Annotated in this window: 48 protein-coding genes (2 of these 48 cut by a window edge); 16 read left to right on the top strand and 32 right to left on the bottom strand. The window is 61.5% G+C overall.

Features of this window, described 5'->3' with window-relative positions; genetic code table 11:
* The 3 genes from AC2A1F_RS14725 to AC2A1F_RS14715 form a co-directional block, all read left to right on the top strand.
* Positions 1-4,240 carry the 3' portion of a hypothetical protein gene (locus tag AC2A1F_RS14725; RefSeq protein ID WP_484209508.1) on the top strand. It extends 836 nt beyond the left edge of the window, so only the last 4,240 of its 5,076 coding nucleotides appear in the window; its start codon lies off the left edge, out of view; the stop codon is at positions 4,238-4,240.
* Between the two features lie 19 nt (positions 4,241-4,259).
* Positions 4,260-5,441 (top strand): hypothetical protein, encoded by a 1,182-nt coding sequence (locus tag AC2A1F_RS14720; protein WP_484209507.1) that lies wholly within the window; start codon positions 4,260-4,262, stop codon positions 5,439-5,441.
* 138 nt (positions 5,442-5,579) lie between these two features.
* A complete protein-coding gene (locus AC2A1F_RS14715; protein WP_484209506.1) occupies positions 5,580-7,226 on the top strand; it encodes a DUF11 domain-containing protein in 1,647 nt (548 codons plus the stop codon).
* Here the strand turns inward: AC2A1F_RS14715 and AC2A1F_RS14710 are convergent.
* Positions 7,223-9,259 (bottom strand): TonB-dependent receptor, encoded by a 2,037-nt coding sequence (locus AC2A1F_RS14710; protein ID WP_484209505.1) that lies wholly within the window; start codon positions 9,257-9,259, stop codon positions 7,223-7,225. The two genes, AC2A1F_RS14715 and AC2A1F_RS14710, sit on opposite strands and share 4 nt — an antisense overlap.
* Before the next feature lie 343 nt (positions 9,260-9,602).
* On the opposite strand from AC2A1F_RS14710, the gene AC2A1F_RS14705 reads away from it, so the two are divergent.
* From AC2A1F_RS14705 to phoB, 7 genes are all read left to right on the top strand, one after another.
* On the top strand, positions 9,603-10,769 hold the full coding sequence (locus AC2A1F_RS14705; RefSeq protein WP_484209504.1) for a sensor histidine kinase: 1,167 nt from the start codon (positions 9,603-9,605) through the stop codon (positions 10,767-10,769).
* Positions 10,770-10,843: 74 nt separating this feature from the next.
* Positions 10,844-11,890 (top strand): substrate-binding domain-containing protein, encoded by a 1,047-nt coding sequence (locus AC2A1F_RS14700; RefSeq protein ID WP_484209503.1) that lies wholly within the window; start codon positions 10,844-10,846, stop codon positions 11,888-11,890.
* 24 nt (positions 11,891-11,914) lie between these two features.
* Positions 11,915-13,297, top strand: a complete 1,383-nt coding sequence (gene pstC, locus AC2A1F_RS14695) for a phosphate ABC transporter permease subunit PstC (RefSeq protein ID WP_484209502.1) — start codon at positions 11,915-11,917, stop codon at positions 13,295-13,297.
* A gap of 10 nt (positions 13,298-13,307) precedes the next feature.
* Positions 13,308-14,573, top strand: a complete 1,266-nt coding sequence (gene pstA, locus AC2A1F_RS14690; RefSeq protein WP_484209501.1) for a phosphate ABC transporter permease PstA — start codon at positions 13,308-13,310, stop codon at positions 14,571-14,573.
* 70 nt (positions 14,574-14,643) lie between these two features.
* Entirely contained in the window at positions 14,644-15,390 is a 747-nt protein-coding gene (gene pstB, locus AC2A1F_RS14685) for a phosphate ABC transporter ATP-binding protein PstB (protein WP_484209608.1), read from the top strand.
* Positions 15,391-15,418: 28 nt separating this feature from the next.
* Complete coding sequence (phoU, locus tag AC2A1F_RS14680; protein ID WP_484209607.1) at positions 15,419-16,105, top strand: phosphate signaling complex protein PhoU; 687 nt, start codon at positions 15,419-15,421, stop codon at positions 16,103-16,105.
* Between the two features lie 92 nt (positions 16,106-16,197).
* Positions 16,198-16,887: a phosphate regulon transcriptional regulator PhoB gene (gene phoB / locus AC2A1F_RS14675; RefSeq protein WP_484209500.1), complete on the top strand. Its 690-nt coding sequence runs from the start codon at positions 16,198-16,200 to the stop codon at positions 16,885-16,887.
* A 4-nt stretch (positions 16,888-16,891) separates the two neighbouring features.
* Here the strand turns inward: phoB and AC2A1F_RS14670 are convergent, their stop codons facing one another.
* From AC2A1F_RS14670 to AC2A1F_RS14565, 22 genes are all read right to left on the bottom strand, one after another.
* Positions 16,892-18,391, bottom strand: coding sequence for a glycosyltransferase family protein (locus AC2A1F_RS14670; RefSeq protein ID WP_484209499.1), 1,500 nt, complete (start codon positions 18,389-18,391; stop codon positions 16,892-16,894).
* 23 nt (positions 18,392-18,414) lie between these two features.
* Positions 18,415-18,687 carry a DUF1467 family protein gene (locus AC2A1F_RS14665; RefSeq protein WP_484209498.1) on the bottom strand — a complete coding sequence of 91 codons (273 nt, stop codon included), beginning with the start codon at positions 18,685-18,687 and terminating at the stop codon, positions 18,415-18,417.
* 8 nt (positions 18,688-18,695) lie between these two features.
* The gene (locus AC2A1F_RS14660) at positions 18,696-20,291 is read right to left on the bottom strand and encodes a ribonuclease J (RefSeq protein ID WP_484209606.1); all 1,596 of its coding nucleotides are present in this window, start codon (positions 20,289-20,291) and stop codon (positions 18,696-18,698) included.
* 53 nt (positions 20,292-20,344) lie between these two features.
* A complete protein-coding gene (locus AC2A1F_RS14655) occupies positions 20,345-21,127 on the bottom strand; it encodes a type III pantothenate kinase (RefSeq protein ID WP_484209497.1) in 783 nt (260 codons plus the stop codon).
* Positions 21,111-21,842 carry a biotin--[acetyl-CoA-carboxylase] ligase gene (locus AC2A1F_RS14650; protein WP_484209496.1) on the bottom strand — a complete coding sequence of 244 codons (732 nt, stop codon included), beginning with the start codon at positions 21,840-21,842 and terminating at the stop codon, positions 21,111-21,113. Before AC2A1F_RS14650 ends, AC2A1F_RS14655 begins: the two co-directional genes overlap by 17 nt.
* Positions 21,843-21,846: 4 nt before the next feature.
* Positions 21,847-23,310, bottom strand: a complete 1,464-nt coding sequence (gene nuoN, locus AC2A1F_RS14645; protein WP_484209495.1) for an NADH-quinone oxidoreductase subunit NuoN — start codon at positions 23,308-23,310, stop codon at positions 21,847-21,849.
* Positions 23,310-24,857, bottom strand: a complete 1,548-nt coding sequence (locus AC2A1F_RS14640; protein ID WP_484209494.1) for an NADH-quinone oxidoreductase subunit M — start codon at positions 24,855-24,857, stop codon at positions 23,310-23,312. The genes nuoN and AC2A1F_RS14640 overlap by 1 nt, the downstream gene beginning before the upstream one ends.
* Entirely contained in the window at positions 24,854-26,899 is a 2,046-nt protein-coding gene (nuoL, locus tag AC2A1F_RS14635) for an NADH-quinone oxidoreductase subunit L (RefSeq protein ID WP_484209493.1), read from the bottom strand. The genes AC2A1F_RS14640 and nuoL overlap by 4 nt, the downstream gene beginning before the upstream one ends.
* Before the next feature lie 9 nt (positions 26,900-26,908).
* Positions 26,909-27,214, bottom strand: a complete 306-nt coding sequence (nuoK, locus tag AC2A1F_RS14630) for an NADH-quinone oxidoreductase subunit NuoK (protein WP_231469318.1) — start codon at positions 27,212-27,214, stop codon at positions 26,909-26,911.
* A 124-nt stretch (positions 27,215-27,338) separates the two neighbouring features.
* Positions 27,339-27,956: an NADH-quinone oxidoreductase subunit J gene (locus AC2A1F_RS14625; RefSeq protein ID WP_484209492.1), complete on the bottom strand. Its 618-nt coding sequence runs from the start codon at positions 27,954-27,956 to the stop codon at positions 27,339-27,341.
* A 26-nt stretch (positions 27,957-27,982) separates the two neighbouring features.
* Positions 27,983-28,468, bottom strand: coding sequence for an NADH-quinone oxidoreductase subunit NuoI (gene nuoI / locus AC2A1F_RS14620; protein ID WP_484209491.1), 486 nt, complete (start codon positions 28,466-28,468; stop codon positions 27,983-27,985).
* Positions 28,465-29,511: an NADH-quinone oxidoreductase subunit NuoH gene (gene nuoH, locus AC2A1F_RS14615; protein ID WP_484209490.1), complete on the bottom strand. Its 1,047-nt coding sequence runs from the start codon at positions 29,509-29,511 to the stop codon at positions 28,465-28,467. The genes nuoI and nuoH overlap by 4 nt, the downstream gene beginning before the upstream one ends.
* 118 nt (positions 29,512-29,629) lie before the next feature.
* Complete coding sequence (nuoG, locus tag AC2A1F_RS14610; RefSeq protein WP_484209489.1) at positions 29,630-31,639, bottom strand: NADH-quinone oxidoreductase subunit NuoG; 2,010 nt, start codon at positions 31,637-31,639, stop codon at positions 29,630-29,632.
* Positions 31,640-31,780: 141 nt separating this feature from the next.
* Positions 31,781-33,067 (bottom strand): NADH-quinone oxidoreductase subunit NuoF, encoded by a 1,287-nt coding sequence (gene nuoF, locus AC2A1F_RS14605; protein ID WP_484209488.1) that lies wholly within the window; start codon positions 33,065-33,067, stop codon positions 31,781-31,783.
* Positions 33,068-33,171: 104 nt separating this feature from the next.
* Entirely contained in the window at positions 33,172-33,840 is a 669-nt protein-coding gene (locus AC2A1F_RS14600; protein WP_484209487.1) for a complex I 24 kDa subunit family protein, read from the bottom strand.
* The gene (locus AC2A1F_RS14595) at positions 33,840-34,190 is read right to left on the bottom strand and encodes a nuclear transport factor 2 family protein (protein ID WP_484209486.1); all 351 of its coding nucleotides are present in this window, start codon (positions 34,188-34,190) and stop codon (positions 33,840-33,842) included. Before AC2A1F_RS14595 ends, AC2A1F_RS14600 begins: the two co-directional genes overlap by 1 nt.
* On the bottom strand, positions 34,187-35,398 hold the full coding sequence (locus AC2A1F_RS14590) for an NADH-quinone oxidoreductase subunit D (protein ID WP_484209485.1): 1,212 nt from the start codon (positions 35,396-35,398) through the stop codon (positions 34,187-34,189). Before AC2A1F_RS14590 ends, AC2A1F_RS14595 begins: the two co-directional genes overlap by 4 nt.
* Positions 35,395-36,192, bottom strand: a complete 798-nt coding sequence (locus tag AC2A1F_RS14585; RefSeq protein WP_484209484.1) for an NADH-quinone oxidoreductase subunit C — start codon at positions 36,190-36,192, stop codon at positions 35,395-35,397. Before AC2A1F_RS14585 ends, AC2A1F_RS14590 begins: the two co-directional genes overlap by 4 nt.
* A 103-nt stretch (positions 36,193-36,295) precedes the next feature.
* Positions 36,296-36,862: a NuoB/complex I 20 kDa subunit family protein gene (locus AC2A1F_RS14580; RefSeq protein WP_484209483.1), complete on the bottom strand. Its 567-nt coding sequence runs from the start codon at positions 36,860-36,862 to the stop codon at positions 36,296-36,298.
* Positions 36,859-37,233: an NADH-quinone oxidoreductase subunit A gene (locus tag AC2A1F_RS14575; protein WP_292631812.1), complete on the bottom strand. Its 375-nt coding sequence runs from the start codon at positions 37,231-37,233 to the stop codon at positions 36,859-36,861. Before AC2A1F_RS14575 ends, AC2A1F_RS14580 begins: the two co-directional genes overlap by 4 nt.
* Before the next feature lie 417 nt (positions 37,234-37,650).
* The gene (locus AC2A1F_RS14570) at positions 37,651-39,084 is read right to left on the bottom strand and encodes a coniferyl aldehyde dehydrogenase (RefSeq protein ID WP_484209605.1); all 1,434 of its coding nucleotides are present in this window, start codon (positions 39,082-39,084) and stop codon (positions 37,651-37,653) included.
* Positions 39,085-39,104: 20 nt separating this feature from the next.
* Positions 39,105-39,866 (bottom strand): prepilin peptidase, encoded by a 762-nt coding sequence (locus AC2A1F_RS14565; protein WP_484209482.1) that lies wholly within the window; start codon positions 39,864-39,866, stop codon positions 39,105-39,107.
* A gap of 168 nt (positions 39,867-40,034) precedes the next feature.
* Here AC2A1F_RS14565 and AC2A1F_RS14560 point away from each other — a divergent pair, with 168 nt between their 5' ends.
* Entirely contained in the window at positions 40,035-41,231 is a 1,197-nt protein-coding gene (locus tag AC2A1F_RS14560) for an acetyl-CoA C-acyltransferase (protein ID WP_484209481.1), read from the top strand.
* Positions 41,232-41,270: 39 nt separating this feature from the next.
* Here the strand turns inward: AC2A1F_RS14560 and AC2A1F_RS14555 are convergent, their stop codons facing one another.
* Complete coding sequence (locus AC2A1F_RS14555; RefSeq protein WP_484209480.1) at positions 41,271-41,738, bottom strand: SH3 domain-containing protein; 468 nt, start codon at positions 41,736-41,738, stop codon at positions 41,271-41,273.
* Between the two features lie 115 nt (positions 41,739-41,853).
* Between AC2A1F_RS14555 and AC2A1F_RS14550 the strand changes: the two genes are divergently transcribed.
* The 3 genes from AC2A1F_RS14550 to AC2A1F_RS14540 all read left to right on the top strand — a co-directional run bounded on the left by AC2A1F_RS14550 (position 41,854) and on the right by AC2A1F_RS14540 (position 44,674).
* On the top strand, positions 41,854-42,873 hold the full coding sequence (locus AC2A1F_RS14550) for a 2-hydroxyacid dehydrogenase (RefSeq protein WP_484209479.1): 1,020 nt from the start codon (positions 41,854-41,856) through the stop codon (positions 42,871-42,873).
* Between the two features lie 99 nt (positions 42,874-42,972).
* On the top strand, positions 42,973-44,292 hold the full coding sequence (locus AC2A1F_RS14545) for an ammonium transporter (RefSeq protein ID WP_484209478.1): 1,320 nt from the start codon (positions 42,973-42,975) through the stop codon (positions 44,290-44,292).
* Positions 44,293-44,422: 130 nt separating this feature from the next.
* Positions 44,423-44,674, top strand: coding sequence for a hypothetical protein (locus AC2A1F_RS14540; RefSeq protein ID WP_484209477.1), 252 nt, complete (start codon positions 44,423-44,425; stop codon positions 44,672-44,674).
* A 209-nt stretch (positions 44,675-44,883) separates the two neighbouring features.
* On the opposite strand, the gene AC2A1F_RS14535 is transcribed toward AC2A1F_RS14540, so the two are convergent.
* From AC2A1F_RS14535 to AC2A1F_RS14505, 7 genes are all read right to left on the bottom strand, one after another.
* On the bottom strand, positions 44,884-45,210 hold the full coding sequence (locus AC2A1F_RS14535; RefSeq protein ID WP_484209476.1) for a GIY-YIG nuclease family protein: 327 nt from the start codon (positions 45,208-45,210) through the stop codon (positions 44,884-44,886).
* Between the two features lie 363 nt (positions 45,211-45,573).
* Positions 45,574-46,983: an NAD(P)H-dependent flavin oxidoreductase gene (locus AC2A1F_RS14530; RefSeq protein ID WP_484209475.1), complete on the bottom strand. Its 1,410-nt coding sequence runs from the start codon at positions 46,981-46,983 to the stop codon at positions 45,574-45,576.
* A gap of 20 nt (positions 46,984-47,003) precedes the next feature.
* Positions 47,004-47,774: a class I SAM-dependent methyltransferase gene (locus AC2A1F_RS14525; RefSeq protein ID WP_484209474.1), complete on the bottom strand. Its 771-nt coding sequence runs from the start codon at positions 47,772-47,774 to the stop codon at positions 47,004-47,006.
* Positions 47,774-48,901 carry a peptide chain release factor 2 gene (gene prfB / locus AC2A1F_RS14520; protein WP_484209473.1) on the bottom strand — a complete coding sequence of 376 codons (1,128 nt, stop codon included), beginning with the start codon at positions 48,899-48,901 and terminating at the stop codon, positions 47,774-47,776. Before prfB ends, AC2A1F_RS14525 begins: the two co-directional genes overlap by 1 nt.
* A gap of 89 nt (positions 48,902-48,990) precedes the next feature.
* Positions 48,991-49,530, bottom strand: coding sequence for a peroxiredoxin (locus AC2A1F_RS14515; RefSeq protein WP_484209472.1), 540 nt, complete (start codon positions 49,528-49,530; stop codon positions 48,991-48,993).
* Between the two features lie 75 nt (positions 49,531-49,605).
* On the bottom strand, positions 49,606-52,140 hold the full coding sequence (locus tag AC2A1F_RS14510; RefSeq protein WP_484209471.1) for a penicillin-binding protein 1A: 2,535 nt from the start codon (positions 52,138-52,140) through the stop codon (positions 49,606-49,608).
* Positions 52,141-52,228: 88 nt separating this feature from the next.
* Complete coding sequence (locus AC2A1F_RS14505) at positions 52,229-53,152, bottom strand: N-acetylmuramoyl-L-alanine amidase family protein (protein ID WP_484209470.1); 924 nt, start codon at positions 53,150-53,152, stop codon at positions 52,229-52,231.
* A 624-nt stretch (positions 53,153-53,776) separates the two neighbouring features.
* Here AC2A1F_RS14505 and AC2A1F_RS14500 point away from each other — a divergent pair.
* Positions 53,777-56,758, top strand: a complete 2,982-nt coding sequence (locus AC2A1F_RS14500) for an Rne/Rng family ribonuclease (protein WP_484209469.1) — start codon at positions 53,777-53,779, stop codon at positions 56,756-56,758.
* Between the two features lie 77 nt (positions 56,759-56,835).
* Here AC2A1F_RS14500 and AC2A1F_RS14495 read toward each other — a convergent pair whose 3' ends face one another.
* The gene (locus AC2A1F_RS14495) at positions 56,836-57,468 is read right to left on the bottom strand and encodes a class I SAM-dependent methyltransferase (protein ID WP_484209468.1); all 633 of its coding nucleotides are present in this window, start codon (positions 57,466-57,468) and stop codon (positions 56,836-56,838) included.
* Positions 57,469-57,611: 143 nt separating this feature from the next.
* Between AC2A1F_RS14495 and AC2A1F_RS14490 the strand changes: the two genes are divergently transcribed.
* Positions 57,612-57,671, top strand: partial view of an amino acid permease gene (locus AC2A1F_RS14490; RefSeq protein ID WP_484209467.1) — the beginning only. 1,305 nt of this gene lie beyond the right edge of the window; only the first 60 of its 1,365 coding nucleotides appear in the window; its start codon is at positions 57,612-57,614; its stop codon lies off the right edge, out of view.

Genomic DNA, 57,671 nt, shown 5'->3' with positions numbered 1-57,671 from the left:
TGGCGAATACCGCTTCCCGCTGGCCGCGCTGGGCACCTATCGCCTGCGCGTGGAACCACCTGCGGGCTATACCGCGCCTTCGACCGTGCCGGTTGATGCGCTTCGCACGATCCGCCGCCCGGAAGGCAATCTGGTGGAGCTTAGCGACGCATCGTTTGGCGGCACTGTCACGCTGACATCGCCCACACCCGTGCGCGTAGACATTCCGGCGGATTCTCCAGTCATTTCGGCCAATCTGACCAAGACCGCTTCGCGCGAGAGCGTCAATCCCGGCGATCCGGTGATCTTCACCGTGCTGGCCAGCAATCCCGACCCCCGGCGCGCACTGATGGCGGTGACGCTGCAAGACACCCCTTCGCGGTGGCTACGCTTTGTGCCGAAATCGGTGCGCATTAATGGGCAGGACGCAGGCGCGGCCGCCAGCTTCACCTCCGACGGTCGCCAGCTGGCCATCACGCTTGGCCGCATTGCCCCCGGGCAGTCGGTCAAGGTCACTTATGCGATGACGGCGCGCCCCGATGCTCCGGCTGGCGATGTGGTCAACCTGGTGCAACTGACCGATAGCCGCGGGCAGAACATCACGGCGCAGGCCCGTGTGCGGATCGAGGATGAAATTCTCGCCAGCCGGATGACGCTGATCGGCCGGGTTACCGCAGGCGATTGCAGCGTGCGAGACGTGCGCATCGGCATTCCCGGTGTGCGCGTGATGCTTGAAGATGGCAGCTTTGCCATGACGGACGCCGAAGGCCGTTATCACTTTGAAGGCGTGGTGTCTGGAACCCACGTGGTTCAAGTCGCCGAACAGACCCTGCCCGCAGGTGGCCGCTTCATCGATTGCGTCAATTCCACCCGCAGCGCGGGCAGCGCCACATCGCGCTTCATCACGGGGCAAGGCGGAACGCTGGCCGTGGCCGATTTCAGTGCCGTGTTAAAGCAGGATATGAAGATTATTCCGCAAGTATCTGCTGAAAAGCCTAATTCTGCGGATAATCTCAAGCCAGAAGACAGCGAAAAGCCCGCTGCTGTACGCAAGGCTGAATCGGAGGACCGCAAGGCAGCCGGAGCCGATACCAACTGGCTTGCCCTGGGCGATGGCCCTACGGACTTCCTCTTCCCGCAAGCGGATCACAACCCGCGCTCGCCCACGATCCGCGTCGTCATCCGCCACCGCAAAGGTGAAAAGGTAGACCTCGCTATCAATGGCAAGCCGGTCGATCCCATCGCCTTTGACGGCGAGAGCGCCTCGCCCCAAGGCTTTGCCGTCAGCGTATGGCGCGGCGTTCCGCTCAATGGCGAAACATCCGTGCTCACGGCGGTTGTGCGTTCGGCCGATGGCCGGGAAACGGCCAAGCTGAAACGCGACGTCCACTTCGTGCAGGTTCCGGCGCGCGTAACTCTGGTGAAGGAAAAGTCGCGCCTGATTGCCGATGGCACGACCCGCCCGATGCTGGCGCTGCGCGTAACCGATCGCAATGGCCGCCCGGTCCATTCCGGGATCACCGGCGAATTCACGCTGAACCAGCCATATGAAAGCGCGCTGGCCATCGATGCCATGCAATCGCGCACGCTGTCCGGGCTGGATCGTGGCGCGCCAACCTTTGTGGTCAAGGGCGATGATGGCATTGCCTATGTCGAACTGGCCCCGACCATGGTCAGCGGCCCGTTGCGCGCCGAATTCCTGTTCAAGGACGAGATGATGACACGCCGCCAGCAACTGGAAAGCTGGATTGCGCCGGGGGATCAGAAGTGGACGCTGGTCGGTCTGGCCGAAGCAGCGGGCGGCAAAAGCTCTATCGCCAAGCAGATGCAGCGCGATGGCCGTTTTGACAGCGATCTTGGCGACAATGCGCGCGTCGCGTTCTATGCCAAGGGCCGCGTACTGGGCAAATTCCTGCTGACGGCAAGTTATGACAGTGCCAAGCAGCAGGACCAGCAGCGCCTGCTCGGCGCAATCGATCCGAACGCCTATTACACCGTTTTCGCCGATGGTTCGAGCCGCCGGTTCGATGCCGCCAGCCGCAACAAGCTCTATATCCGCATCGAAGCGCGCGCGTTCTATGCCATCTACGGCGATTTCGTGACCGCGTTCGACCAGACCGTGCTGGCGCGCTATCAGCGCACGGTCACCGGTGCTGCAGCAGAAGGCACATTCGGCGCAGTTCATGTGCAGGGCTTTGCGGCGCGCGTTGGCGATACCCACCGGCGGGACGAGATCCAGGGCGGCGGCATTTCCGGGCCTTATCGCCTGTCCAGCCGCCGCATCATCCCCAACAGCGAAATCGTCAATCTGCAGGTGCGTGACCGCTTCCGTTCGGAAGTCATCGTCGAAACCAAAACGCTCCAGCGCTTCATCGATTACGATATCGACCTGCTGACCGGCACGATCACCTTCCGTGCGCCTGTTCTAAGCCGCGACGAAAACCTCAATCCGCGCTTCATTATCGTGGATTACGAGGTTGAGCAGGCTGCCGGTGGCGAGATCAATGCGGGGCTACGCGCTGACGTGACCACACTGGGCGGCGCCGTGCGCATTGGTGCGACCGCGATCACCGATACTGGGGCGAACAACGGTGCGCGCGCAGACCTCGCAGCAGTGGACGTGCGCGCTGCGCTTGGTGTCGCAACCGAATTCCGCGCCGAAGCTGCGGTTAGCCGTCTTGCTGGAAACTACGACAACGCCTGGATTGCTGAGATTGAACATCACGATGGCGCAATTGATGCGCTGGCCTATGTCCGTTCGGCCGGGCGCAGCTTTGGCCTTGGCCAGTTGAACAACGCCGAACGCGGCCGCCGCAAGGTCGGCATCGATGGCCGGTATCGGCTGAACAAGGCCTTCTCTGTTACGGCCAGCGCATGGTTTGACGATAGCCTGACCGACGCTGCCCAGCGCAAAGCCGCCGAAGTGAACGGCGTGTGGCGCACGCGCGATACCGAAGCGCGCTTTGGCCTTGCCATGTTCGATGATCGGCTGGCTGATGGCAGCACAGCGCGCACCACTGCGCTGCAGGCCGGAGCCACGCGCCACCTCTTCGATAATAGGTTGGAAATCAACGGCGCTGCCAGCGTGGCATTGGGAGCCGCTGAAAGCATCGATCTGCCCTCGCGCTATCGCATTGGCGGTGCTTATGCCTTCACGCCCTCGATCAAGCTGCTCGGCACATATGAACGCGCAACTGGCAAGGCTGTGTCTGCCGATACGGTGCAGGCCGGCTTCGATATCGGGCCTTGGGATGGCGCACGCGCGCTGACCACACTTGGTCAGCAATCGCTCAGCGAATATGGCAAGCGCAGCTTTGCTGCCTTCGGCCTGACGCAGTCTTTGCCTGTCACCCCTTCGTTGACGATTGATGCAACGGTTGACCATTCGACCACGCTGGCGGGGATCAATGCCGCCAAGCTGATCAATATCGATCAGCCTGCATCGAGCGGCGGCAACCTTGGCGATACAGGCACAATTGCCGAGGATTTCACTGCCGTGACTCTCGGCGCAACCTGGCGGCGGGACCGCTGGAGCGTGACCGGGCGCGGTGAACTGCGCAATGGCCAGCTGACCGATCGCAGGGGCGTGGTGATTGGCGCAATCCGCCAGTTCGGTGAAGGCAGCATGGTGGGCGCAGGCTTCACAACGACCCACGCAACTGACGAAAACGGCCAGCGCAGCCGCATCTTGGATGCTGCCATATCGATGGCGCACCGCCCTGCCGACAGCGCCTTTGCGATGCTTTCGAAGCTGGAACTGCGCAGCGACGAGATCGAGAGCGGCACGGCAACAGCTAGCGGATCACGCACAGCATTGTTGGGCGGCACCGATGCCAAGTCCACGCGCATGATGGCCAGCACTTCGTTGAACTGGTCACCCCGCTCCGAAACCGCGCAGCGCAGCGAACTAGGAATCTTTGCAGCGGTGCGGCACACGTTCGATGCCTACGAAGGCTTTGATCTTGTTGGCACTTCGCTGATCGGAGGCATGGACGCACGGCTGGGCATCGGAGAATCGGTCGAGATTGGTTCAATTGTCACCGTGCGCCACAACCTGTCCGACGGTACCACGCGCTTCGCTATCGGCCCTCAGATTGGCGTTAGCTTGGTCAAGGATACCATGATTACAATCGGCTATAACCTCACTGGCTATCGTGACCCTGATTTCGTCGGTGCGCGCCAGACCGCCAAGGGCATTTTCGTGGCGATGCGGCTTAAGTTTGACAGCAACAGTCTTGCGTTCCTGGGCCTGCGCCAATGACAGGCTGCGGACAGCGTCGATGATCGCCGCCCTGCGCGGGACGATTGCGCCTGCATCAAAACTGTTGGCAATGCCGCTGCTGCTCGTTTGCGCCAGCGCGCAGGCCGCCAGTTGCAGCGGCGCAAACGAATACGCCTTTTCCTACTCGGCTCAACCGACAACGCAGCTCGCCTATGGTTCGACCTATACTTACACGGCCACGCGCGGCGCGGGGGGCACCGCAAGTTTCAGCTTGCGCCTGACCGCAGCCAATCTTTCCAGCACGACTGTCGGCGGCGAAACGATGCCGCGCATTACCACGCTGATGTCTGGCGGCACGGCGCGCCACCTTACGTTTGGCGGTACCTTTGCCGGACGCACTGCATCGATCACCGGCACCAGCCGCGTGATTGTCGCCACTTTCACGTTCGCCACCCCTGTCGTTTCATTCGCGCTGACAGCCGACGATATCGATTACGGCGTGAACCAATTCCGCGACTGGGTGGCAATCACTGGCGCCGATGGCTCAGCCACCTTTACCCCGGCGATGACGACTCCGTGGGGGAACAACAACTCTGGCACGAGCACGGCGACCAATTCCTCCATTGCCTTTGGCCCCCGCACAGCCGCTCCTGCGCTTTCATCATCCGCGCAAATGGCAGGGACCGGAGCATCGGACATTGGCACTGCAACTGGCCGTTTCATCGCCGAATTTGCCCAGCCTGTGACGACGGTGACCGTGCGCTATGGCAATTTTCCGGGTGAAAGCACCACCGGCCAGCAAGCCATGGGCATCAGCGGCGTTACCTTTTGCGAAATGCCCAGGGTCAATTTTGCAAAGACTTCGTCCCCAATCACTGGAACGTTCGGATCATACAACGTTCCGGGCAACGATGTGATCTATACCCTGACCGTAACAAACCCGACCGGCACAAGCCTTGATGCGGGATCGATCGTGCTGGCCGATGTGCTTCCGGCAAATGTGACTTTCCGCAACCTTGCATTTGATGGCACCACCAGCCTTCCTGTGAAGCTGTTGAACAGCGGCGGTCTCACCCTGTCTGCGCCTTCGCTCGCCTATCGGCAGAGCAGCGGCAACCAGTTCAACTATGTTCCTGCGACGGGGTACGATGCGCAAGTGGGCGCACTGCGGATTACGCCCGGTGGGGAACTTGCTGCCAACGCCAGCGCCGTGTTCCAATTTCGGGCGCAGGTGAAGTGAAGTGCCACGCGGGTTTATGCCTAACCTAATGTTAACGGCTCACACTTACCGTCTCCGCAATGCGACGGACGCTGGAGTATGCAAGTGATTAACCGCGTCAATCCCTTGCACAAGCCTTCCCAAGAGTCGGCCAGACGTTTGGGTAAGAAGTTGGCCAAGTTGCTGGCGAAAATGCTTTTTTGGCTGTTCGGAATCGCCTTGGCCGGATCGCCAGCGCAGGCGCAGTTCCGCTCGCTGCAGAACCCTTCGTTCGAGCTGAACGATCCAGCAGGACCGGGCGCGCCGAATTTCGAAATCCTGCCCAGCGCATCGGTCGCCGGGTGGGAGACGACCACCAATGAAATCGAACTGTGGGACAGCAATTTCAACGGCGTTCCAGCGTTTGAGGGCAGCGTATTTGCCGAAATGAACGCCAACGTGAACGGCACGTTCTTTCAGAACATCTGCTTGGTTGCCGGTGAACCGGTTGGCTGGACTTTTGCACACCGCGCTCGTCCCGGCGGAGCCAACACCCAAACCGTGCGATTTCAGGTTGCAACCACCACGGGAACACTGATCCAGACCCTTGCCACACAGGCCTCCACCACCAGCAACCAGGTGTGGAACGTCAACAATGGCACAGCGACATACTCAGGCACCACTGGTCTGCGGCGCGTACAGTTCACCACGAGCGATCCCGGATCGTTCGGCAACTTCCTCGACGCGATCCAGTTGACCCTGCGCCCGTTCATCCAGCTTTCGGTCGGCAGCAGTTCGGGTGCTGAATCCGTGCCATCAGCAAACCTTGCGACCCTGCTTGTCACCGGCCGCGCACCAAGCGCTATCACCGTCAACATGAGCATTACCGGCGGCACCGCCACACGCGGCACCGATTACACCACACCGGGTGGCGCTGCGAATTTCAGCATCACGATCCCTGCGGGCACATACAACAACACCCCCATCCCGCTTGGCATCACGATTGTGGATGATACCGCGATCGAATCCAGCGAAACGATCACTTATGCGCTGTCGACCGGCACGGGCTACACCCTCGGCAACACCACCACCTGTGGCGGAGCGCTCCAGTCTTCTGGCACCTACACGATTAGCGACAACGACGCCCGGGTCACCCTGCGCAAGCAATGGGCCAATGCCACCGTAGGCGACGATGCCAACATTACGCTGTCGCGCGGGGCAACCATTATCGATACTTTCGCATCTGAAGCAGGCACGGCCAGTGATCTCGATACCGATGGCACACCCACGCCCGTGGTCATCGGGGAAACGGTTCTGCTTAACGAAATCCTCCCGGGCACCAATTCCGGCCGCTATAACCAGGCGGTTTCCTGCACTGGCGCTGTGGATACCAATCTGGCCGATGGTCTGACGATTGGCACTGGCGAAACCGGCATTGTCTGCACGTACACCAACACGCGCATACCGCCGCTACTGGTCAGCAAGACATCATCAGTCTTGTCAGACGGGATAAGCGCGACCGGGCCAATGGCTCTTCCGGGCGCGTTGCTGCGCTATTGTATCCTTGTCACCAACCCCGGCACCCTTGCCGCAAGCGATGTCTTCGCGACCGATACCCTGCCACCCAGCCTGACCTACCAACCCGGCACGGCCCGGTCTGGCACCTCCTGCGCAAATGCAACAACAATGGAAGATGACAACGCGACCGGGATCGACGAGTCCGATCCCTTCGGTATCTCGTTTTCCGCAACAACGCTTACCGGTTTTGCAGCAAGCCTTGCCAGCGGAGCCAGCTTTGCGATGACCTTTCACGCGCTCCTGAACTAGAACGAAAAGCGCACCCCGGCCCAAATGGTGCGGGGGTTGCCAAGGTCAATCGATCCGCCCGAATTGCGCGTGACGATCTCTACATCGAACAGGTTCTCCCCGCGCAGCACTAGACTGGCCCCTGCCATCAAAGGCGCTTGCGCAAACAGATCCACTGTAGTGGCCGATGGCAAGCTGTCTCGCTCCACATCGTCTTCGAATTGCAGACCGATGTGGCGCAGCGTAGCGGCGAACTGCCAGTCCGGAGCTGGAACAAGCGCCAGAGTGCCCGATGCCGCAATGCGCGGCGTCTGTGCCGGAAGCTTTCCGGTCAATTCCGAGGCCGCGCCATTGCGCACTTCGGCATCGGTCCACGCAACAGAGCCATCAAAGCGGACGATGCCGAGTTCGGCATGGCCGCTGGCCTCGATCCCGCGCGCACGAATTTCGGCCACGTTGCGGCGTTGGCGCTGATTGGTGCCGATGGTCACATTGGCAATCGCATCCTTGATGCGGTTGTCAAAGCCAGTGATCGAAAGCCGCAGACCCGCGCCCGGTGTAAAATCTACACCGGCTTCAAAGCCTTCCAGTGTTTCGTTGCGAAGCTGCGCATTGGCCTGTGTCGTCACCGGAAACACCGTGAACGGTCGGTACAATTCGTTGAGCGTGGGCTGGCGCAAACCAGTGTAGGCCGCCGCACGCAGGGCAATTGCAGCATCCGCCCGCCACACTGCTCCACCCCGCCAGGTCACGGTCCAATCGCTCTGCGTTGCATACGTGGTCAGGCTGGTCACCGCGCCTGCGGCATTGCGAACCTCGAAATAGCCGTTGTCGATCACGGTGCGGTCAGCGCGCAGCCCCCCGGTCAAGACCAGTTCGCCCAGCGTCAGGTCGTTCTCGGCATAAAAGCCAAGGTCGGTGTTTACACCCCCTGCCCGTCGCCGTGCGGTGACAGCGCCCGTAGTGGCGTTAAGCGCGTTCTCCTTCATCGTGCCTGATGCGCGCCGCCAATCCACGCCCAGACGCAACACGTTGCTCGCCCCCACCGGCGGACGCAATTCAAACTTGGCACCCAGCCCTTGTGCAGGCGTATCGTACTGGTCCAGCGTCGGGCGAAAGCTTGTGGCTGAAACAACGATATTGTCGAAATTGCGCGCCTGAACATAGGCGAGCGCATCGAACTGCCAATCACCCCGTCCAACCAGACGCAAGCTGGCATCCTGCCCTTCGCTCGAAGTGGTGGCTCCCCTGAAACGCAGTACGCGATCATCGCGATAGACCAGAGCTTTTGCCTGTAGTTCCAAGGTTTCAGTCAGCGGCGCGACAGCACGAATTGCGGTGGACCATGATTCATACCGCGCCCGGACGCTGGCGGGTGCACGTTGTGCCACCGGAGTGGTCCAGAAGCCCTGCCCGCGATCCCATCGGCCGGAAACGACAGCAAAGCCTGCACCAAGGCGCGGCGCAATGCTCAGCGCGGCTTCGGTTTCGCCGCGCTGGCTGGCCAGCAACTGACCATTGACCAGACCGAGCTCGTCTGGCCCGGCGCTTTCCAGTTCAATCGTGCCGGAAAGAGCGCCTGCACCAAACGGGCCCGAACCGCCGCCGCGCGTCACCCGGATCGCAGCCAGCGTATCAGGGGCTAGCGCAGACAGCGGGATGTATCCGAAGAAGGGATCGGCCATCGGCACACCGTCCAGCAGCACCAGCGCTCGCGACGTGGCATTGCCACCCAAAGCGCGCAGCGTGACGCCCTGCGCCGAAGGATTGGATGACCGACTGTCTGATCGGCGGAATTGCTGGAAACCCGCAACTTGAGCCAACACGTCCTCGATTCGCCCAGAGGCAGATGTGGTTATTGCTTCGCGTCCGATCAGAGTGGTTGAATAAGCAGGCGTGCCCGGTGCCGCCTCAAGCCCGCGACCGGTAACGACGATCTGTTCGCCTGATATCTGATTAGGTGGCGCGTCATCAGCAAACGCGGGGATGGCGCTCATCCCCCAAGCAACGGCGGTGATCAGGCCACTGGTCTTGAGAATACAGGTTTCGGCCATTTTGTTGCGACTTTCCAGATCACGCCATCAGGGGGTAAGGGCTGCGCGCGCTTTGGGGGGAATGTGCACTGCGGACAAGGGGGTACATGGGTCCCTTGGGAAATCTGTCGCCGGATCAAGCGTGGCGCAGTGTTGCGGTGTAAGCCCAGCATTCGCCCTGCGCCATCCACGGGCGAAGTGTGACGCCAGGTCAGCATGGCTTGCGCCGATGCACTCCCCTCGCCTATTTGCATTGCCATTAAGCCGACACATGGATCGGCGAGTCGTCAGGCAAAGGCAATCCACACGGCGTGATTCGATGAAGGGTTTGTCGCTGCCAAATTCCACTTTGCCCGTCCCCAGTATGATTGTCGCCGTTGTTGCGGCAGTCGTGATGTATCTCGGCGGTACGGGCCTGTGGATGTCTGCTGCCATACTGCTTGTGTGGCTGGCAACCTTGTGGCTGGCCCGGCCTGAACCTGTGGTCGAAACCATCGAACGCGATGATGGCAGCGTTTCCCGCCAGGCCATGATCGAACTGGTCGAGCCATTCGGCCTTCCTGTGCTGATGCTGGATGGACAGCGCATCGCCGCAGCCAACGCCGCCGCGCGCGAGGAACTGGGAACGCATATCATCGGGCAGGATGCGCGTGTTGCCCTGCGCCATCCCGAAGCCATTGAACTGCTGAAAAAGCCCGTGGGTAGGGCATTGGTGCGCGGGCTGACCGGGGCACGCAGCATCTGGCAGGTCAGCCGTGTCCCGATTGACGAGCGGTTCTCGCTGATCGAAATGGTCAACCGGACCGCCGAGGCCGATATCAGCCGCGCGCACACCGATTTCGTCGCCAACGCCAGCCACGAACTGCGCACCCCCTTGGCTTCGATCATCGGCTATATCGAAACGCTGGCCGACCCGGAGGCCAAGGTGGATGAAGCCACCGCCGCGCGGTTTCACGCTACCGTGCTGCGGGAATCGCGGCGGCTGCAAAGTCTGGTCGAGGATCTGATGTCGCTTTCGCGCATCGAGGCTGAAAAGCACGATCCACCGCGTGATCGGATCGATCTTGGCCAAATGATCGCCACGATTGTCAGCGAAACCGCGATGAATGTTGGTGATGAACGGCTGCAGTTTCAGACTGGAGAGGCGGTGGTGATGGGGGACCGGCAGCAGCTTGACCAGCTGGTGCGCAACCTTATCGATAATGCCTTCAAATATGGCGATCCCCAACAGCCGGTCTCCGTGAAAATCGGCATCGCCCGTGGCGAAGCCGAACTGGTCGTGGCCGACAGGGGTGAAGGCATTCACCCCGATCACCTGCCCTATCTTACGCGCCGGTTCTATCGCACCGATCCGGGGAGAAGCCGTGCGGCGGGCGGCACGGGCCTTGGCCTTGCCATCGTCAAGCACATCGTGGAGCGGCATCGAGGGAAGCTCGACATTTCCAGTACCCAAGGGAAGGGCACCACTGTCACTGTCCGTATTCCGCTGGCATCGCAACAGACCGTTGCCGCAGACCTGCCACTCGCCTAAACCGGCAATGTCATAAACCTGTCACGCGATCGTCGCATTGGCCACGCAGCCCACAGGAACCAAGGCCCAACCCAATGTCGATGATTCGCAATATTGCTCTTTCCGCTGCCGCGCTGCCAGCGCTTGCTCTTGCCGGTTGCGGTTCGCAGGATGGGGGCACCCGTGATCAGGTGCGGGCCGTCGGTTCCTCCACTGTCTATCCCTTTGCCAAGGCCGTGGCCGAATCACTCGCCCGGGCTGATCCCAAGATCAAGTCGCCGATCATCGAATCGACCGGGACCGGCGCGGGCATGAACCTGTTCTGCAGCGGCGTCGGCGCGCAGTTCCCCGATATCGTCAATGCCTCGCGCCGGATGAAGGCTTCCGAATTCGAAGGCTGCCAGAAGAACGGCGTAAAGGACATCGTCGAAGTCCAAGTCGGCCTTGATGGCGTGGCCTTTGCCGAAGCACAGGGGGGCGTTGGCATCGCGCTGAGCCCCGAAGATGTTTACAAGGCACTGGCCAAGAATCCTTATGGCAAGCCGCAGACCTACAAGACGTGGAAAGACGTCAATCCGTCACTCCCGGCCGAAGCCATCCTCGTCTATGGCCCGCCCTCCACTTCGGGCACGCGCGATGCGCTCAAGGAATTGATCCTGGCCAAGGGCTGCGATGAAAACCCCGAAATGAAGGCACTGAAGGACAGCGACAAGGCTGCCCACGAAAAGATCTGCACCGAAGTGCGCGATGATGGTGCCTATGTCGATGCAGGTGAAAACGACAACCTGATCGTCCAGAAGATCGAAGCCAATCCCAAGGCCATCGGCGTTTTCGGCTTCTCGTATCTTGAAGAGAACAAAGGCAGGATCAAGGGCCTGACGATGAAGGGTGTCGAACCGACCTATACCACCATCTCGGACTTCAGCTATCCGGGCGCGCGTCCTCTCTTTATCTACGTAAAGAAGGCCCATCTGAAAGCAATTCCAGGTTTGCAGGGATTTGTCACCGAATGGTCAAAGCTCTGGGGCAAAGGTGGCACGCTTGCCAAGCTTGGCATGGTGGTTGCGCCTGACGACGTGCTTGCGAAGAGCGCGAAGGCTGTTAACGACCTGCCGGTTCTTGATGGTTCACAACTGAAGTAAAGCGTACGGGGAAATTCGGGGGTTATGTCGCCAGCCATTCTGTTTCTGCTCGCCTTCGGGCTGAGCCTTCTTGGCTGGTTGGCGGCACGCTCCCGTGCCTGGGCCTTCCGCCGGGCTGCACCGGGCGTCCGGCTGCACTCGCTGCCAAACTTCCATGCCTGGTATGTCGCGCTGTGGGTGGGCGTTCCGGCAGTGCTCTTTGCGTTGGCTTGGAACGGCATCAGCCCCGCACTGATCACCGCGCGCGTGATGGCCGATCCCGCAGCAGCGGTGTTGCCAGTCTTCGGGTTTGAGCGTGAAACCTGGCTTGCAGAGGCACGCGCCGTAGCCACAGGCGCGGCCTTCGGTGTCTTCAATGAAGACGCGCAGGCTTTGGTTGAGCCCTATCGTAAGGCGATCTCGTTTTACGATACTATCGGCCTTGCCATCACGATCCTCGTGGCTTTTGCAGGCGGCGCGTTCGCCTTCCTGCGCCTGAAGCCTGATTTCACCGCCCGCACCCGGGTAGAGCGCGCCGTCATGGCGCTGTTGATGATCGCGTCGCTAGTGGCGATTCTCACAACGGTTGGCATCATCGCCAGCTTGGTATTTGAAACTATTCGCTTTTTCGGCATGGTATCACCTATCGATTTCCTCTTCGGCACCCACTGGTCGCCCGATCCGATGAGCTCCGGTGCGCCCGATGGCGGGGATTACGGAGCCATTCCGCTGTTCTGGGGCACGCTCTATATCGGCGCGATCATCGCGATGATCGTTGCCATCCCGCTCGGATTGATGAGCGCGATCTTCCTCACGCAATACGCCAGCAATTCCGTGCGCAAAGTGATGAAGCCCCTGCTCGAAATCCTCGCAGGCGTACCCACCGTGGTCTACGGCTATTTCGCGGCGCTCACCGTCGCGCCGATGGTGCGTGATGCAGCACAAGCCATCGGCATCTCCAGCGCGTCCACCGAAAGCGCGGTGGCTGCAGGCCTGGTCATGGGCGTGATGATCATACCGTTCGTTTCCTCGATGGCCGACGATTCGATTGCCGCTGTGCCGCAATCACTGCGCGACGGCAGCCTTGCGATGGGCGCCACTACATCGGAAACGATCAGCAAAGTGCTCGTTCCCGCCGCCCTGCCCGGCATTGTTGCCGGGGTCATGCTTGCCATCAGCCGCGCGATTGGCGAAACGATGATCGTCGTAATGGCCGCTGGGGCCTCGGCCAATCTCACCGCCAATCCGTTCGAAAGCATGACCACGGTCACCTTCCAGATCGTGGCCATGCTGACCGGCGAAGGCAGCTTCGATCATCCCGCCACGCTTTCGGCCTTTGCGCTGGGCATGGTGCTGTTTCTTGTCACGCTGACGCTGAACTTCATCGCCCTGCGCGTGGTGAAGCGGTATCGCGAAGCCTATGACTGAGGCCACGAATATGCCGTCGGCAACCACCTCCTTCGAAAAAGTCCAGGCCCGCCGCCGCACCATGATGGAAAGCGGCTTGGCCAAGCGCAAATCGGCCGATCGCCGCTTCCGCTGGCTCGGCTTCCTCGCCGTCTCCTTCTCGGCACTCATGCTGCTGTTCCTTCTGATAAACATGGGCTCGGCTGGTTTTGCCGGGTTCCAGCGCAGCGAAGTGCGCTTTGATGTTCCTCTCGCGGGGTCCATGCAGATCGATGTCGAACGACTCACGCAGCCCAATCCTATGGGCGGGCTCGAACTCGCAGGTCTCGAACGCGTGGTCCAATCTGCCGCACAAAAGGCCCTCGGCCCCGATGCAGACGATATCCTTGCCGATGGTGCGTGGCGCGAAGTTGCTGACATGCTGATCGAAAATCCGGCCCTGCTGAACGGATCGGTCACCGTCTCCCTGCCCGCCAGCGATGCGTTGGCTCGGGCGATGCGCGGCGATGGTGATCCGGCAAAGCAGGCGCTGGTCAACAAGCTCAAGTCCGAAGGGAAGCTGGTTCGCCAGTTCGACGAAGGCTTCATCAGCCGCTCTGACGCGACCAGCCCGCAATCGGTCGGCATCTGGGGCGCGCTCAAAGGCTCGATGCTGACGATGTTCGTCACGCTTGTCCTCGCCTTCCCGATTGGCGTGCTATCCGCTCTATACCTTGAGGAATACGCGCCGAAGAACCGCTGGACCGAGATCATCGAAATTTCGATCAACAATCTGGCAGCGGTCCCCTCGATCATCTTCGGCTTGCTGGGCCTCGCCGTATTCCTCGCGTTGTTCCCCAACTTGCGCTCCGCCCCGCTGATTGGCGGGATGACCCTGGCGCTGATGACGATGCCGGTCATTGTCATTTCCGGGCGCAACGCGATCAAGGCGGTGCCACCGTCAATCCGCGATGCCGCGCTCGCCATCGGGGCCAGCAAGGTGCAGGTCGTGTTTAACCACGTGCTCCCGCTCGCGCTGCCCGGCATTCTGACCGGCACGATCATCGGCATGGCCCGCGCGCTGGGCGAAACCGCGCCGCTGCTGATGATTGGCATGCGCGCTTTCGTTGCCAGCCCGCCTTCGGGCTTCACTGCGCCCTCCAGCGTACTGCCGGTGCAGATTTTCCTGTGGTCCGACGAGATCGACCGTGGCTTCGTCGAACGCACCAGCGCGGCGATTGTGGTATTGCTTATCTTCCTGCTCCTGATGAACGGCCTTGCGATCTATTTGCGCAACCGTTTCGAACAACGGTGGTAACATGAACGCTGAAGTGATCCCGTCGGAAACTCAGGGCCAGGAAAAGCCCTATTTCGACGCGCCCCTGAAGATGAGCGCGAACAATGTTTCGGTGTTCTACGGCGATAAGCGCGCGATCGACAATGTCTCGATCGAGATCCCGCAGCGCTATGTCACCGCTTTCATTGGCCCATCGGGCTGCGGAAAATCCACATTTTTGCGTTCGCTGAACCGCATGAACGACACCATCGCCAACGCGCGCGTCGAAGGGGAAATCCTGCTCGACGGGCAGGACATCTACAAGTCCGGCATGGACGTTGTGCAGTTGCGCGCCCGCGTGGGCATGGTGTTCCAGAAGCCGAACCCCTTCCCCAAGTCGATTTACGACAATATCGCCTATGGCCCCAAGATCCACGGGATCACCGGCAGCAAGGCTGAACTTGACGAAATCGTCGAACAGTCGCTCCGCCGTGCTGGCCTGTGGGACGAAGTGAAGGACCGGTTGACCGACAGCGGCACCGCACTTTCGGGCGGCCAGCAGCAGCGGCTGTGCATCGCGCGCGCCATTGCCGTCGATCCCGAAGTGATCCTGATGGACGAACCTTGTTCGGCACTCGATCCCATCGCCACGGCCCGTATCGAGGAACTGATTGACGAATTGCGTGGCCGCTACGCCATCGTGATTGTCACCCATTCGATGCAACAGGCCGCGCGCGTGTCGCAGCGTACAGCATTCTTCCACCTGGGTAAGGTAGTAGAATACGGCAAGACCTCCGATATCTTCACCAATCCGCGTGAAGAACGGACCAAGGATTACATCACCGGCCGCTACGGCTGATCCGCGCTAACGGATATAGAAGGACGACATAGTGGCCGAACATACCGTCAAGGCATTCGACGATGACATCACCCGCTTGCGCGGTCTGGTGGCGGAGATGGGCGGCTTGGCCGAACTTTCGGTCTCGGAAGCCATGGACGCTCTGGTGCGCGGCGACCGTGATCTGGCCACGGGCGTGATCGCGCGCGACAAGCGGATTGACCAGCTCGAAGCTGAGGTAGATAAGCTGGCGATCCGCGTGCTCGCCCTGCGCGCCCCAATGGCTGACGATTTGCGCGAAGTCATCGCCGCCTTGAAAATCGCCGGTGTGATCGAACGGATCGGCGATTATGCCAAGAACATCGCCAAGCGCGTTGGCATCATCGAAGGGCGCAAGCGTTTCGAACCGCTCACCTTGTTGCCCGCTATGAACGATCTGGCCGCCGAAATGGTCCACGATGTGTTGACGGCCTTTGCCGCACGCGATCCCGTCAGCGCTGCCGAAATCGTGCTGCGCGATGCCAAGGTCGATGCGTTCTACGATTCGATCTTCCGCAATCTCGTGTCGTTTATGGTCGAAAATCCAGCCACAATCAGCAGCGCGGCACAATTGCTGTTCGTTGCCCGCAATATCGAGCGGATCGGCGATCATGCTACAAACATTGCAGAAATGGTGTACTACGCCGCAACCGGAGCAAATCTGCCCGAGCGCGAAGAAGTCGTGCCCCCAGCTTGATCGTACGACGATCTGATCGGCCCTTTGTTCTTCCCGTCATATCGCGGTAACATTTGGGGTGCTTTGGCAAGCTGACTGTCATGGAGGTTTGCGTGCCCGCTCCAAAATTGCTGCTGGTTGAAGACGACACGGCTCTGGCCGAACTGGTCGAATACCGCTTTCGCGGCGAAGGTTACGATGTGCGCACCACCGATGATGGCGATGAAGCGCTGTTGCTCGCGGCAGAAGACGCGCCCGATCTGGTCCTGCTCGATTGGATGATCAGCGGCACAAGCGGCATCGAAGTGTGCCGCCGTCTGCGCCGGAATAAAGAAACGGCACACGTCCCGATCATCATGCTCACCGCACGTTCGGATGAGGATGATCGCATCCGCGGGCTGGAAATCGGCGCGGACGATTATGTTACCAAGCCATTCTCGCCGCGTGAACTGATCGCCCGTGTCGGCGCAGTCCTTCGGCGTGTGCGCCCTGCTTTGGCCGGAGAGACGATTACGGTTGGCGATCTTTCGCTAGATCCCACCGCGCACCGCGTCTCGCGCCGCGGCACGCCGATGAAGGTCGGCCCAACCGAATTTCGACTGCTCAAACACTTCATGGAACATCCGGCGCGCGTCTTCTCGCGCGGGCAACTGCTCGATGCGGTCTGGGGCAGCGGAAGCGACATCGAATTGCGCACAGTGGACGTCCACATCCGCCGCCTGCGCCAAGCCATCGCCATCCCCGGCGCGGCGGATCCGGTGCGCACCGTGCGTTCTGCCGGATACGCGCTCGAAGGCGTCTGAACGTCTACTTGTCGATACGGATCAGCGCTGCGTTATAGTCCAGCGTGCCCGCATTCTGCGTGCATGGCCCGGGCCGCGCCATCACGCAGTATTGCTGTTCAAACAGCGGCTTCTTTGGCGACATGCAGCCAACAAAGCGATAGGTTGACGGCAGTTCGCGGATGTGTTCGGCGGGTGTCACGGCCACGTTAAAACTTGATTGCACTGCTGTTGCTTGCGCTTGTGCGTCTGGACCATCGATCAGCAGCGTCTGCGCCTTGCGGTTCAGGACCGCCCGCGAAACGAACGGCACGTCGCGTATGCGATAGGTTGCAAGGCCGCAGAATCCGGGCTGCTCGCGCACCGTGCGCATCGCTCGCAACGGAGCCTTGCCCACGCCCCAGTTGATCACGAACGGTTCGGTCGCCGCCACTTGCACCGATCCTGCCAGCCACACCAGGGCCAATCCCGCCAGCGCTCCCCGACCCACGGTCTTGCCGCGCCACCGGTCCAACCGTCCCGTAAGATCAACCGAACCGATGGCGGCCAGGAGGATCAGCAGCAACACCGCCAGCAGCACAAACCTGTATTCCTTGTGCCCGATGGCAGAATGAGTGACGATCACAGCAAGCGCCGTTACCGCCAACATCGGATAACGTCGTGCGCCCAGCCACATCGCAGGGAGCAACAGCACCGCGATGTATTGCCACTGCCAGACAAGCACACGCAGATACCAGTCTGCAGTCTCTACGCCATAGGCATGACTGCGGTCGGCTACGACATTGGCAAACACATTGTTGTACACCCAGACCAGCGGCGTTTCACCCATAGCCAGGTTGGCCAGCACATCACACAGCACGCCGCCCACAGCCCCCGCAATCAGCGGTAGCCAGGCCCTGCGAAACTCGAACCGCCCCGCCCACAAAAACGGGATCGCCAGTGCCGGCCCGAGCGGAAACCGCATGATAAAGCCCAGACCAATCAGAAATCCGCCGATCAGCGCCGCATTGCGCTTGCCCGTATCCCGAAACCGCACCAGCATTGCAAGACCCGGCAAGATAAGGGCGGCCGACAGCGTATCGCTCGATGTACGCGGGGCGAAATAGGCAAAGTCCACCCAGATCGCAGCGACAATGGCTGCCATGATCGCATGATGTCGGCTGATCCGTGCGCCCAACGACCAGCCCGCCCAGACAATGCCGAGCGAGGCGAAAGCCAGGCCCATGCGCGGCAAGACGATGTGTAGTTCCCCTGAAGGATCAAGCGAGTGTCCGGTCCACACCGGCACCAGCATGATCAGCGGAATCAGCCAGCTGCGGATGCCAAGCCGAATGTCCCATGTGCGAATCCAGTCGCCCGTCACTAAGCCATATGCGGGCTCAAGATACTGCCAGATCTCGTCGGCATGATGGTAGACCGTGAACAGCGAAATCGGGATGCGAAACAGCAGCGCCAGCAGGAATATCCAAGCTAGCGCCGGATCAATCCTGCGCTGGCGATCCCGCTCCACCGTGATTGCCTTCACGTTCCCTTCGCCGCCAGTCACTTTCAGTGCGAAAGGTAAGTCGTGATATCGAGATCGGCGACCGTGATCCAGCCATTCACGTAATTCAGGTAATAGAACGCAAACAGCAGGGTCGAAAGTATCGTCGCGCGCTTGACGATGCGGCGCGGGCTGAAATTGCCCGGCGCACTGTCGGCTTGGCCCGGCACTTTCGGCGCGCCCAGTTCCTCATGCGTACGCACGCCAAATGGCAGCACGAAGAACGCCGACATAACCCAGAACAGGCCATAAATCGCGATGATCGAAGTGATCTTCATCTGCCGTCTCAGCTTTCCCGCAGCATGACCTGCACGACCGGCTTCTTGCCCGACCAGCGCTGCCCGGTGCGCCGCACGGAAAGCCGCACGGCTTCGGCCACAGCCACCCGGTCACGCTTGCGATCCCCCTTCAGATTGCGCAGCGTTTCGGCCACTTCGACTTTGGCCTCGGCCACGAAGGCTTCCATGTCCTCGTCCAGCGGGATGCCGATTGCGGCAATCTCCACTTCCGATGCCAGCATACCATCGCGCCGCACCGCCAGCGCTGCGGTGATCAGCCCGTTCTGCGAAAGCTTGCGCCGCGCCACCACGCCTTCGCCATCGGCAGGCGCAATGATATCGCCATCCAGCACGAGCCGCCCGGCACGCTCTTCCGAAAGCTTCTTCGGGCCATTGGGCGCAAGGCGGATCAGATCGCCGTTCTTCTGCAGGATCGCCTTGGGAATACCCTCATCCAGCCCCAGTTGCGCCTGCTCGGACATATGGCGGATTTCGCCATGTACCGGCACCAGAATTTCCGGCCTGATCCAGTCATAGAGTGCCACCAGTTCGGGCCGCCCCGGATGCCCGGACACGTGGATCATCGATTGCTTGTCGGTGACCAACTTCACGCCTTTGTCCACCAACGAATTCTGAATACGTCCGATGGCCAGTTCGTTGCCCGGAATCTGGCGGCTGGAAAACAGCACAACATCGCCGCGCTCAAGCCGGATCGGATGCTGCTCTCCGGCGATGCGCGCCAAGGCCGCGCGCGGCTCGCCCTGCCCACCCGTGGCAAGCACCAGCAGTTCGCCGCGCGGAATGTCCATCGCATCGTCCATGTGGACCAGTTCGGGGAAGCCCTTCAGATAGCCGCACGATTTGGCCACGCGGATGATCCGGTCGAGCGAACGCCCTGCCACACACAGCCGCCGCCCGGTTGCATCGGCCACTTCGCCCAGCGTCTGCAGCCGCGCCACGTTGGAGGCAAAGGTAGTAACGACCACCCGCCGCCCCTTCTGCGCAGCCACCGCTTCCATCAACCCGGCCCGCACTTCGCCTTCGGACCCCGAAGGCTTCGGATTGAACACATTTGTGGAATCGCACACGAGCGCCAGGATGCCTTCGTCGCCAATCGCGGTCAGCTCTTCCTCGGTCGCGGGCGTGCCGATGCGCGGCTCGTCGTCCAGCTTCCAGTCGCCGGTGTGGAAAATTTTGCCATGCGGCGTATCGATCAGCAGCGCGTTGCCCTCGGCAATCGAGTGCGCCAGCGGCACATAGCGGATGCCGAACGGTCCCAGTTCGAACCGGTCCAGATGATCGATGACGTTGAGTTCGATCTCCTTCTCGATCCCCGCCTCAACCAGCTTTTCATGCACCAGCTTGGCGGTAAACGGCGTGGCGTAGAGCGGCACGCCCAGATCCTGCGCGAAGTACGGCACGGCGCCAATATGATCCTCGTGCGCGTGCGTCAGCACCACGCCCACCAGATCATCAAGCCGCTGTTCGATGAAATCCAGATCGGCGAACACGAGGTCGATGCCGGGGTAGTGCGGGTCGGCAAAGGTCATGCCGAGATCCACCATCAACCACTTGCCGTCACAGCAATAGAGATTGACGTTCATCCCGATTTCGCCCGATCCACCGAGCGCGATAAACAGTAGTTCTTTAGGTGATTTCACGAATTTGCTACCCGGTCTGCTAGAATTGCGAGGCCATCGAGCGTCAGATCGGTGTCCACATGGTCAAAAATATCGGTATGGTCGCCAAACAGCACGGCCAACCCACCAGTAGCAACAACTTTGGCAGGACGGCCAATCTCCGCGCGCATCCGCGCAATCAGGCCTTCCATCATGGCCACATAGCCCCAGAACACGCCGATGTGCATCTGGTCCTCGGTATTGCGCCCGATTACGCTTTTGCTGTTCGTGGGCGCTTCGATGGCGATGCGCGGCAGCTTGGCCGCGGCATTGACCAGCGCATCCAAGGACAGGTTGATTCCCGGCGCAATGATCCCGCCCTTATAGGCCCCGTTGAAATCGATCGCGTCAAACGTGGTCGCCGTGCCGAAATCGACCACGATCAGATCACCGGGATAGCGGGCATGCGCCGCAATCGCATTGACCGCACGGTCAGCGCCCAGTGAGCGCGGGTCATCGATGTCGGCTTCGAAACCCCATTCGACCGGGGCCTGCCCCGCAATCAGCGGGTCCAGCTTGAAATACTTCTGCGACAGAACCGTCAGATTGTGCAGCGCACGCGGCACAACGGTAGAGATCAGGATCTGCTCGACCGACTTGGGATCGAAGCCCTGCAACTGCATCAATTGCAGCAGCCACACCGCATATTCGTCCGCCGTGCGGCGCGGATCGGTCGCCACGCGCCAGCGCGATTTGATCGCGCGGCCCTGAAACAGGGCGAAGACGATGTTGGTATTGCCGACATCAACCGCCAGAAGCATGAGAACCCACCATATCTATGTCGCCAGCGTGGATGGCACGGACTGCGCCATCCGCCAAGCGCAGAAGGGCAACGCCATCGTCATCAATACCCGCAAACGCGCCGATGATCGTGCCCTGCTCCCGATCCTTGACCGAAACCAGTGTCCCTGTGGGCAAGGCCCGCGCCACCCATTGCTGGCGAAGCAGCGGCCATTCGCCATAGTGCCACCGATCTACCGCATCACGAAACCGCGCAGCAAGCTCAGCGGCAAAAGCATTTCGTTCCACGGAAAAGCCCAGAGCAGCAAGGCAAGCCGTAGCACGATCCGCCACTTCCGGTGCCTGCGCAAGGTTCACACCAATGCCCACAACCACGGCCTCACCCTGCCGTTCCAGCAGGATACCCGCCAGCTTGGCCTCTCCCACCAGCAGATCATTCGGCCATTTCAGCCGCAAATCCTGCAACTGCGGGGCCAGCGCCATCACGCTTTCATGCGCAGCAAGCCCCGCCACCAATGCGAGCGTCTGCGGCAAAGTATCTTGGGCGCGCAGACGCACCACAGTCGACCCCATGAAATTGCCATAACCGTCCGACCAGATGCGCCCCGCTCGTCCGCGCCCCGCGCTTTGACGGTCGGCGACCAGCCAGTGGCCCTCAGGCACATGCTCCCCCCCGCCAAGGCGCGCCAGCAGCGCGCCATTGGTAGAAGGGATTTCCGCCTGCGTTTCGATCAACAGCTCAACCGACCGGGAACAGCGCAGCGGCGGCATAGTCCGCCAAAGTGCCCAGGCACTTGGTGCCAAAATAGCCGAGCGGCGATATGGCCAAGGAGGAAAGCACTAGCAGCACGGTGTGCGACATTTCGCCCTTGCCCTTCACCACATCAGCCGCCTCGTCAAAATACATGACCTTCACGACCTTGAGGTAATAGAACGCGCCGATCACCGAAGCCGCGATGCCGATGGCCGCCAGCGCGATCATGTCTGCCTGAACGGCTGCTTGGAACACCACGAACTTGCCCCAGAAGCCGAACAGCGGCGGAATGCCCGCAAGGCTGAACATGACCGAGGCCATCGCCAACGCAATCCACGGACGCGTCTTGGAAAGCCCCGCCAGATCCGAAATCGCCTCAACCTGCTCGCCATTTTCATCGCGGAGCAGCAGCACGGCCACAAAGCCCGCCACCGACATCGCCACATAGATCGCGATATAGACCAGCATCGCCGAGGCCCCTGCACGGGTCGCCGTGGCAAGGCCGATCAGGATGAAGCCGACGTTGTTGATCGATGAGTAGGCCATCAGGCGCTTGATGTTGTTCTGGCCAATTGCGCCCAGCGCACCGATCACGATCGACAGCAGCGACATGAAGATCACAACCTGCTGCCACGCCTGCGTCTGGTTCCCAAACGCCTCGAACGCCACGCGCATCAGCAGGCCGAGCGCCGATACTTTCGACGCCGTAGCAAAGAACGTGGTCACCGGCGTCGGCGCGCCTTCATAAACGTCGGGCGTCCACATGTGGAACGGCGCGGCGCTGATCTTGAAGGCAAGCCCTGCCAACATGAAGATCAGGCCAAAGGTCGCCCCCATTGGCAGTCCGCCCGAAAGCGCCGCGTTGATCCCGGCAAAGCTGGTGGTGCCGGTAAAGCCATAGGTCAGGCTCATGCCGAACAGCAGGATGCCCGATGCCAGCGAACCGAGCACAAAGTACTTGAGGCCCGATTCCGCCGAACGCTCGTTATTGCGCAGCGATGATGCCAGCACATAGGAGGCAAGGCTGTTCAATTCCAGACCGATGTAGAGCGCCAGCAGATCACCTGCCGAGACCATCATGCCCATGCCGAGCGAGGCAAACAGCACGAGCAGCGGGAATTCCGCGCGCATCGCCTTGGCCTTGTCGAAGAACGGCTGCGCGATGATCAGCGTCACGCCCGCGCTGGCATAGATCAGCAGCTTGGCAAAGGCTGCGAAGGCATCGGCCCGGTGCTGCCCGCCAAAGGCCGAACCCTCAGCCCCCATCGCCTGTCCCCACAGCGTCGGCGCTGTCAGGAACGCACATGCCGTCAGCACGGCCACGGCTGCAATCGAGATCAGGCGCGATGCCTTGTCGCCACCCCAGGCAGCCACCATCAGCAGCACAAGGCCCGATACGGACAGCAGAATTTCAGGCGCAGTCAGCGCCAGCGAACGGGCGAAGTCCATCAGTGTGTCTCCCCGTGCGCGGCTTCATGTTTGATAGCCATCGACTTTCCAGAAGTTCCTTGGCCAGCAGTCGGTTGGGCATCGCCCTTGGGCTTGGCCTGTGCAAGGCGCGCGTCAAGCGCGGCAATGTCCTTGCGCATCGGAGCGATGAAGCTTTCGGGGTATACCCCCATCCACAGTACCACGGCAGCCAGCGGGATCATCATCGCCCACTCGCGCTTGTCGAGATCGGGCATCGCAGCAGCGTCGGCGTTCTTCTGCTCGCCATAGGCCACGCGGCGATAGAGGTAGAGCATATAGGCCGCGCCCAGAATGATCCCGGTGGTGCAGACCAGCGCCACCCAGCTTGAAATCTGGTAAATGCCCAGCAGCGAAAGGAATTCTCCGACGAAACCGCTCGTTCCCGGCAGACCGATGGAGGCCATCGTGAATAGCAGGAAGAACACCGCATAGTATGGCATGTTGATCGACAAGCCGCCGTAACGCGCAATCTCGCGCGTGTGCAGTCGGTCGTAGATCACGCCAACGCTGAGGAACAATGCGCCCGCCACCAAACCGTGGCTGAGCATGATCAGCATCGAACCTTCAAGGCCTTGCTGGTTGAAAGCGAACAAGCCAACCGTAACAATCGCCATGTGCGCGACCGAGGAGTAGGCAATCAACTTCTTCATGTCGGTCTGCACCAGCGCGATCAGCGAGGTGATGACGACAGCCGCCATAGACATGAAGAACACCAGCGGCGCGAACTGCGCAGACGCTTCCGGGAACATCGGCAGCGAGAAGCGAATGAAGCCGTAGCCGCCCATCTTCAGCAACACGCCAGCAAGGATCACCGAACCGCCGGTGGGTGCCTGAACGTGGGCATCGGGCAGCCAGGTGTGGACCGGCCACATCGGCATTTTAACCGCAAAGCTCGCAAAGAAAGCAAGCCACAGCCAGGTCTGCGCCTGCGACGGGAAGTTGTAGGCCATCAGTGTCGGAATGTCGGTCGTGCCTGCCTCGTTCACCATCCAGAACATCGCGATCAGCATCAGCACCGAGCCGAGCAGCGTGTAGAGGAAGAACTTGTAGCTGGCATAGATGCGGTCCGCCCCGCCCCACACGCCGATGATCAGGTACATCGGGATCAGGCCGGCTTCGAACATGATGTAGAACAGGAAGATATCCTGCGCCGCAAACACGCCGATCATCAGCGTTTCCATCGCCAGAAACGCCGCGTAATATTCACCCTCGCGCTTGTCGATCGATGTCCAGCTGGCCCCGATGCAAATCGGCATCAGGAACACGGTCAGCGCAATCAGCAGCAGCGCGATGCCATCAATGCCCAGCTTCCACGAGAAGCCTGCAAACAGCGCGGCGCTTTCGGTAAACTGCCACTGTGCGCCACCGATATCATAATTCGCCCAGAGGATTACCCCGAGAACAAAGTCAATCAGCGTGGCAACCAGCGCAACAGAGCGCGCCTGTTCGCGTGGCATGACAAGGCAGGCCACAGCGCCAAGCAGCGGCACCAGCAGCATGGCCGAGAGGATCGGAAACCCGTTCATTGTGCGATCACCCAGCTGATCGCGCCGACAAGGCCGACTAGCATGACCAGCGCATAGCTATAAAGATACCCCGACTGGAGCTTGACGGCGGCGCGGCTGCCCAGAGCCACGATCGATGCAGCCCCGTTCGGGCCGAACCGGTCAATCACACCCTGATCAACCACCTTCCAGAACACGCGGCCCAGCCACATCGCCGGAACGATGAACACGAAGTGATAGAGCTCGTCGAAATACCACTTGTTCAGCAGGAACTTGTGCAGGAACCCGAACTGCTCAACGAACGCGGCGGGGAAGCGGGTGTTCTTGATATAGGCATACCACGCGATCACCAGACCGGTCAGCATCACGCCAAACGGTGCCCACTTCACCCACGTTGGCACTTCATGCATCGCATGGATCGTGTGTTCGGCAAACACCAGCGATCCCTTCCAGAATTCGCCCGTGCCTTCGCTGATAAACGAATGGTGGAAGACAAAGCCTGCCAGCACTGCGCCGACCGACAGCACGCCCAGCGGAATGAGCATGTTCAGCGGGCTTTCGTGCGGGTGATAGCCTGCCGTGCCGTCGCTGTGCTCGTCGTGATGATGAGCATGGGCGTGGTCATCGTTATGGGCATGGTCGTCATGGCCATGCACGTCATGAACCGCATGCTGGATATGCTCGGACTGCTCCCAGCGCGGCTTGCCGTGGAACGTCAGGAACACCAGACGCCACGAATAGAAACTGGTCAGCAGCGCGGCGAAAATGCCCATGAAGAACGCGAAATAGCCAAGCTCGGTGCCCTTGGCATAGGCAGCTTCAAGGATGGCATCCTTCGAATAGAAGCCTGCAAAGCCGAACACATCGACGACACCGACGCCGGTGATGGCCAGCGTGCCCATCATCATCGCCCAATAGGTCAGCGGGATGCTCTTCCGCAGACCGCCGTAGTACCGCATGTCCTGCTCGTGGTGCATCGCGTGGATCACCGAGCCTGCGCCAAGGAACAGCAGCGCCTTGAAGAACGCGTGCGTGAACAGGTGGAACATCGAGGCGCCATAAGCGCCCACGCCTGCTGCAAAGAACATGTAGCCCAGCTGCGAACAGGTCGAATAGGCGATCACGCGCTTGATATCGGTCTGCGTCGTGCCAACGGTCGCCGCAAAGATGCAGGTCATCGCGCCCACGAAAGTCACCATGGCCAGCGCCGTGGGGCTCACTTCAAACATCGGCGACAGGCGGCAGACCATGAACACACCGGCGGTCACCATCGTCGCGGCATGGATAAGGGCCGAAACCGGGGTCGGGCCTTCCATCGCGTCTGGCAACCAGGTGTGCAGCCCAAGCTGTGCCGATTTGCCCATCGCGCCGATAAACAGCAGGATGCACAGCACGGTCATCGTATCGAACCGGCCACCAAGAAAGCCGATGGTCGATCCGGCCATTCCCGGCGCGGCTTCGAGGATGGCTGGGATCGATACGGTGCCGAATACCAGAAACGTCCCGAAAATGCCCATCATGAAGCCAAGGTCACCCACGCGGTTGACCACGAACGCCTTCATCGCGGCGGCGTTCGCGCTTGGCTTCTTGAACCAGAAACCGATCAGAAGGTACGAGGCAAGGCCAACGCCTTCCCACCCGAAGAACATCTGCACGAGGTTGTCGGCAGTCACCAGCATGAGCATGGCGAAAGTGAACAGCGAGAGATAGGCGAAGAAGCGCGGCTGATCCGGCTCCTCGCTCATGTACCCCCAAGAGTACAGGTGGACGAGCGCCGAGACGCTGGTGATAACAACCAGCATGACCGCGGTCAGCGTGTCGACCCCGAGCGCCCAGTCAAAGTCGAGCGAACCCGACTTGACCCACTGCAGCACCGGCGTGACGCTGGCTTCGGCATGGCCGCCAAGGAACGACAGGAAGATCGGCCATGACAGCGCGCAGGAAATGAACAGTGCCCCGGTCGTAATGACCTTTGCGGGTACGGCGCCCATGCGCTTGTTACCAAGCCCGGCGACGATTGCTGCCAGCAGCGGCAGGAAAACGATAATCAGGATGGAAGACATTGCCCCAACTCAGCCCTTCATCCGGTTGACGTCGTCAACGGCAATCGTGCCGCGACCACGGAAATAGATGACAAGAATAGCGAGGCCAATCGCAGCCTCGCCCGCCGCCACCGTCAGCACGAACATCGCAAATACCTGCCCGACCAGATCGTTCAGAAACGCGCTGAACGCGACGAAGTTGATGTTCACCGACAGCAGGATGAGTTCGATCGCCATCAGAATGATGATCACGTTCTTCCGGTTGAGGAAAATCCCAAGCACGCCCAGCACGAACAGGATCGAGCTGACGACCAGATAGTGTTCAATGCCGATCATTCACTCGACCCCGTGTTTAAACCCAAACCCCGCTCAGGCTGAGCTTGTCGAAGCCCGCACGCGAGTGTTGCGCATCCATCCTTCGACAGGCTCAGGATGAGCGGCTGTGGTGTGAACCCGCTCGTCACAGCACAACTCCCTTGCCGCTTTCCGGCTGCATGTTGATCGTTGCGTCCTGCGGACGACGCGCGTTCTGCTTGGCAACGTTCTGGCCGCGCGTGCCGCTGCGCTCACGGTGCGTCAGCACGATGGCGCCGATCATGGCAACTAGCAGGATGATGCCCGCCGCTTCGAACAGGAACAGGTAGCGCGTGTAAAGCAGCGCACCGATCGCCTGCGTGTTTGACATATCCGCCGCTTGCGTGGCGGTTCCGCTGGCAATGCCCAGCTCAACCCCACCCGCGCCATGCACCACAAGGCCGACAAACAGCTCAACAAACAGCACCACCGCCAGCGCAATGCCCAGCGGGAAGTTCTTCACGAACCCGGCGCGCAGTTCGGCAAAGTCGATGTCGAGCATCATCACCACGAACAGGAACAGCACCGCAACCGCGCCGACATAGACGATGACCAGCAGCATCGCGATGAACTCCGCGCCCACCAGCACCATCAGGCCGGCAGCGTTGAAGAACGCGAGGATCAGCCAGAGCACCGAATGCACTGGATTGCGCGCAAGGATCGTCACCGCACCGCTGAAGATGCAGAGCGTGGCGAACAGATAGAAGGCGAATACCTGGATCATGAGGTTAAATCCATTTGGGGCGGCCCCTAGCGATACGGCGCATCGGCTTCAAGGTTCGCGGCAATCGCCCGCTCCCACTTGTCCCCGTTCGCGAGCAGCTTGGCCTTGTCGTAAAGCAGCTCCTCGCGCGTTTCGGTCGCGTATTCGAAGTTCGGTCCCTCGACGATGGCATCAACCGGGCAGGCTTCTTGACAGAAGCCGCAGAAGATGCACTTGGTCATGTCGATGTCATAGCGCGTGGTGCGGCGGCTGCCGTCGTCACGTGGTTCGGCTTCGATGGTGATCGCCTGCGCCGGACACACCGCCTCGCACAGCTTGCACGCGATGCAGCGCTCCTCGCCGTTGGGATAACGGCGCAGCGCATGTTCACCACGGAAGCGCGGGGAAAGCGGGTTCTTCTCGAACGGGTAGTTGATCGTCGCCTTGGGCTTGAAGAGATACTTCAAGGTCAGCCAATGCGCCTTCAGGAATTCCCAGAGCGTGAAGCTCTTGATGATCTGGGCAACGCTCATGCGAAGTGTCCGGTAGCCATAAGGTAGCCGCTGACGAGAACCACGAACAGCAGCGAGGTGGGCAGGAAGATCTTCCAGCCAAGGCGCATCAGCTGGTCATAGCGATAGCGCGGGACGGTCGCCTTTACCCAGCTGAAGATGAAGAAGAAGAACAGGATCTTGAGCAGAAGCCAGACGAAGCCAGGCACGAGATAGAGCACCGGAATGTCGAGCGGCGGCAGGTAACCGCCCCAGAATAGCACGGCGTTCAGCGCGCACATCAACAGCACGTTGGCATATTCGCCCAGCCAGTAGAGCGCGAAGGCCATCGACGAATATTCGGTCTGGTAACCGGCGACGAGCTCTGATTCCGCCTCGGTAAGGTCAAACGGTGCGCGTGCGGTTTCGGCCATCCCTGAGATCAGGAACATCACCCACATCGGGAAAAGCAGCGGGTTCGCGACGAAGCCGTTGACGATGCCGAACACGTGGCCTTTCTGCGCCTGCACGATGTCATTCAGGTTGAACGACCCCGCCCACAGCACCACACAGATCAGGATGAACCCGATTGAAACTTCATAGGAAATCATCTGCGCCGAAGCGCGCATGGCCGAGAAAAACGGGTACTTCGAGTTCGAAGACCAGCCCGCGATCACCACCCCGTACACGCCCAGCGATGAAATCGCGAGCACGTAGAGCAGGCCAACATTGATATCGGCTAAGATCGCGCCCGAATTGAACGGGATCACCGCCCAGGCCATCAGCGCGACGGTGAACGTGATGATCGGCGCGATCAGGAACAGGCCCTTGTTCGCGGCGGACGGAATGATGGTTTCCTGCAGGAACACCTTCAGACCATCGGCGAACGACTGCAGCAGGCCCAGCGGCCCGACCACGTTCGGCCCCTTGCGCAGCGCCATAGCCGCCCAGATCTTGCGGTCGGCATAAATGATCATGGCCACGCCCAGCATCAGCGGGAACGCGATCAGCAGGATTCCGCAGACGGTGGCAATACCCCAGGCCATCTCATACGAGAGGCCAAGACCCATGAAGAATTCTGTCACAATGCGACCCCTTCATTCGTCATTGCGAGCGGCAAAGCCGCACGGCAATCCAGAGCCGAACAGTGTGGCGCACTGGATTGCTTCGCTACGCTCGCAATGACGAAGGTGTTATTCGTCATCATTCCGCGGCCTCCGCAAAGCTTTCACCGTGGAGCAGTTCCGCCGAACAGCGCTGCAAAGTGGGGCTGGAGCGTGCAATCGCATTGGTCAGGTAGCGATCCTTGATCGGATAGCCCGCAATCACGCCTTCAGCCTTTGCGCCCGAAGGAGCCGCCGGAAGCGCGCCATAATCAGCCAGCCCTTCCACGCCCAGCGCGGGAACCTCCGCAACCATCGCCGCGCGAAGCTGCTCAAAGCTGTCAAAGCCGACCGAAACGCCCAGCGCATCGGCCATCGCGCGCAGGATCGTCCAGTCCTCGCGGGCATCGCCCGGCGCGAACACGGCCTTTTCGGCATACTGCACGCGGCCTTCGGTGTTGACGTAAGTGCCGTCCTTTTCGCTGAACGCAGCGGCAGGCAGGATCACATCGGCAGCGTGTGCCGCCTTGTCACCATGATGGCCGATGTGGACGATCATGCTGTCAGCAAACTTGGTGAAGTCCACCTCGTCTGCGCCCAGCGAAATCACCATCTTCGGCGAAGCAGCAACCAGATCGGCAAGGCCACCCTTCTGCGCATAGCCCAGCATCAGCCCGCCCATGCGGCTTGCGGCCATGTGGACCACGTTGAAGCCGTTCCAGCCCTCACGAACGAGATTGAACTGCTCAGCAAAGGCAAGGCCCGCTTCCAGACCACCCTTAGCCAGCCCAGCCCCGCCCACAATAATCGCCGGACGTTCAGCCTTGCCGAACACGTCTGTTACCGCATCAGGCAGATTGCCCATGACACCGGCATCCTCGCCGATGAACGTGGCAGGATACGTCGGGTCCCACTGCGGGCCGACGATAAAGACCTTCGCGCCCTTCTTCACCGCCTTGCGGATGCGGGTGTTGAGCAGCGGCGCTTCATCGCGGATCATCGACCCGACGATCAGGACCGCATCCGCATCCTCGATCCCGGCCAGCGTCGTGTTGAAGTTCACCGCCGCCATGTTCGACGTATCGTAAGCCAAACCAGTCTGGCGGCCTTCCAGCGACGTGGAACCCAACGCCCCAGCCAGCTTCTTGGCCGCAAACATCGTCTCACAATCCACCAGATCGCCAGCGACAACCGCCACCGACGAACCTGGATTGATCTTCGCCACAGCCGCAAATGCCTCGGCCCACGTGGCCGCAACCAGCTTGCCATCACGGCGCAGCCACGGCTTGTCCAGACGGCGGCGCGTCAGGCCATCGACCATGTAGCGCGCACGGTCAGACAGCCATTCCTCGTTCACGTCGTCGTTCACGCGGGGCAGAGCGCGCAGCACTTCACGGCCACGGCTGTCGAGCCGGATGTTCGATCCGATCGCGTCCGAAACGTCGATCGACAGCGTCTTCTTCAGCTCCCACGGACGCGCTTCAAACGCATAAGGACGCGAAGTCAGTGCGCCGACCGGGCAAAGATCGATCACATTGGCCGAAAGCTCGTGCGCCGCAGCCTTTTCCAGATAAGTGGAAATCTGCATCGTCTCGCCGCGATAAAACGCGCCGATTTCGTCCACGCCCGCCACTTCCTCGCTGAACCGCACGCAGCGAGTACAGTGGATGCAGCGCGTCATCGTCGTCTTGATGAGCGGCCCCATGTACTTTTCGGTCACCGCGCGCTTGCTCTCGTCATAACGAGAAGCACCGCGCCCATAGGCAACCGACTGGTCCTGCAGATCGCACTCGCCGCCCTGATCGCAAATCGGGCAATCGAGCGGGTGGTTGATCAGGAGAAACTCCATCACCCCTTCGCGCGCCTTCTTGACCATCTCGGAATCCGTGCGGATTTCCTGCCCTTCAGTGGCGGGGAGCGCGCACGACGCCTGAGGCTTTGGCGGCCCCGGCTTCACTTCGACCAGACACATGCGGCAATTGCCCGCAATGCTCAGCCGCTCATGATAACAGAAGCGCGGGATTTCCTTACCGGCCAACTCGCACGCCTGCAGGACAGTCGCGCCTGCCGGGACTTCGAGCTCTACGCCATCGACTTTGACTTTAGGCATTCAATAGCCCCTCGAAAAGATCATCGTCGCCCCGGACTTGATCCGGGGCTTGGCTGCCTTTTCCCCCGCTGTGGGGTGACAGGAGGCTGCCAAAGAAAAGCCCAGCCCCGGCGTGCGCCGGGGCGACGGTGGCGATGGTTTTCACTCCGCCGCCTCCCGCACGTTCTCGGCAATCCGGCGTTCGATCTCCGGGCGGAAGTGCTTGATCAGGCCCTGGATCGGCCATGCGGCCGCATCACCCAGCGCGCAGATCGTGTGGCCTTCGACCTGCTTGGTCACGTTGTGAAGCATGTCGATTTCGCTGACGTCGGCATCGCCGGTGCGCAGGCGTTCCATCACGCGCCACATCCAGCCCGTGCCTTCGCGGCAAGGCGTGCACTGGCCGCAGGATTCGTGCTTGTAGAAGTACGACAGGCGGGCAATCGCGCGGACGATGTCGGTGGACTTGTCCATGACGATCACCGCAGCAGTGCCGAGGCCTGAGCCGACCGCTTTGAGGCCGTCGAAGTCCATCGGCGCGTCCCAGATTTCGGACGCGGGCACCAGCGGCACCGACGATCCACCGGGGATCACCGCCAGCAAATTGTCACGCCCGCCGCGAATGCCGCCGCAGTGCTTTTCGATCAGTTCGCTGAACGGGATGCTCATCTCTTCTTCGACCACGCAGGGCCGGTTTACGTGCCCGCTGATCTGGAAGAGCTTGGTGCCCTTGTTGTTTTCACGCCCGAACGAGGAGAACCACGACGCGCCGCGCCGCAGGATCGTTGGCGCAACAGCGATGCTCTCGACGTTGTTCACGGTGGTCGGACAGCCATAGAGGCCTGCGCCCGCCGGGAACGGCGGCTTGAGGCGGGGCTGGCCCTTCTTGCCTTCAAGGCTTTCGATCATCGCGGTTTCTTCACCGCAGATGTAAGCGCCCGCGCCGCGATGGACGAAGACGTCAAAATCGTAGCCTGAACCGCAGGCGTTCTTGCCGATCAGGCCGGCGTCATAGGCTTCTTGCACGGCGGCAAACAGCGTTTCGGCCTCGCGGATATATTCACCGCGAATGTAGATGTAGGCCGCGCGCGCGCGCATCGCATAGCCCGCAACCAGCGCGCCTTCGATCAGCTTGTGCGGATCGTGGCGGATGATTTCGCGGTCCTTGCACGAACCCGGCTCGGATTCGTCGGCATTGATCACCAAGAAGCTGGGACGGCCGTCCTTGCTTTCCTTGGGCATGAACGACCATTTCATGCCGGTAGGGAAGCCCGCACCGCCACGCCCGCGCAGGCCCGACGCCTTCATCTCATCGATGATCGCATCCTGCCCGCGCTCCATCAGCGCCTTGGTATTGTCCCAATCGCCCCGTGCCTGCGCAGCTTTCAGGTTCCACGGCTGGAAGCCGTAGACGTTGGTGAAAATGCGGTCTTTGTCTTGAAGGCTCACAGATCAAACCCTCCCCGTTCGCTTCGAGCGAAGTCGAGAAGCCGCGCGCACAGTGTCTCGACTTCGCTCGACACGAACGGATTTTGTTGCACAAGGTTCATGGCTTACCACTCCCCCCGATAATCGTGATTGGCGTCAACCATCGCCGTCAGGTTGCTGAGCGCGCCCGCCGGTTCAACCGTATGCCGGCCCGGAAGCTGCGTGCCGGTCTTCGGCTGCTTGCCCGCGGCCAGTTCGTCAAGGATGAGTTCCATGTCGGCGGCGGTCAGGTCTTCGTAGTTGTCATCGTTGATCTGGACCATCGGGGCCGAGGCGCAGTTGCCCATGCATTCGACCTCGGTCAGCGTGAACAGACCGTCGGGCGTGGTGTGGCCCTTCTTCAGGCCCTTGCCCTTGCAGGCGGCCATGATGTCGTCCGATCCACGCAGCATGCACGGCGTGGTGCCGCAAACCTGGACGTGAAAGCGGCCAATCGGCGCGATGTTGTACATGGTATAGAACGTCGCCACCTCGACCACGCGGATCACCGGCATGTCGAGGTATTTTGCGACGTATTCCATCACCGGAATCGGCAGCCAGCCTTGCGTGTTCTCTTCCGCGCCAACCTGACGCTGCGCCAGATCGAGCAGCGGCATAACCGCCGAACGCTGACGCCCCGCCGGATAGCGCGCGACAATTACCTTGGCCTGTTCGGCATTTTCGGCAGTCCACGCAAAGCCGCCCCAGCGGGCGCGCAATTCGGGGCTGTCGGGTTCGAAAAAGCGGTCGGCCATTAGCGAATGAACTCCACCCGAGAGCACTTGTCGCCCTCGAAAGAATAGACTGCGATCACGTCGAACGGCTCCACCAGCGCCGAACCATCGGTCGCCGGCCCACGCGTCACATGTTCGCGCATCAACACGTAGTTGCTGATGGCCTGCGCCTCGACGATCTCGGCATGGTTCTGCGGCCAGCGCGCAAATGCAGCGGCGAGTCCCGAGCGCGTGCCCTCCTTGCCCTCACGCACCACATCCCCGCGATAATTCGCCTCGCAGGCGTCGTCGGTCATGTACGAGACGTAGGTATCCACGTCCTGCGCATTGTAGGCGGCGATCATGGACTTGGCTGTTTCGAGATGGCTCACCGGTCACACTCCCCGAACACCACGTCGATGGCGCCGATGATGGCAGTCACGTCGGGCAGCATGTGGCCGACGGACATGAAATCCATCGCCTGGAGGTGCGAGAACGCGGTCGGGCGGATCTTGCAGCGGTACGGCTTGTTGCTGCCGTCCGACACCAGATAGACGCCGAATTCGCCCTTGGGGCTTTCGGTGGCGACATAGACTTCGCCCGCCGGAACGTGGAAGCCTTCGGTGTAGAGCTTGAAGTGATGGATCAGCGCTTCCATCGACTGCTTCATCTCGGCGCGCTTGGGCGGCACGACCTTGCGGTCGGTGCTGGCAATCGGGCCTTCGGGCATTTGCGCAATGCACTGCTGAATGATGCGGGCCGATTGGCGCACTTCTTCCACGCGGACCATGAAACGGTCATAGCAATCGCCGCTGGTGCCGACGGGAACGGCAAAGTCCATGCGGTCGTACACATCGTAAGGCTGGCTCTTGCGCAGATCCCACGCGATGCCCGACCCGCGGATCATCGGGCCCGAGAAGCCCCAGCGCAGCGCATCTTCCTTCGACACCACACCGATATCGACATTGCGCTGCTTGAAGATGCGGTTGTCGACCACGAGGCTCATCGCGTCGTTGAACAGCGGGTGCAGGCGCGTGTCGATCCAGTCAGCGATATCGGCCAAAAGCTTGAGCGGCACGTCCTGATGCACGCCTCCGGGGCGGAACCACGCCGCATGCATGCGCGCCCCGCTCGCGCGTTCGAAGAAGTTGAGGCAGTCCTCGCGCACTTCGAACATCCACAGGTTCGGCGTCATCGCGCCAACGTCCATCACGTGGCTGCCGAGGTTCAGCATGTGATTGCAGATGCGCGTCAGTTCGGCAAATAGCACGCGCAGATACTGCGCCCGCAGCGGAACCTCAATGTTCAGCAGCTTTTCCACGGCCAGCACATAAGTGTGCTCCATCGCCAGCGGCGAGCAGTAGTCCAGCCGGTCGAAGTACGGCAGCGCCTGCAGATAAGTCTTGTGCTCGATCAGCTTTTCAGTGCCGCGATGCAGCAGGCCGACATGCGGATCGATCCGCTCGATGATCTCGCCGTCGAGCTCCATGACCATGCGCAACACGCCGTGCGCCGCCGGGTGCTGTGGCCCGAAGTTGATCGTGTAGTTGCTGATGACTTCATCGCCAGTGGTGGGCGATTGTTCAAGCGAGAGGCTCATGCGCCGTCTCCATCGGTTTTGTCATCCGGGCGGGAATCCGTCGGCGCAGGCGCGGCGGGAGCATCCTTCGCTGAATCTACAGGCGGCGTGGCCTTGGCAGCCTCAGCATTGGCCTTCTCGCCAGCGCCGGTGTCGGAAGGCTTTTCTGTGGTCTTGGGTGTCCCAGTCGCTGAAGACGGCGTTGCCTTCTCATCGCCCGGCAGCACGTAATCCGCACCTTCCCACGGACTCATGAAATCGAACTGCCGCAGATCCTGCGCCAATTGCACCGGCTCATAAACCACGCGCTTGTCCTCTTCGGAATAGCGCAGTTCGACATAGCCGGTCAGCGGGAAGTCCTTGCGGAACGGATGCCCCTGAAAACCGTAGTCGGTCAGAATGCGCCGCAGATCGGGATTGCCCGCAAACAGCACGCCGAACATGTCGTAAACTTCACGCTCATACCAACCGGCGTTGGGCCACAGCGTGGTCACGGTTGGCACCGGAGCAACCTCGTCCGTAGTGGCTTTCACCACGATCCGATGGTTCCGCGTTACCGAAAGCAGGCAGTAGCACACGTCGAAACGTTCTGCCCGCTGCGGGTAATCAACGCCCGCAATATCCATCAACTGCTGGTATTCATGCTCATCGCGCAACAGACGCAGCGCATCCTCAACGCGATCACGCGCCACCGACAGAACGATTTCGCCATGCTCTTCCTTCGAAGCCACGACCATATCGCCCAGCGCAGCAACCAGCGCAGCAAGCACGCCGTCGTTCGATGTCCAGCGCGGAGCGGAGTGGAGAACTGTCATGCGCCGAACCCCATGTTGCTGGCGGGCTTCGACAGGCTCAGCCTGAGCGGAGTCTGATTTGTCGCATACCCAAAGATCCGCTCATCCTGAGCTTGTCGAAGGATCATCGCTCGATAGTCCCCACGCGGCGGATCTTCCGCTGCAACTGCATTACACCATAAAGCAGCGCCTCGGCAGTGGGCGGGCAACCGGGAACATAGATGTCCACCGGCACGATGCGGTCACACCCGCGCACGACGCTATAGCTGTAGTGATAATAGCCGCCACCGTTGGCACATGACCCCATCGAGATCACGTATTTGGGGTCCGACATCTGGTCATAGACCTTGCGCAGCGCCGGGGCCATCTTGTTGCACAGCGTGCCGGCCACGATCATCACGTCCGACTGGCGCGGGGAAGCGCGCGGGGCAACGCCAAAGCGCTCCATGTCATAGCGCGGCATGTTCACGTGGATCATTTCGACCGCACAACAGGCAAGGCCGAAGGTCATCCACCACAGCGATCCGGTACGCGCCCACTGGAACAGGTCCTCGGTGCTGGTAACAAGGAAGCCCTTGTCGCTGACTTCGGCATTAAGGCTTTCAAAAAAGGCCTGATCGGGTGCGGTAACCGCGCCGGCGTTTGCGCCTACGCCAAGATTGACGGGCGAAGAAGTGGCCATGTTGCTCATTCCCAGTCCAGCGCGCCCTTTTTCCAGGCGTAGATAAAGCCGATCACCAGTTCAGCGAGGAAGATCATCATCGTGGTCCACCCGGCCCAGCCCGTCTCACCCAGGCTTACCGCCCAGGGAAACAGGAACGCGGCTTCCAGATCGAAGATGATGAACAGGATCGCCACAAGGTAAAACCGCACGTCGAACTGGCTGCGCGGGTCTTCAAATGCGGGAAACCCGCATTCGTACTCGCTCAGCTTCTCTGCATTCGGATTGTGGGCCCCCGTCAGGCGCGAAATGCCCATCGGGAGAAACACAAATGCCGAAGAAAGTGCCAAGGCGATCCCAAGAAAGATCAGGATCGGCAGGTATTGAGACAGATCGACCAAAGGGCTGACTCGCTTAGCTGCGTTGTTCGCCTGCGCCCTAGTCCCGACAGATCGTTCGCGCAAGTGGTGTGCGCTGCAACCAAGCCGCTATTGACGGCACTTTTCCCCCTTTGGGGTGAATGCGTACCCTCGAACTGGCCATTATAATTCGTATGCCTAACCTACAGTCCCTGCCGCCGTGAGCTCGTTGCCAGGCCTAAGCACAGAACGCATTTCGCGCAGAGGCCGCAAAGATCGCGAAGAAGGGTGAAGCAGCGGCGCTGCCGCCTCAAAAGAACGTGGCGGCTGACCCAAGGTAATTGGGAACAATCGCCTTTGGCCCTTGCACTTCATCTCTGCGATCTCTGTGCCCTCTGCGCGAAACCCCTTTTCACAAGATGCGCAAAACGAGGCTCAACATGATTCAAGGAGCCTAAGCTACTTGATCTGCATCTTCAGCGTGCGCGCCGTCGCCGCGCCATAAGGCGGCATCAGCCCGGCAATCTTCGCAAGCCCAATCTTGGGCTGGCTATAGACCGCCCGCGCATGGCTGAACGAGCGGAACCCTTCGACGCCGTGGTAACTGCCCATGCCCGAAGGTCCGATGCCGCCAAACGGCAGGTCATCGGCCGAGACATGAAAAATAACATCGTTGACCGTCACCCCGCCCGAAATTGTCCGCCCCAGCACCGTCTCGCGCTCGGCGGCATCCTCGCCGAAGTAATAGAGCCCCAACGGACGATCATGCGCATTGATATAGTCGATGGCCTGATCGATCCCGCGATAGGTCTTCACCGGCAGGATCGGTCCGAAAATCTCGTCCTGCATCACTTTCATGTCGTCGTTCACATTGCGCAGGATCGTCAGCGGCATCTTGTTGCCGTTCGATCCTGCAAAATTCTCGTTGCCGGGATTGACGACGATGGCTTCCGCGCCCTTCGCCACGGCATCGTCCACCAGGCCGGTCAGCCGGTCAAAATGGCGGCGATTGATGACCGATGTATAGTCGTCATTGGCCAGCAGTGTCGGATACATCTGCGCCACACTGGCCTGCACCGCACCAATCGCCTGATGCTCCATATCTTCGGGCACCAGCATGTAATCGGGCGCAAGGCAGATTTGCCCCGCATTCATCATCTTGCCCAGCGCGATTCGTTCAGCCGCACGCTCCACATTGGCGCTGCGCCCCATGATCGTCGGGGATTTGCCGCCCAGTTCCAGCGTCACCGGCACCAGATTGTCCGCCGCTGCATGCAGCACATGCTTTCCGATAGACGTCGCCCCGGTGAATAGCAGATGGTCAAACGGCAGCGCGCAGAAATCCTGCCCCGTCTGCGGCCCGCCGAGCACCACGACAACCTCCTCCGGCCCGAAAAACTTTGGAAAAAGCTGCGCCATCAGTTCCGACGTACGCTCGGTAAACTCGCTGGGTTTCAGCATCGCACGGTTTCCGGCGGCAAAAGCCTGCGCCAGCGGCCCCATCGTCAGGCCCACCGGGAAATTCCACGGTGCCACCACTCCAATCACGCCCTTGGGTTCATAACGAACTTCCGCCCTTGCCCCCAGCAGGTTCAGCGGAAAGTTGACATGCCGCTTTTCGGGCTTGCTCCACCGCTTCATCCGCTTCTGCGAATAGCGGATCAGGCTGATGGCGGGCATCACGTCGGTCAGCATCGATTGTTCGTGGCTGCGGTGGCCAAAGTCGGCGCTCATTGCGCGGGCAAATTCCTCACCATGGTCCAGCAGCATCCGCGCGCAGCTCTCAAGCCGGTCATGGCGGACAGACAGCGCTTCCGGGCGGGCCGCCGTAAACGCCTCCCGCTGCAGGTTCAGCGCGGTCAACATCTCGTCGCGCCCGGTTTCCTTGAACATCGCTCGCTCCCCCGAATCGTTCATCCCAGCCCTTGCAGCAAGAAGATCGGCCATGCCGTAGCGGCAAGACAGGTCCCCAGCGGCAGCGCCGTTTCGGCGTCGACCTTACGCTTGCTGACAAGCATGACAATAGCCGCAATGATGCCAAGAATGCTGGCCCCCAGCATCACCTCAACCACGCCAAGCGAGCCCACCCAGATGCCGATTGCACCCAGCAAGGGCGGGTCGCCCGCGCCCATGCCTTCGCGCCCCCGCGCCTTCAAGTAGACCCGGGCTATCAGCCAGAGCATGCCAAAGCCCAGCAGCCCCCCCAACGCTGCGCTGATAAGACCTGCGATGTCCCGCACGGACCAGAATTGCGCCAACACTACCAACACGCCCGTTGCCGCCAGCCAAGCGGTCAGGCTGCGCGGCAACCACAAGTGCTTCAGATCGAGCAGCGCCAACAACAGCAATTGCCAGCCCAGCACCATCGCGGCCAGAACCAGCCCCTCGCGCGCAAACAGCACTGCCCCTGCACCAATGGCTGCGCCGCCCAGTTCGCACAGCAGTTGCTCTGCCCCGATGCTGGCCCCACAGGCACGGCACTTGCCCCTTTGCACGGCCCAGGAAAGCAGCGGCACAAGTTCGATCACCGTCAGCGCCTTGGCACAGCCATCGCAGGCTGACCGCCCGTGCACCACCGACCGGCCTTCGGGCATTCGGGACAGGACCGCGCCCAGAAAACTGCCGATCACCGCCCCCAAAACCGCCGCGCCTGTCACCAGTACGCTCGTTGGCAAGCCTGTGATCAGGGTTGGGGCAACAGCTGCAGCGTCAACCATGGTTCAGACCAAAGCCCCATTTGCGTTCGCTGCACTGCAGCACTATGTAGCGACCCTGAACCCAAGGGTGCCCGGTAAGACAATCAGCACCCGTACGCCAAACCCAGCACAAGGGGCCGAAAAGCCATGGCACAATTCTCGTCTGCCGATCCTGTCGTGATCCTGTCCTATGCCCGCACGCCGATGGGCGCAATGCAGGGCGCGCTTGCCGATGTCGCTGCAACCGATCTGGGCGCAACTGCGGTCAAGGCTGCGGTTGAGCGGGCTGGCGTTTCGGCAGACAGCATTGAACGCATCTATATGGGCTGCGTCCTGCCCGCTGGCCTAGGGCAAGCCCCGGCCCGACAGGCTGCGATCAAGGCTGGCCTGCCCAAATCGGTTCAGGCCACCACGGTCAACAAGGTCTGCGGCTCGGGCATGCAGACGATCATCATGGGCGCAGAAGCGCTCGCCTCGGGCAGCGTCGATGTGATCGTCGCAGGCGGCATGGAATCGATGACCAACGCCCCTTACCTGCTGAAGAAGCACCGCTCGGGCGCGCGCATCGGCCATGACACGGCTTATGACCACATGTTCCTCGATGGCCTCGAAGATGCCTACGAAGCAGGCCGCGCGATGGGCACTTTCGCGCAGGATACCGCCAACGCCTATCAGCTGACGCGCGAACAGCAGGACACCTACACCGTCGAATCGCTGCGCCGTGCGCAGGCCGCCGTGGCCGATGGCACCTTCAAGGATGAAATCGCCCCCGTCACGGTCAAGACTCGCGCTGGCGAAGTCGTGGTCGATACCGATGAAGCCCCTGGCAAGGGCCGCCCGGACAAGATCCCCTCGCTGAAGCCCGCCTTCGCCAAGGACGGCACGATCACCGCCGCCACCTCCTCGTCCATCTCCGATGGCGCTGCCGCCGTGGTCCTCGCGCGTGAAAGCGTGGCCAAGGCCGCTGGCCTGACACCCGTTGCCAAGATCGTTGCGCTGGCCGCCCACGCACAAGAGCCAAAGGATTTCACCACCGCCCCGGTCGGTGCGATCCAGAAGGTTCTGGAAAAGGCTGGCTGGTCGATCGCCGATGTCGATCTGTTCGAAGTCAACGAAGCCTTCGCCTGCGTCGCCATGTTCGCGATGCATGACCTTGGTATCCCGCACGAAAAGATCAACGTAAACGGCGGCGCCACCGCGCTCGGCCACCCCATCGGCGCCTCGGGCACCCGCATCGTCACCACGCTGCTGGCCGCCCTCAAGAAGCACGGCAAGACCAAAGGCGTCGCCAGCCTCTGCATCGGCGGCGGCGAAGCCACCGCGCTGGCTGTAGAGCTGGTTTGATCAGGAAAGCCCCGGCCTGCCAAGGGCCGGGGCTATCACTCAGGGCTGCCCACCACCCCACACGCTGCTGGCCCTGATAAAGCCCTTGCGCCCAGCCACATCAAACTCGCACCAGCCGTCATCGCATTTTTCCAGCTTGCCGATCACGCCCGGCGCAACGCGCCACAGAATGCGCCCGCTGCCGTCCTTGTTCTCGCGCAGGCCGGTGATGCTGCCTTTGACGATCCCCGCCCGTGCGCGCGTCAAGAACTGCGACAGGATCCAACCCCGCGCACCGTCCGGGTCCTCGACCAGACGCCAACTGCCCATCACCCGCAGCACTTTCAGCGGCACGCCCTTGCGGGTGTAGGTCCAGCTGATCCGATACTCGCGCCCCGGCCCCACCCGCATATTGGCGGTGTACTTGGCGGTTGAGACCCAATAAGGCACGCCCTCGTCCGCGCCCTGCCCCCATGCCGGGGCAGGCGCGCACGCGATGGCAAGAATAATGGCAATCCGCTTGATCATCCCCGATCCGTCGCAAAATTGCGCAGCTTGGGCAACACCTGCGCGCGCACTGTCCACCATCGCAGTATCGCCCTGCGCTTGACCGCCCGCACCTCTCGCGCCTAGCCTGCAAGTCATGCCAAGCTCAGCCGACTATCGCTCCGTCCGCCGCGTCGAAGGCCAGCCCCGCGTCACCGTCACGCGCCGCCTGCTGCCCGAAACCGAAGCGCGCATGGCGCAGTTGTTCGACACCACCTTCAACACGCAAGACCGCCCGCTCAGCCGCGACCAGCTTGTCGCCGCAATGCAGACCGCGCACGTCCTCGTCCCCACAGTAACGGACCGCATCGACGCAGACCTCATCGCGCAGGCCGGCCCCCAACTCGGCCTCATCGCCAATTTCGGCGCAGGGATTGACCATATCGATCTCGCCGCCGCCCGCGCGCGCAAGATCATCGTCACCAACACCCCCGGCGTCTTTACCGACGATACCGCCGACATGGCCATCGCCCTCATCATCTCGGTCAGCCGCCGCCTCAACTACGGTGGCCGCACCTTGCGCGCAGGCCAGTGGGAGGGCTGGGCCCCCTCCACCATGCTCGGCCACCGCCTTGCCGGAAAGACGCTGGCGATCATCGGCATGGGCCGCATCGGCCAGGCCGTCGCCTACCGCGCCCGCGCCTTCGGCCTCAACATCGCCTACCACAACCGCCACCGCCTGCCCGAAGCGGTGGAGACGATGCTCGGCGCGCGCTATGTCGAAAGCCTCGATGACCTGGTGGCGCAGGCCGATATCCTCACCCTCCACTGCCCCGCCTCGCCTGAAACGCGCCACATCATCGACGCCCGCCGCATCGCGCTGATGAAGCCCCACGCCTATCTGGTAAACACCGCCCGCGGCCAGCTGGTCGAAGAAGAGGCGCTGATCACCGCACTGGTCGAACGCCGGATCGGCGGCGCCGGGCTCGATGTGTTCGAGCACGAACCGCAGGTCGATCCCCGCCTGCTCGCGCACGATAACGTCGCGATTCTCCCCCACATGGGCAGCGCCACCTTCGAAGGGCGGCAGGCCTCGGGCGAAAAGGTCATGGCCAATATCCGCTTCTGGGCCGATGGCCACCGCCCCCCCGATCAGGTGCTCGAAGGCCTCGTCTAACCGCCTCCGTCCCCGTTTCGCACAACAATCGGTCCCACGCCCGCTTGTATCTTTGCGCATTGTTGCCCTAAAGCCCCGCGCCAGAGGGGAGACATATCCATGCGAAACCTGACTGCGGTTCTGGCCGCGCTCATCACGCTGCTCATGCCTGCGCTGGCGCTGGCCCAAACCGGCTTCGAAGCCGTCAGCGCCGAAGATGTGGCCGACACCGGCGACACCGCATGGATTCTCGTCTCCTCCGCCTTCGTGCTGATGATGGCCATGCCCGGTCTCACCCTGTTCTACGGCGGCCTCGTGCGCGCCAAGGGCTTCCTCGCCGTGCTGGTGCAAGTCGGCGCGATAGCCTCGGTCGCCTCGGTGCTATGGATCATGGTCGGCTATACGCTCGCCTTCGGAGACGTTGCAGGCGGCTGGCTCGGCAGCGGCAACGCGTGGATGCTGCTCAATCTCGGCAACGTGCGCGCCAATACCACCATCCCTGAAAGCGCCTTCGTGCTGTTCCAGATGTGCTTTGCGCTGATCACCCCTGCCCTGATGGTCGGCGCATGGGTAGACCGCGCTCGCTTCGGCTGGGTCATCGGCTTCTGCGCGCTGTGGGGCCTGATCGTCTATGCGCCCGTGGCCCACTGGGTCTGGGGCGGCGGCTGGCTCTCCACCAAGTTCGGTACGATGGACTTTGCCGGCGGCATCGTCGTCCACACCACGGCAGGCGTTTCCGCCCTCGTCGTCGCAATGCTGCTGGGCAAGCGCGCGGGCTTTCCCAAAACGGCGATGCTCCCGCACAGCCCCTCGCTCACGATGGCTGGCGCTGCGCTACTCTGGGTTGGCTGGTTCGGCTTCAACGGCGGCTCGGCGCTTGCGGCCAACGATGATGCGGCCTCGGCCATCATCAACACCCATATCGCCGCCTGCGTAGCCGCGCTGGTGTGGCTGGTGATCGAAAAGTTCGCGGTCGGCAAACCCACCTCGGTTGGCTTCGCCACAGGCGCGATTGCAGGCCTCGCCACCGTCACCCCCGCCGCCGGATACATCGCGCCCGGCGCCGCCATGCTCTTCGGCGCGCTGGCCACCGTGGTCTGCTACCCGATGATCCAGCTCGTGAAAAAGCGCCTCGAAATCGACGATTCGCTGGACGTTTTCGCCGTCCACGGCGTCGGCGGCATGCTCGGCTCGGTCATGCTGGCAGTGTTCATCTCGGAATCGTTCGGCGGCACCGGCTATGCCCAAGGCATGGACCTCGCCCGCCAACTCGTCGCCCAGATCGCTGGCGTCGGCATCGTCGCGCTATGGAGCGCCTTTGCCACCGTCGTCTGCGCGCTGATGGTCTCGATGATCATCCCGATGCGCGTGACCGAGGACGAGGAACGCGAAGGCCTCGACATCACCAGCCACGGCGAACGCGCATGGGAGATGGACTGATTGTTGCACTGGGAGGGGGTGTGCCTCTCCCGGTGTTGGGGCGGCGGCAATTACTGATTTTTCTGCAAAAGCTGCCGTTCTGGACACGACGCCATTGCGGACAATGACGTAATCTTGCAAATTCGGCGCTATGCAGTCTCATCTAGCTGACAAAGTCCTTCTAGTGATCCTCATAACTGGGATCAGTATTTTGTTGTGGGGCGCTTGGGTGAAAATGCGCGACGGTGAAGCCGATTGGGGCGGGCGCACGCGATCCACCAGCACATTTCAACGCCGCGGTCGAGGTGCTGGCGGCTTTTGGATCAGCGTCGGCGCTAACATCGTGCTCGCTGTTGTTCTGGGCGCAGTTGCCCTCGCCATTATTATCGGAAAAATGATGTAACTTCATTGCCAAAAGAGGACCCGCGAAAAGCTCGGATGGTTGGGCCGCGTCCCTTTTCGTTACTGACATGCGAACGACTGCTCAGCGCCCAACTGCCGTCATTCAGTCAGATTTGCCGCCGCTCCAGAAGCCGCCATTCATCTGGCCAGCAAAATACCCTCAAATCCCAAAACCCACTATCGTCGCCCCGTGCTTGACACGGGGCTTGGCTACCTTTCGACGTCGCCTTCCCGCACTTCCACCGCCGGATACCACTGGTCCCAAAGGTCCAGCCAATCGGGATTGTCCGCCTCGATCAGCGCGAATTTCCATTCCCGGCGCCATTTCTTGACCAGTTTCTCGCGTGCGATGGCGGGTTCGATCTCCTCGTGCCGCTCGGCATAGACCAGCCTTGTCTTGCCAAAATCCGTTACGTGGATCGAGCCGTCGCCTTCACGATGCTGCCATACGCGCTGGGTCAGGTCAGCGGTGACGCCAACATACATCCCGCCACGGTAGCGGTTTGCCATGATGTAGACCCAGCCGCCTTTTTCCATTCGGCTGTTGTGGCAAAGGTGGGGCGGAAAGAAAAGCCAAGCCCCGTGTCAAGCACGGGGCGACGGGTGGAGATGGGAATGATTGCCAATTGCCCGGTACATTGATGTCAGTCGAAACAGGTGAGGTAATGCTCTGCCATCGCAGCAAGCCTTACACACAACACAACCCAACATCTCCGTCGCCCCGTGCTTGACACGGGGCTTGGCTACCTTGCGACGCCGCCCTCCCACTGATCTGCCACCGGCAAACTCTGGTCGAGGCTGCTTGACCTCACGAAAGCGTGCCAATCCGGACTTGAGGCAAAGGATAGCCAAGCCCCGTGTCAAGCACGGGGCGACGGGGGTAACGCTTGCCCCCCCAACTCAATCCCCGGTCAAAATCCGGTCGACCAACTGCTTCACCGTCGGCGTGAAGTTGTTGGAATAGAACGGGTCCTGCTTGAACCGATAGGCCGCGTGGCCCGCAAACACCAGGTTCTTGTCCAGTTCCCCGCCATGCGCCACGTCCTGCAAGGTCTTCTGGATGCAGAAGCTGCGCGGATCGGCCAGCCTTCCGGTCGTGTAATCGTCGTGGTCCTTCCACGAAGAAAACGCGCAGTGCGAAAGGCAGCCCATGCAGTCCTTCTGGTCCTGCTGGATTTCGTCGCGCTCTTCCGGCGTCACAAACACCATCGTGTCGTCCGGCGTGCGCAGCGCGTGGACATAGCCTGCGCCATGCCATTCGCGCGCCCGCGCCAAATCGTTGGGCGTCACCCAAAAGTTCTTGCCCCGCACGCCCACATCAAGCTGCACCGTATGTTCGCCCGCTTCCACGCGCGAATAGGGAATCTGCCGCTCCGACCGCGCTTCCAGTGCGCGCAAAAACGGATTGCGCACCGCTGATGAATAGAAGCCGGTGGGCGAAAACTTGTGCAGCAACACGTCGCCCGGCTCCAGCGTGCGCAGATGGTCCTTCCACCCCTGCGGAATCGGGCTTTCCTCGGTCAGCAAAGGCCGCGTGCCGAACTGGAAGGCAATCGAGCCCAGCTCCGGGTTGTCGATCCAGTTGTCCCATTCACGCAGGAACCACACGCCGCCTGCCATCACGATCGGCACATTGTCCGAAATGCCCTCGGCGCGCATCACATCACGCAGCACCTTCACGCGCGGATAAGGGTCTTCCGGCTTGCGTGGGTCTTCGGCGTTCGACAGGCCATTGTGCCCGCCCGCCAGCCACGGATCTTCATAAACCACGGCGCCCAGCAGTTCGGGCACCTTGTGATAGGCCCGCTTCCACAGCGCGCGGAATGCACGGCCCGATGACACGATGGGCAGATAATGCACGTTATAGCGCGCCGCGATTTCCGACAGCTTGTAGGGCATCCCCGCGCCGCAGGTCACTCCGGTCACCAGACCGCGCGTCTGATCCAGCACCGCTTCCAGAATCGGCTGCGCACCGCCCATTTCCCACAGCACGTTGATGTTGATCGCACCGTTGCCCCCGGCAATGTCGTGCGCGCGCTTCACCTGCTCCACCGCGCCATCGATGGCATAAGTCATCAGCTGTTCATGGCGTTCCTTGCGCGTCAGCGCATCATAAACCTGTGGAACAATCTTGCCTTCGGCATCATAGCTGTCGGCATTCACCGCGCTGACCGTGCCGATCCCCCCGGCAGCCGCCCACGCGCCCGAACTCATGTGGTTCGTTGCTGAAACACCCTTGCCGCCTTCAACCAGCGGCCAAACTTCACGGCCACCATAAAGTATCGGCTTCAACCCCTTGAACGCAGACATCAATTTCCTTTCAACGCGCCTTAAGCGCCACTATCCTTGGGCGCACCTTTGGCTACTTTGGAACGGCATGGCCTGATCTTGTCCGGTTCGGGCCGCGTTTCCTCGGCCACGAACTGCGCAAAATACCCCGCGATCTCCGGTTTACGGTGAATCGCCTCCAAGCGAAAGCCCACTGCCGCCAGTTCGCAGGTCAGCAGCGAGGGCGCAATGCCATGGCGCTCGGTCGGCCGGTCCATATCCACCACCACCACTTTGCCCCCCGGCTTCAGCGCGGGCCACATCCGCCACAGGAACGCATAAGGCTCGTTCACCTCGTGGTACATGTGGATCAGCATGATGCGGTCAAAACTGCGCTCCGGCAGGCGCGGATCATCCACTTCGCCGGGCTTGATCGAGACATTGTCCAGCCGCTCATGCTCAACCCGCGCGCCCAACCGGCGCAGCGCATCGCCATCGATATCCTGCGCCACCACGCGGCCACGCGGCCCCACCTGTTCGGCCAGGCGCACGGTATAATACCCCTCGCCCGCACCCACATCGGCCACGCTCATCCCCGGCGCAATACCGGCCAATTCCATCACTTTGGCCGCTTCGCCCTGCAGATCGCGGTCAGCTTCATTGGAAAACTGCGTGCTGACAATCTTGGAAACCGGGCGTTCGGCGCGCGGGAAGATCTGCGCAGTCGCGGCCCGCCCCCCTGCGGCATCATCTTTTGCCAGCGGTTTGCAGGCAAACAGACCCGATGCCAGGATCACCGGCAAAAGACGTGCAAGGGCCGAAGCCCGGCGCATCAGTCGTCGTCCTCCACGGTGACCTTTTCACCGGTCACCTTCTGGGAAAGGGCTGCGGCCATGAACGGATCGAGCGCGCCATCAAGCACTTCGCTGGGGTTGGTCGATACCACCCCGGTGCGCAGGTCCTTGATCTGCTGATAGGGCTGCAACACATAAGAGCGGATCTGGTGTCCCCAGCCGATCTCGGTCTTGGCGGCATATTCACCACTGGCCGCCGCTTCGCGCTTGGCCAGTTCGGCTTCGTAAATCCGCGCCTTCAGCATGCCCATCGCGGTTGCGCGGTTCTTGTGCTGGCTGCGGTCGTTCTGGCTGGCCACGATGATCCCGGTCGGCACGTGGGTGATGCGCACCGCCGAATCGGTGGTGTTCACGTGCTGCCCGCCTGCGCCCGATGCGCGATAGGTATCAATCTTCAGGTCGGCCGGATTGATCTCCACCTCGATGTTATCGTCGATTTCAGGGTAGACCCAGACCGAGCTGAACGAGGTGTGCCGCCGGGCCGAACTGTCATAAGGGCTGATCCGCACCAGACGATGCACGCCGCTTTCGGTCTTGGCATAGCCATAGGCGTTCTCGCCCTTGATCAGCAGCGTCGCGCTCTTGATCCCGGCGGCTTCACCGGCATGGTAATCCACCAGTTCCACTTTGTAGCCATGGCGTTCGGCCCAGCGCGTGTACATGCGCTGCAGCATTTCGGCCCAATCCTGGCTTTCGGTGCCGCCGGCACCGGCGTGGACTTCGAGGAAGGCGTTGTTGGCATCGGCTTCGCCCGCCAGCAGCGCCTGCACTTTGTCATTGTCGGCCCGCTCGGCCAGTGCGGCCAGTGTGGCAAGGCCCTCGTTGACGGTGGCCTCGTCGTCTTCCATCTCGCCCAGCTCGATGAACTCGATCGCGTCGGCCATTTCCTGCCCGATCTGGTTCACCGTGCCGATTGACGCCTCAAGCCTGCGCCGTTCGCGCATCACTTCCTCGGCCTTCTTGGGATCGTCCCACAGCTTCGGATCTTCGACGCGGGCGTTCAACTCGTCCAGACGGCGCACGGCGCGGTCCCAGTCGAGGAACTTGCGCACCAGTGCCAGTGCGGCATTGATGCGGTCAATATGGGCCTGCCCTTCGGCACGCATGGAAAACACTCCGGTCAAACGCAAAACGAACTGCGCCGCTTAGCGAAGCAGACAGGCATGTAAAGCCCAAGCGTGAATTGCGGTTCCGGTCAGCCCTTGAGTTTGCGCACTGCGGCCAGCGTCATCTTCACATGATCCCGGTAATCCATGTTGGAATGGACCATCACGATCTTGCCGTTCTGGCCAATCACATAGCTGGTGCGCTTGGTCAGCCCCGTGGAGATGCCTGCGGCCTTCAGCGCTACGTCATAGGCCTTGATCACCTGCGGCGTTGCCGCGGCCACGGCAAACTTGTCACGGCAGGCTTCGGTCGAAAACTTCTGCAGCGTGGCGATGTCATCGTTCGACATGCCCACTACGGTGGCCCCTGCGGCCTTGAACTGGTCGCTCGCCTCGGCAAAGGCGTGGGCTTCCAGCGTGCAACCGCTGGTGAAGGCTTTGGGGTAGAAGTAGAGCACGACTGGCCCCTTCTTCAACGCGCTGGCCAGCGAGAACGAGAACGGCTTGCCCGCCAGCGCGCCCTTGGCCTCAAACACCGGTGCCGAAGCCCCGCTGGCGAGTTCAGCCGAAGCTGGGGCAGAAAACAGGGCGATGGCTGCAGCGGCAGCGGCGATCAGGGGCTTGTTCATAGTGTTGGCGAATACCAGACACCTGTCCGGCGCGCCAATGCCTTTGTGGGCAGGCAATGTTGGCAGGCACAGCGCTCAGTAAATGCCGCCCTGCTCCTCCAGGAAATCCTGCTCCACCGGCGCTTCGTCACCCCCGCCCTCGGGCAGGCCGCGCGCGCCTCGGGCGCGGCGCAGAGCATCGATAACCGCATGTTTTGCCGTCATTTCTCCGGCGCGCGCGGTCCGCCGTGGCTCAGTATCCGGCTTGAACGCCTCCCAGATCACCGATGCCTTGGCCACATCGTTATCCGGCGTCCCACCAAACACCCGCTTGCCCGAAACGCGGTCAATCTTCACCATCCGCACCCCCTCGGGCACCCGGAACGGAATATCCTTCCACCGTGCGCGGGTTTCCTGAACCAGTTGCTTGAACACAGGTGCGGCTATTCGTCCCCCTTGCGCATATCCGCCAAGGCTGCGCGGCTGGTCATAGCCGATATAGACCCCCGCTACGATATCAGGTGATCCTCCGACGAACCAGACGTTGGTGGGGCCAGAAGTGGTGCCAGTCTTGCCAAACAGCGGCAAGTTGAGATCGCGCAGCGTCACCGCTGTACCCCGCACCACCACGCCTTCAAGCATATGGACCACCTGATAGGCTGTGCGCGGGTCCATGACCTGTTTGCCGCCGGGGGCAAAGCGCGGCATGGGCTTGCCATCCCACTGCGGCATCGAGCAGCCATCGCAGCGGCGATTGTCGGCGCGCAGGATCACTTTGCCATTGCGGTCCTGCACATAGTCGATCAGCGTCGGCGCGTGCTGGCGGCCATGGTTGGCGAGGGCGGAATAGCCGTTGACCATGCGCAGCACCGTGGTGTCACCCGCCCCAAGCGCCATAGAGAGGTAGGGTTCGTATTTTCCGATGCCGACCGCGCCGATCGTGCGGACGACCTTGTCCATGCCGACATCGTTGGCCACGCGCACGGTCATCAGGTTGCGCGATTGTTCGAGGCCCCAGCGCATCGTGTGGCTGCCCGAACCGCCTTCATTGCCGAAGTTGCGGAAGCACTTTTCGCCCAGCGCCGCACCCTGATAGACGCAGAAGGTGCCATCGACGACCATCGAGGCTGGCGTCATGCCGTTGTCGAGCGCGGTCGCATAGACGAAGGGCTTGATCGTGGAGCCGGGCTGCCGGTTGGCCTGCGTGGCACGATTGAACGAGCCGAGGCGCGCGTCGAAGCCGCCTTGCATCGCCAGCACCCGGCCGCTTTGCGGGTTCTGCACGACCATGCCGCCCGACACCTCGGGCACGGTGCGCACTGCATACGTTCCAGTGTTGACCGGTACGAGGGCGGTAATGTCACCCGGGCGGATCGCATCGGGGAGACCTGTAGCATCGGCGGTTTTGCCATCGGAGAAGCCAACAGTCCCCGACGAACCCGAGCGCGACAGCAGCACGCCGACCCGCCAGTTCTGGTACTTGATGGAGATGTTGCTGGTGATCAGTTCGGTCTGCCAGCGATCCCCATCGACATCAATCTTGGCAATCGGGCCATGCCAGCCCCGCCCGCCAGCATAACGCAAGAGCGCAGTCCGCAGCGAATTCTGTGTCGCAGTCTGCAATTGCGTGTCGAGCGAGGTGCGCACCCACAGCCCGCCTGCATAGACGCTGTTGGGGCCGTTCTCGGCCTTTTCGCCAAACTTCTCGATCAGTTGCCGCCGTACTTCTTCAAGGAAGTAACCGGCATCGGCAGTATAGTTTTCAGCGCGGCGCGGCTTGAGGCCCAGGGGCATGGCCGCAGCACTGGCCGCTTGTTGGGGCGTGGCCCAACCGTTCTTCACCATTTGATCAAGCACATAGTTGCGCCGATCAAGCGCCATCTGCTCATACTTGGCGCGGCCATAGCGTTCGGGCGCTTTGGGCAGGATCGCCAAGAACGCGGCTTCGTGCAGTAGCAGATCGCCGACGTCCTTATCAAAATAGGCGCGCGAGGCGGCCTGCACGCCGAAGCTTTGGCGACCGAGCGGGATTTCGTTGAGGTAGAGTTCGAGGATCTGCTGCTTGTCCAGCACGCCTTCGATCCTTCGCGCGAGGATCATTTCCTTCAGCTTGCGCGAAATCGAGTATTCATCGCCAATCAGGATGTTCTTGGCGACTTGCTGCGTGATGGTCGAGCCGCCGCGCGCGCGCTCTCCCGATCCGAATTTGAGCGCATAATCGGCCACAGCCCCGGCGAGGCCAAAGATGTCGATACCGCCATGCGTCCAAAACGTCTTGTCCTCAGCCGCCAGGAAGGCGTTGATCATCGGTTCGGGAAAATCGACGAACCGCAACTGCACGCGCCGTTCACGCGCATAACTCGACACGATTTCACCGTCATTGCCGCGCACCATCGTGGGCAGCGGTGGCTGATAGGTGAGCAGGCGGTCTGCCGACGGGAGCGTGCGGATCACCGCAACCCAAAGCACGAACCAGGCAACCAGAAACGCAGCCAGCAGATAATTGGCAAGACGAAACCAACGGCTGGTGCGCCATTTGGCCCGATACCATGCCGGAGCGGACCGCAAACGCGCAAAGCCATCCCCGCGCAGGAGCTTGAAGCGTGACGGCTGGGACGTTTCTTCGACCATTACGAGAGCGCCTCTAGCACGGCCCTGCGCGGGCAAGCCAGTGCCTGTTGCGCAAAATCCGGAAAATTGGATCCACAGCCACTGCCGATCACGGCAGGTCCGAACGTTGTGCCAATGAAGACTCAGCTGCAGGTGACTCGATTGTTGCGGGCGCCAGCTTTTCCGCGAGGAATATCTCGACCGCCTGCGCGACTGCGCGGGCGAAGCCTTTGCGCCAAGCCGGATCGCGCATTGCGCTCGCATCTTCTGCGTTGCTGATATAGCCCGCTTCGATCAGCGCGGAGGGCAGGTCGAGCGATTTCAGCACGATGAAGGCCGCCTCACGCTGGGGCGTGGAGTGAAAGCGCAATCGCCCCGTGGATTCGCGCACGACCAGTTCACCGAACCGCATCGAGCGCCCGCGCATTTCGCGTCGCGAAAGGTCGACCAGAATCGATGACACGACGGCGCCTTTGTCCTCTAGCGAAACCCCGTTGATCGTGTTGGAACGGTTTTCGCGGCTCGCCATGGCTTCAGCTACGCTGTCAGAGGCTTTGTCGGACAAGGTATAGACCGTGGCCCCCCGCGCCGCAGGGCTTTGGGCCGCATCGGCATGCACCGAGATGAACAGATCGGCCCCCAGCCTGCGGGCGATGTCCGAGCGTTCTTCGAGCACCAGAAACGTGTCGGTATCGCGGGTCATGGCCACGCGGACCCGGCCATCGGCCAGCAACTCATTGCGCAAGACCTTGGCCAGCGCCAGCGTCAGATCCTTTTCCCGCTCTCCCTTAGCACCGCTAGCGCCGGGATCGTGGCCGCCGTGGCCTGCATCGATGACCACCAGCGGGCGCGCCGTATCAGCGGGGCCTTCAATTTTCGGAAGTCCGATCTTGCCGCCGCTTGCAGGCAGATCAAGCCGGATCACATAGCGCGGTTCGACTTGTGCGATACCAGTGGAAAAGGCCGTCCACATTGCCGCAGCCGCGAGCACAGGCGCAGCAAAAATCGCAGCAATGAGACCCCTGTCATCCATCCGGCGTTGCCTATGCCCTGCCCTAGCCCGCCCGGTCCAGCAGGAAATGACCCGCTTGGTTAACAATTGCCTACAACGTTAACGAATACTTGGTGACATTCTTTTAATTGCCGCTTTGCAAATGGAGTGCTAGCACCTGTGTACCGGGGCGAGCCAGCACCGGCGCATTTCACGCTGATACCGCAAAAAAGCGCATGTTCGCGCTGCGGTGGGCGAGGAAAAGCCCGCTGGCATAAGCCCCGCCAACGTGGAAGAGCACAAGCGCACAAGTGTGAAGCGCAAGCGCGCCTCTTTTACGCGACAAGGTTGATGCCGTGATGATGAGCCGTGTTTCGTTCCTGCCAGACTGCCCCACAGGGGCGGTTGCGGCATGCACGCACAACGGCGCGCGCATTTCGCCGCGAGTTATCTTCACAGCAGACGCAAACCAACCGCCGCCGGGCGGCGAGCGACAGGGCAAGGCAGCGTTCACGCTGCGCGCCGCAACGCTCCGATCCGGCAAACCCGCATTTGCGAACGATCAGCGCGCCGGAGTGATCCGTGCCCAAGACGTTCGTCCATCCCAAATATTCCGCGCCAGCAACGCAGGGGCAACCCGGCGACGGTGCGGCTGGAGAATTTGTAATGACCACGCGCATGCTTATCGATGCGCGCCACCAGGAAGAAACCCGGGTGGCGGTGCTAAAGGGCAATCGGATTGAAGAATTCGACTTTGAATCTGCGGATCACAAGCAGATCAAGGGCAATATCTACCTCGCCAAGGTAACCCGTGTAGAACCTTCGCTGCAGGCGGCGTTTGTCGATTTTGGCGGCAATCGGCACGGATTTCTGGCGTTCAGTGAAATCCACCCGGATTACTACCAGATCCCCAAAGAAGACCGTGAGGCGCTGCTGGCCGAAGAAGCAGCCCACGCCGAGGAAGAAGCCGCATTGCGCGCTGCCGAAGACGGCGACGATGACGATGATGGCTATGAAGGCGATGGTTACGATTCAGATCAGGGCGTGACCGAAGTCGACACTTCGGAAAAAGATCAGGTCGCCACGATCGAAGGCGGCGTGGTTGAAAACGGCTTTGATCACGAGGGTGACGACGAAAGCGAAGGGGGCGACGAAGGCGACGCGGGCGAAGGTTCGGACGAAGACGGCGAAGGTGGTGCCGAGGGTGACAACCGTCGCCGGGGCCGCAATCAGGGCCGCCGCCGTCAGGGTGGCCGTGCCCAAGGCAAGGAAGCCGACGAACTCCGCGCAAAGCGCATGGCGCTGCGCCGCCGCTACAAGATTCAGGACGTGATCCAGCGCCGCCAAGTGCTGCTGGTGCAGGTCGTGAAGGAAGAGCGCGGGAACAAGGGCGCTGCGCTGACCACATATCTGAGCCTTGCTGGCCGCTATTGCGTGCTGATGCCCAATTCGAGCCATGGCGGCGGCATCAGCCGCAAGATCAGCTCATCGGCAGACCGCAAGCGTTTGAAGTCCATCGTGACCGAGATGGACCTGCCGCGTTCTATGTCCTGTATCGTGCGCACCGCAGGGTTGCAGCGCACCAAGCCCGAAATCAAGCGTGACTTTGATTATCTTGCCCGTCTGTGGGACGAGATTCGCGAGCGCACGATGCGCTCGGTCGCACCGGCGCTGATCCATTCGGACAGTGACCTGATCAAGCGCGCGATCCGCGACATCTACAACCGCGAGATCGAAGAAGTCGTCGTCGAGGGTGAGCAGGGTTACCGCGCCGCCAAGGACTTCATGAAGCTGCTGATGCCGAGCCACGCCAAGCGGGTGAAGCAATATGCCGATCCGGTGCCGCTGTTCCAGCGCTATGGCGCAGAAGACCAGCTGACCGCGATGTATGATCCGGTCGTGCAGCTGAAGAGCGGCGGCTATCTGGTCATCAACCCGACCGAAGCGCTGGTTTCGATCGACATCAACTCGGGCCGTTCCACCAAGGAACACGGCATCGAGCAGACCGCGGTTGCCACTAACCTTGAAGCCGCGCGCGAGATTGCCCGCCAATTGCGCCTGCGCGACATGGCCGGCCTTGTCGTCATCGACTTTATCGACATGGAATACGGATCGAACGTCCGCAAAGTCGAAAAGGCGATGAAGGACGCGCTGAAGAACGATCGCGCGCGCATTCAGGTGGGCCGCATTTCGGGCTTCGGCCTGATGGAAATGAGCCGCCAGCGGCTGCGCACCGGCGTGCTTGAAGCAACGACGCGCGCCTGCCCGCATTGCGATGGTTCGGGGCTGGTGCGCACGGCATCGTCTGCCGGACTTTCGGCGCTGCGCATGATCGAAGACGAAGCTGCCAAGGGCAAGGGCAACGTGGTGTCGCTCTATGCTTCGCAGGAAGCAGCGATCTATGTGCTGAATGCCAAGCGCGCCGATCTGGCTGAAATCGAGGAACGCTATGGCGTTTCGGTAGAAGTAATCCCCGAAGGCGAGAACGAGGGCGCGAAGATGCGCGTCGCATCGCGCGGGCCGAAGCCGGAGTTCGTGCCGCGCTTTGAACCGATTATCGAGCCTGAAGAGGACGATATCGTCGAAGAGGACTTCGACGAGGAAGAAGAAGTCGAAGAGCAGCCGCGCCGTGGCAACCGCGATCGCAACCGCAACCGCAATCGCAGCGACGAAGGCCGCAGTGAGCGCGGTGCCGACAACGCCGACGGTGAGACAGATGGTGAGCGCACCGCTGACGAGCGTGACGGCGAAGATCGCGGTGGCGAAGAGCGTGGCGGCGAAGAACGGGGCGGGGATGGCCGTCGCAAGCGTCGCAAGCGCCGTCGTGGCCGCAGCCGGGACCGGCGTGACGAGAATGGCGAGGCTCAGACCGGTGAAGGTGAAGGCATTGAAGGCGAAGCTGCTGACTTTGCAGCCACTGGCGATGAAGCCGAGGGCAGCGAGGCAGAAGGCAGCGAAGCCGTTCACACCGACGAGACCGATGATGGCAACGACCGTGGTCCGCGCAAGCGCCGTCGCCGTGGCCGTCGCAAGCGTGGCGGTCGTGAAAACGGTGAAGGTGGCGTTGAGCAGGCTGACGGCGAGCAGGCTGAAGGCGACGAGGCCGATGCTGGTGAGCCGGAAGCTGCCGCTGCTGATGTGGCAGTGTCGGTTGATGCCGAGCCTGCGCCAGAGCCAGAGGTTGCGCCGGTAGCTGAAGAGGCTCCAGTCAAGCCGAAGCGCGTTCGCAAGAAGAAGGCCGATGCTGCTGTAGCAGAAGCGCCGGTTGCCGAGGATGCAGTTGCGGCTGAACCGGTTGTGGCCGCAGAGGTGCCAGAAGGAGTCGCGGCAGAAGCGGAAGCTCCGGCCAAGCCCAAGCGGGTGCGCAAGAAGAAAGCCGATGCCGAAGCGGTGGCCGAGGTTGCGCCAGAAGTTGCAGCAGCAGAGCCTGCCGGAGATGCGCCGGTGGCCGAAGCAGCTTCCGCCGAAGTTGTGGCAGAAAAGCCCAAGCGGGTGCGCAAGAAGAAGGCTGATGCCGTGGCGGCAGAAGCGGCTCCTGCAGAAGCGGTGACGGCTGAGGCTCCAGCAGCGGAGGCCGAAATTGCCGCCGATGCTGGCGAACCGGAAACACCGCGCCGGGGCTGGTGGCAGCGCACATTTGGTGACTGACCTGCGATAGCCGGCACAAGGCAAAAGGCCCCGTCAGCAATGGCGGGGCCTTTTCCTTTTGGTGATCGGCGGTGGTTTCAGGTGGGCTTTACAGCAGAGCCCCACTCCATCCACGCGGCCCATTTTGGCATGCCGTCCATATATTTGTGATCGGAGCGGTCAACCTGGAAGCCTGCTGCGCGGACCGGGGCGGTGACGGCGCGGGTCAGGTGGCAGCCGCCCATCAGCGGCTTCCACATGGGCTCGATCCGCCGCTGCCATTTGGCCACGCCGCCGTCTTCACTAAGGCCGTGTTCGAGGAACAGGAGCGTGCCGCCGGGCCGAAGGATGCGGCGCAGTTCGGACAGGACCTTGGCCGGGTCATCGACCGAGCACAGCGTATAAGTGCATACGGCGGTATCGAAGCTATCGTCGGCAAAGGGGATTTGCTCGCCGATGCCCTCGCGGATATCGGCCTGCCAGCCCTTTTGGTCGGCGGCTTGGCGGGCGTAATCGAGCAGTTTTCCCGAAGGATCGATCCCGGCAAAAGCAGTGACGCGGGCAGGATCATAGAACGGTTGGTTGAGCCCGCCGCCGCAGCCAAGTTCGAAAACGCGCCCCTTGGCCTGCGGCACGATGCCGCCGCGCAGTTCGGCAATGCCCGGCGCCCCGCAGGCGCATTTGATCATGCGCGGTACGACGTGCGCGTTCCAGAGTGTCTTCAGGCCCATTACCTCTCCCCCTTGGTGCTGCACATGCTGCGCTGGCGCTGGGGGCGGTGCAACCTTTGTTGTGGTCGCATTTCACTGCGATGCTGGTGCGTGGCCGGGTTTTGGGTATGGTCGGGGCTTGTCTTTAGACCTTCGGGATGCCGATGAACGACAGTTCCCAGACGCTGGATACCGCGCTGCATGCCCGCCATGTGGCGATGATT

Source organism: Novosphingobium sp. HNCC26BN242, from assembly GCF_057180525.1.
Note: the sequence above shows the minus strand (reverse complement) of the source record. Positions and strands in the feature narration are given on the sequence as shown.

Bases quoted from the DNA above. Each gene is read 5' to 3' on its own strand.
- AC2A1F_RS14720 (WP_484209507.1), top strand. From the start codon at position 4,260: ATGATCGCCGCCCTGCGCGGGACGATTGCGCCTGCATCAAAACTGTTG.
- AC2A1F_RS14710 (WP_484209505.1), bottom strand. From the start codon at position 9,259: ATGGCCGAAACCTGTATTCTCAAGACCAGTGGCCTGATCACCGCCGTT.
- AC2A1F_RS14705 (WP_484209504.1), top strand. From the start codon at position 9,603: ATGATTGTCGCCGTTGTTGCGGCAGTCGTGATGTATCTCGGCGGTACG.
- AC2A1F_RS14700 (WP_484209503.1), top strand. From the start codon at position 10,844: ATGTCGATGATTCGCAATATTGCTCTTTCCGCTGCCGCGCTGCCAGCG.
- pstC (WP_484209502.1), top strand. From the start codon at position 11,915: ATGTCGCCAGCCATTCTGTTTCTGCTCGCCTTCGGGCTGAGCCTTCTT.
- pstA (WP_484209501.1), top strand. From the start codon at position 13,308: ATGCCGTCGGCAACCACCTCCTTCGAAAAAGTCCAGGCCCGCCGCCGC.
- pstB (WP_484209608.1), top strand. From the start codon at position 14,644: ATGAGCGCGAACAATGTTTCGGTGTTCTACGGCGATAAGCGCGCGATC.
- AC2A1F_RS14665 (WP_484209498.1), bottom strand. From the start codon at position 18,687: ATGAAGATCACTTCGATCATCGCGATTTATGGCCTGTTCTGGGTTATG.
- AC2A1F_RS14660 (WP_484209606.1), bottom strand. From the start codon at position 20,291: ATGAACGTCAATCTCTATTGCTGTGACGGCAAGTGGTTGATGGTGGAT.
- AC2A1F_RS14655 (WP_484209497.1), bottom strand. From the start codon at position 21,127: ATGCTTCTGGCGGTTGATGTCGGCAATACCAACATCGTCTTCGCCCTG.
- nuoN (WP_484209495.1), bottom strand. From the start codon at position 23,310: ATGGACTTCGCCCGTTCGCTGGCGCTGACTGCGCCTGAAATTCTGCTG.
- AC2A1F_RS14640 (WP_484209494.1), bottom strand. From the start codon at position 24,857: ATGAACGGGTTTCCGATCCTCTCGGCCATGCTGCTGGTGCCGCTGCTT.
- nuoL (WP_484209493.1), bottom strand. From the start codon at position 26,899: ATGTCTTCCATCCTGATTATCGTTTTCCTGCCGCTGCTGGCAGCAATC.
- nuoK (WP_231469318.1), bottom strand. From the start codon at position 27,214: ATGATCGGCATTGAACACTATCTGGTCGTCAGCTCGATCCTGTTCGTG.
- AC2A1F_RS14625 (WP_484209492.1), bottom strand. From the start codon at position 27,956: ATGATCCAGGTATTCGCCTTCTATCTGTTCGCCACGCTCTGCATCTTC.
- nuoI (WP_484209491.1), bottom strand. From the start codon at position 28,468: ATGAGCGTTGCCCAGATCATCAAGAGCTTCACGCTCTGGGAATTCCTG.
- nuoG (WP_484209489.1), bottom strand. From the start codon at position 31,639: ATGCCTAAAGTCAAAGTCGATGGCGTAGAGCTCGAAGTCCCGGCAGGC.
- AC2A1F_RS14600 (WP_484209487.1), bottom strand. From the start codon at position 33,840: ATGGCCGACCGCTTTTTCGAACCCGACAGCCCCGAATTGCGCGCCCGC.
- AC2A1F_RS14590 (WP_484209485.1), bottom strand. From the start codon at position 35,398: ATGAGCCTCTCGCTTGAACAATCGCCCACCACTGGCGATGAAGTCATC.
- AC2A1F_RS14585 (WP_484209484.1), bottom strand. From the start codon at position 36,192: ATGACAGTTCTCCACTCCGCTCCGCGCTGGACATCGAACGACGGCGTG.
- AC2A1F_RS14580 (WP_484209483.1), bottom strand. From the start codon at position 36,862: ATGAGCAACATGGCCACTTCTTCGCCCGTCAATCTTGGCGTAGGCGCA.
- AC2A1F_RS14570 (WP_484209605.1), bottom strand. From the start codon at position 39,084: ATGTTCAAGGAAACCGGGCGCGACGAGATGTTGACCGCGCTGAACCTG.
- AC2A1F_RS14560 (WP_484209481.1), top strand. From the start codon at position 40,035: ATGGCACAATTCTCGTCTGCCGATCCTGTCGTGATCCTGTCCTATGCC.
- AC2A1F_RS14555 (WP_484209480.1), bottom strand. From the start codon at position 41,738: ATGATCAAGCGGATTGCCATTATTCTTGCCATCGCGTGCGCGCCTGCC.
- AC2A1F_RS14550 (WP_484209479.1), top strand. From the start codon at position 41,854: ATGCCAAGCTCAGCCGACTATCGCTCCGTCCGCCGCGTCGAAGGCCAG.
- AC2A1F_RS14545 (WP_484209478.1), top strand. From the start codon at position 42,973: ATGCGAAACCTGACTGCGGTTCTGGCCGCGCTCATCACGCTGCTCATG.
- AC2A1F_RS14540 (WP_484209477.1), top strand. From the start codon at position 44,423: ATGCAGTCTCATCTAGCTGACAAAGTCCTTCTAGTGATCCTCATAACT.
- AC2A1F_RS14535 (WP_484209476.1), bottom strand. From the start codon at position 45,210: ATGGAAAAAGGCGGCTGGGTCTACATCATGGCAAACCGCTACCGTGGC.
- AC2A1F_RS14530 (WP_484209475.1), bottom strand. From the start codon at position 46,983: ATGTCTGCGTTCAAGGGGTTGAAGCCGATACTTTATGGTGGCCGTGAA.
- AC2A1F_RS14525 (WP_484209474.1), bottom strand. From the start codon at position 47,774: ATGCGCCGGGCTTCGGCCCTTGCACGTCTTTTGCCGGTGATCCTGGCA.
- prfB (WP_484209473.1), bottom strand. From the start codon at position 48,901: ATGCGTGCCGAAGGGCAGGCCCATATTGACCGCATCAATGCCGCACTG.
- AC2A1F_RS14515 (WP_484209472.1), bottom strand. From the start codon at position 49,530: ATGAACAAGCCCCTGATCGCCGCTGCCGCTGCAGCCATCGCCCTGTTT.
- AC2A1F_RS14510 (WP_484209471.1), bottom strand. From the start codon at position 52,140: ATGGTCGAAGAAACGTCCCAGCCGTCACGCTTCAAGCTCCTGCGCGGG.
- AC2A1F_RS14505 (WP_484209470.1), bottom strand. From the start codon at position 53,152: ATGGATGACAGGGGTCTCATTGCTGCGATTTTTGCTGCGCCTGTGCTC.
- AC2A1F_RS14500 (WP_484209469.1), top strand. From the start codon at position 53,777: ATGACCACGCGCATGCTTATCGATGCGCGCCACCAGGAAGAAACCCGG.
- AC2A1F_RS14495 (WP_484209468.1), bottom strand. From the start codon at position 57,468: ATGGGCCTGAAGACACTCTGGAACGCGCACGTCGTACCGCGCATGATC.